Consider the following 57,671-nt stretch of genomic DNA (forward strand, 5'->3'; position numbering starts at 1 on the left):
CTCTCGAAGGGCGAAGCCCGTTCCCGCTTTCCAAAAGCGAAGCGCTCCCGTTCTCCATAGGACACAGTCCGTTCTCACATCTCGCAGGACGAAGTCCGTTCCCGCTTTCCATAGGGCAACGCCCGTTCCCTTACACCAGCCAACCCGAGTATTTACCCACAAAGTAAAGCGCAACACCCGCCATTATGCCCGCAACGATATCGTCCAGCATAATACCCAAGCCACCATGGACACGCTTATCTAGCCAACCAATCGGCCATGGTTTAACCATATCAAAGAAACGAAACAACACGAACCCAGTCAGTACCCATTTCCAGTCCGTCACTGAAAGTTGAAACAATGGCACCACCAACATAGTTATCCAAAAACCGGCAAACTCATCCCATACGATGGAACCATGGTCGTGGACTCCCATGTCATCGGAGGTCACCTGACATATTTTGATTCCAATTAAGCAAGAAGCGACTACAACCACGATGTATACAGGCAAAGGTAACTGAACCAAAAGGAAGTAGAAAGGGACTGCAGCCAATGTGCCCATCGTTCCGGGAACAACAGGAGAAAGGCCACTGCCAAAGCCTGTAGCGAGTAAGTGCCAAGGGTTTTTCAATGAGATAAGTGAAAGTGGATTTGTCATTATACTACTTAGAATTATTTAAAGTGATCATAGCCTTGCAGCATCCAATCTAATGCTTGCCCTTGCTGGTGCAACTCAAACGTTCCTTGTGGTCGTATTTGACCAATACAGGTAATCTTAGCGCCACAATGCGCAAGAGCACTCTCGATGGAGCCTTTATTATACTCAGGTACCGTAAAGCACAGTTCGTACTCTTCCCCGCTGGATAACGCATATTGTTGAGCTTTAGATAAAGTGCCCGTAAATTGGATAAGCGCATTAGAGACAGGTAACAGCGAGACGTCAAGGCTTGCCCCAACAGAAGAACGTTTCAGAATGTGTTGTAGATCTGAAATCAAACCATCTGAAATATCGATAGCTGAGCTGGCGAGATTAAGGAGTGCTTGACCAACTAAAACGCGAGGCGTTGAGAGATAGTGGCGTTGTTCTAACTCCAGAGCAAAAGGCTGGGACTTCAGTTCCGGGTTGAGGATTACATCCAGACCAGCTTTGCTGTCTCCTAAATCACCCGTGACATAAACCCAATCACCCACTTGAGCCCCATCACGACGTAGTGCTTTATCTGGATCAACCAATCCTTGCACAGTGAGCGTTAGACTTAACGGGCCTTTAGTAGTATCACCACCAATCAACTGCACCCCATAATAATCCGCAAGCTCAAAAAATGCTTCACAGAAAGGTGCCAGCCAAGCTTCATCGGGTTCAGGCATCGTCAAGGCAAATGACACCCATGCTGGTGTTGCGCCCATAGCAGCGAGATCACTGATGTTGGATGCTAATGCTTTATGGGCAACCCAAGCCGGGTTGGCACTTTCAAGAAAATGAGTCCCTGATACCAGCGTATCTGTGCTGATCGCGACAGAGAGTCCCTCAGGTACTTTGACCAAGGCGCAATCATCACCAGCCGCCAACAAAACATCTTTACGTGATGCTTGACGACCAACAAAATACGTTTCGATTAGATTAAATTCACCAGACATAGTACTCAATGTAACGTTAGGCATAAAAAAGGTCAGCACTTGCTGACCTTTTTTTATCAATTCGACTTATTTTTTGCGAACGTGAGGCGCGGCTTTGTCTAGCACACCGTTAACAAATTTGTGGCTCTCTTCAGCAGCGAACACTTTAGCTAGTTCGATAGCTTCATTGATGACCACTTTGTAAGGCACATCTTCACGACGCGTCATTTCATACATAGCAAGACGAAGCAAAGCCAGCTCCATCATGTCCAAATCTTGCATTGGACGAGCAGTATAAGGACGAATCTTGCTGTCTAGCTCTGTGTGACTTAGCACAACACCTGTTAGCAGGTCACGGAAGTATGCAACGTCAGTGTCTGGTGCAACAAGCGCTGGTTCAGCAGCATGATGCTCTTCTTCATCATACTTACCACCAGATAAGAACTGCTCTTCGATAGTGGCAACATTCTCTTTAGTAATTTGCCATGAGTAGATCGCTTGTAGAGCGAATCGACGTGCATTACGACGTGCGGCTGGTTTCACACTGGCCCCCATTAGGAATCGATTTCAGATAGAACGTTTATCATTTCAAGTGCGCTTAGTGCAGCCTCTGCACCTTTATTACCAGCCTTGGTTCCCGCGCGCTCAATAGCTTGATCAATTGTATCAACGGTCAGTACACCAAACGCAACTGGAAGGCTGTATTCCAGAGACACTTGTGCAAGGCCTTTGTTACATTCACTGCAAACATAGTCAAAGTGAGGTGTGCCGCCACGAATAACAGTACCCAGAGATACGATTGCATCGAACTTGCCTGTTTTCGCTACTCGCTGAGCGACCAATGGAAGTTCAACCGCACCCGGACAGCGAACAACTGTGATGTTATCTTCGCTGATTTGTCCATGACGCTTTAAAGTATCGATTGCACCAGACAATAGACTTTCGTTAATAAAACTGTTGAAACGAGAAATAACGATAGCAATTTTTGCGTTTGGCGCTGGGAAGCCACCCTCGATCACTTTCATAAGCTTTCCTTTAACTATGTTCATCAAGTGAGAATCGCCGGATTCTAGCACAAATCTGTGAGCAATATCTAATGGAAATTTAGCATTACTCAATTAGCAGATCGGCGTTAAAAACAAAGAAGGCAATTGGTTTATCACCCTTTGCCTTCTCATCCAACCTAGTCGTTTTCTGTCTGCTTATTCACAAACGTATTCAACCACATTAAGACCAAAACCTCCCAAAGCGTGGTATTTCTTATTGGTGGATGAAAGTAGACGCATGTCATGTACACCCAAATCCGCCAAAATCTGCGAACCGACACCAACACGTCGTGATGTCCCTTGTTTCTTCGCTAAGGTTGGCGCTTCACCTTTATCTTGGGCTTCAAACATTTTTACTCGGTGAATAAGCAGGTCCGTTGACTCTTCATTACCAAGAATCACCAAAACGCCACCTTCTTCGCCAATACGTTTCATTGCTTTATCTAGCGTCCAGCTTCTTTCCGCATTGCGGTCGCTGCGCAACAAATCAGTAAACGTATCCTGGAGGTGAACTCGAACCAATGGTGTTTTTTCTTGCACGTCGCCTTTGCACAAGGCGTAGTGGACCTGGTTGTCGATCGTATCGCGGAAAGTCACCAATTCAAATTCGCCGTATTCTGTCGGCAATTTGCACTCTGCAACACGCTCAATCGTCGTTTCTGTGTTGTTGCGGTATTCGATCAAGTCAGCAATCGTACCTAACTTAATATTATGTTTCTCAGCGAAGATTTCTAGATCAGGGCGACGGGCCATTGTGCCGTCATCATTAAGGATCTCAACAATAACACCGGAAGGTTCTAAACCAGCAAGGCGAGCTAAATCACAGCCTGCTTCTGTATGCCCAGCACGAGTGAGAACGCCCCCTTCCTGCGCGGCAAGTGGGAAGATATGTCCAGGTTGAACCAAGTCTGCCGCTTTGGCGTCTTTTGCGACCGCAGCTTGCACAGTGCGCGCACGATCGGCAGCTGAAATTCCCGTTGTAACGCCTTCCGCAGCTTCAATAGAAACAGTGAAGTTGGTAGTATACTGTGCGTTATTGTCCTGAACCATAGGCGGTAAACCTAAACGCTCACAACGTTCTTTGGTCATCGTAAGGCAGATCAAGCCACGACCATGAGTCGCCATGAAGTTGATTGCTTCAGGAGTGACATGTTCGGCCGCCATGATCAGATCGCCTTCATTTTCACGATCTTCATCATCCATCAGGATGACCATTTTACCTAGTCGAATATCTTCGATGATTTCTTGAGGCGTACTAATTGGCATTTCTCTAGTTCCTGTTATCTGGGCACTTGGCGACTTGATTCTGTGTCAAAACCCAGCTCCTAGGCTGGGTATCTGCTAATTTATGCAAAACCGTTTTGCTGGAGAAATTCCATAGTCAAACTCGATTCTGGCTGCTCATTTTGGCTGGTCAATAAACGTTCCATGTAACGCGCTAGTACGTCCACTTCCAAATTGACTGTTCGTCCAACATGGAAATCTGCGATGGTCGTCTCTTCTCCAGTGTGAGGTACTATCGTAAGTTTGAAGGCATTTTTGCGTAGAGCATTCACCGTCAGGCTAATACCATCCACAGTAACGGAGCCTTTCTCAGCAACATATTTGCATAGCTCTTCAGGCATGGAAACCCAAAACTCAATAGCCCGCCCTACCTGGTTACGTTCAGTAATTTCACCGACGCCATCCACGTGACCAGATACTATATGGCCACCAAAGCGCGTGGTTGGCAACATCGCTTTTTCTAGATTAACCTTGCCACCCACTTGATAATCAGTGAATCCAGTTTTGTTCAATGTTTCTAACGATAAATCAGCGCTGTAGCTGGTTGAATTGAAATCAACCACAGTCAAACACACGCCATTTGTTGCAATACTGTCTCCGAGTTTGACGTCTGACATATCCAGCTTACCCACTTCAACGGTGACACTAACATCTTCACCTTTTGGAGTAATCGCTGTTAGCGTACCAACAGCTTCAATAATTCCTGTAAACATAGTTACACTTCTTTGTTCTTAAGTCGGGCTACAAGTCGAATGTCTTGGCCAACTTGCCTGATATCTTGAATATCGAGTTCAATAACCTCTGCCATCGACTCTAGGCCAAGCGCACCTAATAACCCTCGACCATCGCTGCCCATAATTTTAGGTGCTAGGTACAATATTAACTCATCCACTAAGCCCTCTTTAATCAGACTGCTTGCCAGAGTGGCACCCGCTTCAACCCATAGGTGATTAATATTGTGATGGGAGACTAGGTTTGCAAATACTGATGTCAAATCGATTTGCTCTGAGTCATTAAGTAAAGGATCCATATCGCCTTGTGCGGAGACAACAATACGCTTACCGTCAGTGGAATAGAACTTGAGCTCGGAAGATAGCAGTTGCTGACGATCTAACACCACTCTGACAGGTTGGCGCACTTCACTTTCAGGCAGCTTAGCCTGCACAGATTCAGGTAACTCAGACCAGCGTAGATTCAGTGATGCGTTATCCTCGATCACCGTTTTGCTTGTCGATAAGATAGCGCCAGCTTGAGCACGATAGTGTTGCACATCTTGCCTTGCCTGAGGAGAAGTGATCCACTGACTTTGACCATTACTCAGCGCGGTTTGGCCATCAAGGCTGGCAGCCATTTTCAGTTGCACAAATGGCATTCCGGTTTTCATACGTTTGATGAAAGCAGAATTCAGAGCCATTGCATCGCTTTCTAACAATCCAACCTGAACCTCAATACCCGCGTCACGCAGCATTTTAATGCCACGCCCGGCTACTTGTGGGTTTGGGTCTTCCATCGCGCAAATCACTTTCGCAACCTTAGCTTTGATCAAACCTTCAGCGCATGGAGGAGTACGCCCGTAATGAGAGCAAGGCTCAAGGGTGACATAAGCGGTCGCCCCTATAGACTTATCGCCTGCCATTTTTAGTGCATGGACTTCGGCATGAGGTTCACCAGCACGATAGTGAAAGCCTTCACCAATGATGTCGTCATCAAGAGCAATAACACAGCCAACGTTCGGGTTTGGTGCCGTGGTATAAATGCCGCGTTTCGCCAATTTAATCGCACGCGACATCATTTGATAATCTAGAGGAGTGAATTCAGACATTTTACTTTAACCTTTAATCTTCTAGTCGGGCAATTTCTTCGCCAAACTCACGAATATCTTCAAAGCTACGGTAAACGGATGCAAAGCGAATATAAGCAACTTTATCTAGTTCTTTAAGCTGATCCATAACCAAATTACCGATCATTTCACTCGGTACTTCACGCTCTCCAGTCGCTCGCAGCTGAGACTTGATCATACTAATAGCCAGTTCAACAGAGTCTGCGCTCACGGGGCGCTTTTCCAATGCTCGCTGCAAACCACCAACCATTTTATCTTCATTGAATGGTTCGCGATTTCCATTGGATTTAATCACACGAGGCATCACCAGCTCAGCGGTTTCGAATGTGGTAAAGCGTTCGCTACAAGCTAGGCACTGCCTGCGACGACGAACCTGATGACCATCAGCCACCAGACGAGAATCAATCACTTTCGTGTCATTCTCAGAGCAAAAAGGACAATGCATATCACCTCCATAATATACTCAAACAACCTCTGGCGATTAACGCACGTTGATGAAACGAACAAAGGCACTTTGTTGATAAAATTACCAACGAAAAACCCTTTAGAGATAAGTTGTTACCACGTAAACGAAGTCATTTGAGTATATCGCAGCTAGTGTAGCGGATTTGGTAAAGTGAAGAAAAGCAAAAGGGACGAAAATCGCCCCCTTTTTCGTATAGGAATACTGAGTTTTGTTAACTACGCGGTAGGTAGTTGGCCTTTCCTACCCATTTGTAGCTGGTTAGCTCCTCCAATCCCATTGGACCGCGAGCATGCAGTTTCTGTGTAGACACCGCCACCTCAGCCCCTAAACCGAACTGCGCGCCATCGGTAAATCGAGTAGAGGCGTTGACGTACACAGCAGCAGAACCCACTGAATTGATGAACAGCTCCGAGTTTTCTAAACTGTTCGTCATAATTGCATCAGAGTGGCTGGCATTATGCACTCGCATATGATCGATAGCTTGTTTGACATCCTCAACCACTTTGACCCCAAGAGTGTAACTGAGCCATTCCGTATCAAAGTCGCCTTCGCCACTATCACGAATCTGCTTAGCATTGGCCATCAAAGCCTTTGCTTGAGGCTCTGCAACAAAGGTGACTTTCTCTTCCATGCGAGCTTTCAACATTGGCAAAAACTCGGCTGCGATAGCTTGGTGAACCAATAAAGTATCCAGAGCGTTACAAGCCGAAGGGCGCTGTACTTTCGCATTCTCGACGACTTCCAGAGATTTTTGGAGATCAGCGCTCTCATCAACAAATACATGGCTGATACCAAAGCCGCCGATAATGACAGGGATAGTACTGTTTTCTTTACACATTTTGTGAAGGCCAGCACCACCACGTGGAATGATCATGTCGACGTAATCATCCAGCTTAAGCAGCTGAGAAACCAGCTCTCGATCCGGTTTCTCAATATACTGAACTGAGGCTGCAGGCAGCTCTGCTTTAGCCAGCGCAGACTGAATAACCTTAACCAGTTCCATATTGGAGAAAAATGTCTCTTTACCACCACGGAGGATACTTGCGTTACCCGTCTTCAAACACAAGGCGGCAATATCAATGGTCACATTCGGTCGCGCTTCATAGATCACGCCAACGACCCCTAATGGCACTCGACGGCGAGATAAAGACATGCCGTTTTCCAGCACTTTACTGTCAATTTCACTGCCAACAGGATCATTAAGACTAATCACGTTACGTACATCATTGGCAATACCTGCCAAACGCGCTTCGTTAAGCAGTAAACGATCCAGTAACGCTTCTGTTAAACCAGCTCCACGGCCCAGTTCAATATCTTTGGCATTTGCTGCCAAAATGGTTTCTGCGTTGGCTTCGAGTTCATCGGCGATGATCGCTAATGCTTGGTTCTTTTGCGCCGTTGATGCTGTTGCTAGTTGGAAAGCTGCGTCTTTGGCAGCTTGCCCCATAGAAATCAGTTCCACTGTCTTTACCTCAATTATTCCTGAATTACGACCATATCATCGCGGTGCAGCACTTCGCTGCCGTAGTCATAACCCAAAATTCCTAAAATATCTTTACTGTGCTTGCCAATTATCTTGCTCATGTCTTGGCTTGAGTAACTGGAAATCCCACGCGCGACCAAAGCACCGCTCTTATCAGTCACACGCACCACCTCACCACGGGCAAATTCACCACTCACGTGAGTCACTCCCTTTGCCAATAGACTGCTCCCTTTATCGATAACAGCTTTCACCGCTCCATCATCGATAACAATATCACCGGATGCAGCAGGACCGGCCAGAATCCAGCGCTTGCGACTTTCAAGTGCTTCTTCAATGGGCAAAAAACGGGTGCCTTGTGGTGCTTCACCTAATGAATCAAACACCACATCAGGCGCACTGCCAGCTGCGATGATCACTTCAATTCCAGCTCGTCGAGCAATATCCGCCGCCTGAAGTTTAGTTGCCATCCCGCCTGTACCTAGCGTTGTACCACTGCCTCCAGCGATTTTGCGTAGCGTGTCATCAATGGTTTTCACTTCTTTAATCAATTCAGCGTTTGGATCTTTGCGCGGATCAGCGGTAAACAGACCTTTTTGGTCCGTCAAGAGCAACAGCTTGTTGGCTCCACACAAAATACCCACTAGAGCAGATAAGTTATCGTTGTCACCGACTTTAATCTCACTGGTCGCTACGGCATCATTTTCGTTAACGATAGGAATGATATCGTTATCAACCAACGCATTAATAGTATCGCGGGCATTCAAGAATCGTTCACGATCTTCCATATCCGCACGAGTTAGCAACATCTGGCCAATCTTAATACCATAAATACCAAATAACGCTTCCCAAGTTTGAATCAGCTGACTCTGGCCCACAGCTGCTAACAGTTGTTTATTCGCCATTGAGTTAGGGAGTGCGGGGTAACCGAGGTGCTCTCGACCAGCCGCAATTGCGCCAGACGATACCATGACCACAGAGTGGCCCAATTTTTGTAGCTCTGCACACTGGCGGGCTAGCTCAACCATATGAGCTCTGTCCAACGCCAAAGTGCCACCAGTTAATACACTGGTACCCAGTTTCACAACCACAGTTTGACGCTGTGTCGCTTGTCCGCATTTTTGATTCATTGTCTTTCTGCTATGAAAAATAAAGAGTTCACCGATTAGCCTACTGATTGCATAACTTTACATGTCACTGGCAAATTGGGTCATGGACCTGATGTTTTAACAATCAAAGCACAAATTCACAAGTAGAAAAGGCGCCGTTGAGCGCCTTTTTATTTGGGAAAATGGTTATGAGGAAAAAATCAGACGAATTCGACCGATTCTTTGTGTAAATCGACACTCATATTGAATTCCGTCTCCAACGTTTCCAATAGTTTTTTATGGAAACCTTCTTGGGTGCGAAACACTTCTTCTATGGCTTTTTTCGGAAGTTTTTCATCCATCCAATCGCCCTTAACATCATAAAGACCAGTGCGGTAACGAGCTGCGAATGTCTGCCCTTCTTGTTCAAGCTCTAGCCACCATCCCCAGAACTCTCGTTCTTCTGGCGATTTTTTGTCATTCACACACACAGAAAGGCAATCAAAAAGGTAGCGACCTTCTTCACATTGAGACTCTCTGAGGTAAGGGCCAATGGCCTTTAGTGTGGACAACAAACGGTAATGAGTTGGATTCTTTGGCTGTTCAGACATAATGAATCTCCATATTCAAAATCTGTTGTGATTATTCGTTGTAATTATGACGAGCAAGTTAAACAGGACTAATTAGCTTGGGTATTGCTCTTATATGAGTCTTGCCTAATTTATTAGATTTGTCATCTAATTAGCTCCTCCTCCAACCACTTAATCGCCAAATCGAGGGATTGCTCATAACCTTGTGTAATTGTTTTTGCACTGATTTTCTTCGCTTTTCCGTAATCACTAAACAAGGCAACCAGTTGATTGTCACTGTAGGGTGAAACCGGATCGCTTTCGAGACTCATTGCCAGAATAGGCACCTTAGTTTTACGGTTGGACAAAATGCCTTGAACCTTAAGTGACCAAGCCATTAACTGACCCGCCAAACTGTTGACGTCGACGGCGTTTTTCCCTAAGCGTGAGGCTAAAACATCCAAGTACATTTTCGGCATTTTCTTTAGCTTTTCCGGCGATGAAAGCACATCATGAATAGGTGCTCCCAAGCTGACACACGCTTTAATTTTGTCTGGCTCCATAAAAGACAACCTAACCAGCGCATTGCCACCAAACCTGAACCCAATCAACCCAACTCTATGGTGATCAATCCAAGGAATGTGGAATAACTCGTTCAATACGGCTTGATGGAGACAAGAAGTATCTTCCGTCAATGTCCAGTGGCTGTTGTGTCCGACGGAGGGCATATCCACAGTCAACATGGCGATATCTTTCTTAGCTAGATGATCACGGAATAACTTCCACATGTCCGTTTGTAAGCTATCTAAGCCCGCACTGACCATTACCACGGGTTGTGGTTTATCTGTTTTAGTCAGATGGAGGTGAGCCAAGATACGTTTGTTCTGGTAGGGAACTTCTATCTGCTTAACGATGTATTTTGTCTTCTTCGACGCTTCAGTATAAGCACTACTAGCAAGGACCTGAGCCTGGACCGCCAAGTTGTCATTCTTAAGGTGCGGGTAACCTGCAATACTAAAGCACAAAGAAGCGTTGAACAGCTCATCGGCAGCTTCTTCACCCTTTAATCCATTAGAACGTTTATGGTGCTGCATACCCAACTTAGTCCACTCGTACGTCCAATTACCGCTGTGATAGCCCATTACGGTATCCAGCCACTCATCGTGGGTACGTGAATGTTTTGAGGATGCAATCTTGGCGAGAACAGCTTCGAGCTCAATAGGGTCTATACCTTGCCATACCCACTGCATTCGACGCAGATTTCGATACCATTTAAAGCCATCTTGTTCACGCTTTTGATCCAACACCGACTGGCTGCTGGGCATGTATTGTGTCAACGCAGAGGTTTCTTTGGCTTGTTTATGATTGGTGAACAGGGTTTCAGAGAGGTTTTTGCTCACTTCTTCAGACATAAGATGACCTAATGGGAATAATTTCCCACATTGTATACCTGTCGCGAGGTAAAAGTCAGATAAGAATCAAGGTTCGAAGTATTGGCTTACGAAAAGTCATAAAAGGAGGCCAAAGAAATATAGGGTAGCCTTCAGAAAGCGAAAAAAGCCAATGCTCAACCAACAAAAATGACCCATTTAGGGCCATTTCACTTTAATTGAACCACTCAGGAAAGGTTATTTTTGCTTGCGATTGATCGGTTCAGCGTACTGAATCGACATATCCCAAGGCTGTTCAATCCACGTTTCCTGTGCAATATCAACCACATAATCATCAAGGAGAGCAGCACCAGATGGTTTCGCACATACTGCGATCAATTTTGCTTTCGGATACAGTTCACGCAGCTTGCGAGCGGTATCACCACTGTCCACTAAATCTTCGACGATTAAGTAACCTTCGCCGTCACCTTCAGGTGCTTTCAAGACGCTCATATCACGTTGGTGATCATGATCATAACTAGAGATACAAATAGTATCAACATAACGAATACCTAGTTCACGAGCGAGAATTGCACCTGGAACAAGACCACCCCGACTTACGGCCCAGATACCTTTCCACTGCTCTGCCGGCATTTGCTGCTCAGCAAGCTCACGACAATAACTGTGCATTTGATCCCAAGTAATAATGAATTTCTTACTCATTGTTCTAAACCTAATAATAAAAGTTGAGGGGCAGTCCATTCCACTCAGCGCAGAACGTTCGACCCCTTAATGAAGTTCTTTAAGCAACAATGTACTTGAAGATAAAGATTGCTGACATCACCCATACACTGAGGGAAACATCACGACCTTTACCACTGAATAACTTGATTGCCGCATAAGCGATGAAACCGAGAGAAATACCTTCCGCAATAGAGAAAGTCAGAGGCATCAACAAACAGGTAACAACAACAGGTGCCGCCTCTGTCAGGTCTCGCCAATCGATGCTCACCAGACCAGAAAGCATAAGAATCGCCACGTAAAATAGCGCACCAGCTGTTGCATAGGCAGGGATCATACCAGCCAATGGCGAGAAGAAAAGAGCAAGAAGGAACAAAATACCAACAACAACCGCCGTTAGACCTGTTCGACCTCCAGCGGCAACCCCCGATACGCTCTCAATGTAAGAGGTCGTATTGGATGTCCCCAAAAGAGCCCCCACTGAAGTCGCGGTCGAATCAGCAAGAAGGGCTTTGTTTAGACGAGGAATTTTACCATCTTTATCCATCAGACCAGCTTTTTGAGATACCCCGACTAGCGTGCCAGCAGTATCAAATAAGTCGACGAAAAGGAAAGCAAAAACCACTGAAATCATACCGATCTCAAATACCGCAGAGAAGTCCAACTGCATAAAGGTCGGAGCAATGCTTGGTGGGGTTGACATGATCCCCCCCCATTGCACATCACCAAACACCAGACCTAAGCCTGTAACCGCCAAAATAGCGATCATCACCGCACCTTTTACGCCACGGTGAACCAGTGCGATAGTTAAGAAAAAACCAATTGAGGCTAATACCGCAGGTAGTGAAGTAATCGCTCCAAGAGAAACAAGCGTGGCTGGATTATCAACCACAATGCCTGCATTCTTTAGCGCGATAAATGCTAAGAACAAACCAATCCCCGCAGAGATACCCGTGCGCAAAGAAAGTGGGATGGAGTTTATGATCCACTCTCGGATCTTAAACACACTCAGTAGAATGAATAGCACACCGGATACAAATACTGCAGCTAGAGCTACTTGCCATGTATAGCCCATACCCAGAACAACGGCGTAGGTGAAAAAGGCATTCAGCCCCATTCCCGGTGCCTGAGCAATTGGGTAGTTAGCGACAAAGCCCATGATGAAGCAGCCGATAGCGGCTGCGAGACAGGTCGCTACGAAGACAGCACCACGATCCATACCGGCATCAGCCAAAATGGCCGGATTGACAAAGATGATGTAAGCCATGGTAAGGAAAGTTGTCATACCGGCTATGATCTCAGTTTTTACATTCGTTCCGTGTTCACTGAGCTTGAATATTTTTTCGAACATAATCGAATTCCAAAGGGTAAAAGTAAACGGTTGCGTAATCGATTGGCGGAATTATAAAGTCTACAAATGGCAAATTCCAGATAGAATTAGGGCTCTAATCAACATTTATATCTATAAAACTCGAACTCAAATGCACCACCTGAAGGAACATTAGTAAAAAATCCTGTTAGTTCAATGAATAACGGTAATCCATCTATGAGTTTTTGAAGGGTGATTTTTTCAACCATGTCGTAAACTTACATTGAAGAAAAAGCGCTGGAGCGAGGTTGGATATGTGTTTACGCGAATAATGTGAAGCAAAACTGATGAAAATAAGAAAACCATGCTATTAGAGGCGTTATATTCAGCAGATAAAAAAACGCCACTCAAATTGAGTGGCGGTTGAATCATGTCAGCAAACTGTGAGCTGTAATAAAATTCCAATTATAGGGGTGAACAAACTTGTTCGAGAGTCACAAGTTCGGAATTAGTAACCGAAGCTCGTTGGGTATGCAAAATTGCCAGTGTAAACAGAGTTGTTTATCCAGAACGCTGCACTTGGTAAACCTTTCATAACTATCACCTTCTAAATCAATGAAAACAGATAACAAATATTGATTTCTCGGTTCCTTGGAGGCGACAAATCGGACTCATCCTTTGAGCATTTTCTCTTCGCTTTCGAAGTTGGTTACTAATATACCCCAAAGAAAATTAATTACAACAACAAAAGTGACAAAAGTCACATAAATTTCTATAAATGACCGAGATCAAATGAATTTAGTAATTAAATTACAGAAATATTAATTTGGATGTTATTTTTATTACACACAATAAGAATTCAGACTCACATGGCAAAACGATTGAATCTAGGTTCTGTGATGGCAGCGAAACATTTCGTTTCTGCTTTGACTACTACCTAACCTTAGGTAGTGCTATTCTGTGCCTCTCTACCCAATAGGTCAGATTTGGTTTTTTGTTCGTTTAATTGACTAAGTTTCCTAACAAGATCTGGCATTATTATGATTAAGGAGTCATCCGTGTCTGAATTCCATTCTGAAATCAGCAACTTATCACCTGCACCATTATGGCAGTTTTTCGATAAGATCTGCTCAATCCCTCACCCTTCTAAGCATGAAGAAGCGCTCGCTCAATACATTGTGGACTGGGCAACTGAGCAAGGGCTTGATGTCCGTCGCGATCCGACGGGCAATGTCTTCATTAAAAAGCCAGCCACACTTGGCATGGAAAACAAGAAAGGGGTCGTTCTTCAAGCGCACATCGATATGGTGCCGCAAAAGAACGAAGACACAGATCATGACTTCACTAAAGATCCTATCCAGCCTTATATAGACGGTGAATGGGTCACCGCAAAAGGTACTACTCTAGGTGCAGACAACGGTATGGGTATGGCATCTTGTCTAGCAGTACTCGCCTCTACCGATATCAAACACGGTCCGATTGAAGTACTTCTGACTATTGATGAAGAAGCAGGCATGACTGGTGCCTTCGGCCTGGAAGCCGGATGGCTAGAAGGTGAGATTCTGCTGAACACCGATTCAGAGCAAGAAGGCGAAGTCTACATGGGCTGTGCGGGCGGTATTGATGGCGAAATGACATTCGACATCAAGCGCGAAGCTATCCCAGCAGGCTACGTAACTCGCCAACTCGTATTGAAAGGCCTGAAAGGCGGCCACTCTGGTTGTGATATCCATACTGGTCGTGGTAACGCCAACAAACTTGTCGCTCGTTTCCTAGCAGGTCACGCACAAGAGCTGGATCTACGTCTGGTTGAATTCCGTGGCGGTAGCCTGCGTAATGCGATTCCACGTGAAGCATTCGTAACTGTCGCTATCCCAGCAGAAAACGAAGCGAAGCTGACTAAACTCTTCAACTTCTACACTGATTTGCTGAAGCAAGAGTTAGGAAAAATAGAAACAGACATCGTTTCATTCAACGAAGCCATCGAAACTAGTGAGCAAGTGCTGGCCATTGCTGATCAGCAACGTTTTATCGCTGCACTGAATGCATGCCCTAACGGTGTGATCCGCATGAGTGACGAGATCGAAGGCGTAGTTGAAACGTCTCTGAACGTAGGTGTTGTTACCACAGAGAGCAATAAGATCAACGTACTTTGCCTAGTGCGTTCATTGATTGACTCAGGTCGTCATCAAGTTGAAAGTATGCTGACATCCGTAGCGGAACTGGCAGGATCTAAGATTGCTTTCTCTGGTGCATACCCGGGGTGGAAGCCAGATGCAGACTCTGAAATCATGGCTATCTTCCGCGACATGTACGAAGGCATTTACGGCCACAAACCAAACATCATGGTTATCCATGCTGGCCTAGAGTGTGGCCTGTTTAAAGAACCATATCCGAACATGGACATGGTTTCATTTGGTCCAACGATCAAATTCCCACATTCGCCAGACGAGAAAGTGAAAATCGACACGGTTGCTCTATTCTGGGATCAAATGGTCGCACTATTGGAAGCGATTCCAGAGAAAGCCTAACCCGTTCCTCATATAGAAAACCAACTCAAAAGCCAGCGGAAAACGCTGGCTTTTTTGTTATCGACTTTGATAATCAATTTTTGTCGTCATGGTGAAATTAATTCGTTAGTCACCCTCACCTCTCGCTGATACAGTCGCCGCCGTTGAAGCGCCATAGGCAATCCACCTTGCCCACTTCAACCCCTATAACAGATACACGCTATCCGTTATACCGGGGGATGCTCGGTTCTCAGAGCATCTTGATTACTTTCTCAATGTAAATGAAATGCTATGAACGAAAAACTGCTAGTGGGCTGGCGAGAAACCCTGAGCCTTCCTGAGTTAGGTATAGAAAAGATCAAGGCAAAAATTGATACCGGAGCCAGAACTTCGTGTCTACACACATTCAAAATCGAGTGCTTCCATAAGGAGGCTGAGCTATGGGTCAGATTCTGGATTCATCCCTTGCAGCGTGATACCTCACAAGAGATGGTGTGCGAAGCCAAAGTCGTCGACCAGCGTGTGGTACGCGATTCTGGAGGTCATGAGGAAACACGTTATGTGATTGAATCAACAATCCGACTCGGTCAACGAAGTTGGAAAGCAGAACTAACGTTGACCAATCGTGAAAACATGGCATTTCGCATGTTGTTAGGCCGGACGGCAATGCACCATCGCATACTTGTCGACCCTGTTAAATCGTTTTTAATCCCCTTTGAGGAAAGCCAACAATGAAAATCGGTATTCTGTCTCGCAACGCCAACTTGTACTCAACCAAGCGTTTGATCGAAGCGTGTCAGAAACGTGGTCACGACGTCAAAGTGATCGATGCGCTACGCTGCTATATGAACATTAACTCGGACAAACCTGAGATTCACTTTAAAGGCGAAGAGTTATCGGGGTTCGATGCCATCATTCCACGTATTGGTGCGTCCGTGACTTTTTACGGCACCGCTGTACTGCGCCAATTTGAAATGATGGGGGTTTACCCAGTCAACGAGTCAGTGGCTATTACGCGCTCACGCGACAAACTGCGTTCAATGCAGTTGCTGTCTCGCAAAGGCATAGGCATGCCGGTTACCGGATTTGCTAGCAAACCCGATGATGTCAAAGACTTACTAGACATGGTCGGCGGCGCTCCAGTCGTGATCAAGCTACTTGAAGGCACTCAAGGCATTGGTGTGGTATTAGCGGAAACACGTAAAGCAGCAGAAAGTGTCGTCGAAGCTTTCATGGGACTGAAAGCCAATATCATGGTTCAGGAATACATTAAGGAAGCGGGTGGCGCTGATATTCGATGCTTTGTAATTGGCGATAAGGTTATCGCGGCCATGAAGCGTCAGGGAGCAGAAGGTGAGTTTCGCTCTAACCTGCACCGTGGTGGCAGCGCATCACTCATCAAAATCACACCAGAAGAGCGTCGCACTGCGATTGCTGCGGCAAAGGTCATGGGACTCAACGTTGCTGGAGTGGATCTGCTAAGATCGGAGCGAGGTCCTTTGGTGATGGAAGTCAACTCTTCACCGGGTTTAGAGGGAATTGAAGCAGCAACAGGCAAAGACATTGCAGGTATGATTGTTGAGTTTATCGAGAAAAATGCCTCAACCAAAAGGACCAGAACTCGTGGCAAAGGCTAAAAAAAATCGCGTGTTTGACATTCTCGGCGAGCAAATCTCACCGGGACAAAGAAAAATGGTAGAGCTAGAGTCAGCAAAACTCTATACCCATTCCCCTTTGTCGATCCCAATCGAAGTTATCAATGGGAAGTTTGCAGGGCCAACGATGATGGTTAATGCCGCCATCCATGGTGATGAGCTCAATGGCGTTGAGGTTGTTCGCCAATTAATCAACACCATTGATGCACAAAAACTGAAAGGCACTGTGATCGCAGTGCCTATCGTAAACGTGTTTGGCTTTATTCATAAATCACGATATTTACCAGATAGGCGCGACCTGAATCGCTGTTTTCCCGGCAGTGAAAAAGGCTCGCTGGCTTCTCGAATGGCCAGTGCTTTTTTCAATCAGGTAGCAAAGCGTTGTGACTATATTCTCGACTTACATACTGGCGCGATTCATCGCACTAACCTACCGCAGATACGGGCCGATTTGAGCAATCCCGAAACACTGCGAATTGCACAGGCCTTTGCCACACCTGTCATTGTTGATGCTCCTTTAAGAGATGGTTCACTTCGTAGTGAGGCCGAGCGTCTGGGGATCCCTGTGCTGACTTACGAAGCGGGAGAAGCATTGCGATTTGAGCCCATTTGCATCAATGCAGGTTTCATTGGTGTAAAACGTGTAATGCAAGCCATTGGCATGTTACGACCAAGCCGTAAAAAGCTTCCAGAACCCGTGATCGCAAAGTCCACCAGTTGGATACGAGCAGAAAGCGATGGGATTCTGCGTACGGTAGTGACACTGGGGGAAAAAGTAACGAAAGGCCAAACGTTAGCCTTCATAAGCGCACCGCTGGGACACAGTGAAGTTGAGCTAAAAGCCCATAAGGGAGGTATTGTGATTGGCCAGCAAACTCTCCCATTAGTTAATGAAGGAGATGCGGTATTTCATTTGGCTTATTTTGTTGAAGACGCCAAACAAGTGGAACAAGTTGTAGAAGAGTTTATTGTAGAAGTGAACGATGCTGACCTAGAGCCACTGACAACGGGTCAAATTCAATCCTCATCTTAACCAAAAAACCGCTTACACCCTATTTGATGTAAGCGGTTTTTCTTCAAGTATCGCTTATCAAGTTGATTAACCAAACGACGCCCAGATCACCGTGGCAACCAATACAGGGCAGACAAACTTGACGTAAGCTGGCCACAGCTTCCCAAACCAACCTTGCGTAAATTCAGGGTAACCTTGCTTAAGTTCTTTGATTTTCGAGTGACGATTCCACACCCAACCGCCGAACAAACAGAAAAGTAATGCCGCAGCAGGTTGAAGGTACTGCGTTGCAGCTGTTGCAACCAAGCCAAATAGAGCACCAAAATTAAATACTATTATGATGCTCACCAAAGCAATTAAACCACCGAGAATCCAGCTTGTGGTACTGCGTTTAGTGTTAAAACGTTCACCGACTAGCGCAACTGGACATTCCAGCATAGAGATGGAAGAAGTCAGTGCTGCAATTGTAAGGAGTAGGAAGAACACAATCGCAAATAGCTGGCCTAACAAACCAAGACTATCAAACATCAAAGGCAATACTTGGAAAACCAGAGTATCTGAACTGAGCAGAGAACCATCCTCAGCATAGATCTGTACACCTTTCTGCATCGCCACAAACATCGCGGGCATCACTACTAGACCCGCGATAAAAGCAACCGCTGTATCTACCAGAGTCACATTCATTGCCATTTTCGGCAAGTTCTCTTTCTTGCTAAGGTAAGAGCCATAAATCAACATGGAACAACCACCAATGGTCAGAGAAAAGAAGCCCTGCCCCATGGCTGCGAGAATCAATTTTCGGTCCATCACCTTGTCAAAATCTGGGACAAGATAATGCTTAAGTCCTTCCATCGCGCCAGATTGAGTCATGATATAAATGAACAATAAGCCAAATAGAATGAACAAAGCAGGCATCAAGCGCGTCGACCATTTTTCGATACCTTGTTTGACCCCACCCTGTACGATGAGAATTGTCAGCACGTAGAAAACAAGGGTGCCAAACAGGTTACGTTCAACACTGAATCCCTTAAACCAAGCACTTGCGGCTTGAATGCCTACCACATCGGCCACAGCACCAAACAAAAAACAGATCAACCAACCGCCGACAATGCTGTAGAACGCCAACACAGCGCTTGGGACACTTAAACCTATCCATCCAACAAAGCCACCGACCTTTTTAGCGAGTGGATTAGAGCTGAGAGAGCGCATGCTATCAACAGGGTTGGCCTGACCATGACGACCGATCGCCATTTCAACCACCAACATGGGAAACGCCACCAGCAAAATCATCACTAGATATACCAATAGAAAGGCTCCACCACCATTACTGGCAGCTTGAGTTGGGAAGCCCCAAATATTGCCTAAACCAACCGCAGCACCTGCTGCCGCTAGAATAAAGCCTAAACGAGAGCCAAAGTGCTCACGTGTTTGAAAATTGTCTGCTTGTGCCATACCGCTTAACTTGCACCAATAAACTAGTTGACTAGTACAATATTACAAAATTCATATTCACTCCAGCCATAAGGGTATTAAGTAACCAGTTTTAGACAAATAAATAGAAAATTAAGCTGTACATTAATTAATACAAAGCATTTTTAACCAATGAGTAAGGGAAGTTTGAAGCGTGAAGTGTGCCGAACAACCAATGCAATGAAAGAATCCAGACAATTTTCATCGTGATATCCAACGAATAAAATCCAAATAATCATTAAGTTAGCGGGAAAAGATCAGCATCTTCGCTATTGGTTATGAGTTGGTTTACTACATCCATTAAGGAGAGAAAAATGGGTTCGAATCTGCTCAGAGTTACCATCGCCGCAGCATTAGGGCTAAGCTACCAAGCACAAGCCTATGACTGCATTGGCTTGGAGGTTTGGGATAGCAATACGGTATACACATCTGGAGATCTAGTTCAGACATCCAATCATGCTTATCAAGCCAGTCATTGGACACAGGGTAATGACCCCGTCAGAAATTCTGGGGATTGGCAAACATGGCAAGACCTTGGACAATGCGACACTGGCAGTGGTAACACCGCTCCAGCAGTATCTATAGTTTCTCCTGTCAATAACGCTGAGATCCCCGAAGGCACAGCCACCACAATACAGGCTTCCGCCAGTGATAGCGATGGCAGCATCGCTCATGTGATCTTCATGGTTGATGGTCAGAACATCGCAACGGTCTCGCAAGCACCTTATCAAGCAGATTGGACAGCGATCGCAGATGCAACCACCATTTCCATTATTGCCACTGACAATGAAAGCGCAACATCAGAAACGCAGATTGCAATCAGCGTCACCTTAGCTGGCGAACCGATCCCTCCTTCGGTCACTTTAACCAGTCCTTCAGGCAGCGAGCAATTAACGGAAGGCGACCTTCTCACATTGAGCGCGAATGCCTCCGACACCGATGGCAGCGTTGATAAAGTCGAATTTTTTGTTGATGGACAATTGATTGCCAGCGATACATCCGCACCCTATGAAGTCACGTGGACTTCAGTCAGTGGCACTCATAACATCAAAGCCAAAGCCACAGACAACGGTAACCAAACTACTTCAACACAAGAGGTATCAATGGTTGTAGCCAGCAAGGCAGCAGGTGGCTGTGCAGGGCTACCAACCTATACCGCAGGGTCCAACTACAGTACGGGTCAGCTGGTACAGAACCATAATCAAAAATACCGTTGTGACATCGCTGGTTGGTGTTCTTCAGCTGCTGCTTGGGCCTATGAACCAGGACAAGGAGATTATTGGGAGCAAGCCTGGACGGGGTTAGGTGCTTGCGCGGCTCCACCAACGGTAACCATCACTCACCCTAGTGACAATCAAATATTGCTCGCTGGCAGCACGGTCAGTTTCTCTGCTGATGCATCAGACTCGGATGGGACAATAAACCAAGTCGAATTCTTCGCTGGCAATAACAGCCTAGGTGTAGTGACACAGCCACCTTACTCAGTGAGTTGGACAGCGACTCAAATTGGCTTAAATAGCCTCAAAGCAGTCGCGACAGACAATGAAAACAACACGGGCGAAGCGATGGTTTCGGTGACAGTCAGTGATCAAGACTTAGTGGTAGCATTGACATCACCAGCACCGGGCCAAACCGTCGGGTTAGGTAAATCGGTCCAGTTTGCCGCCGATGCAACATCGCTGTCTGCCAGCGTGAAGCAGGTCGATTTCTTAGTCAACGGAGCCACTGTCGGTACCGATACTACTGCTCCATACAGTTTTAACTGGACCGCAGGTGCAGTAGGTCGTTATACCGTAGCAGCCAAAGCCATAGATTCAACCAACAGCGAAGTGACGTCCGATGCTGCGACAATATCTGTCGAAGAACAGACAGAAAAAACACATAAGTTGATCGGATATTGGCATAACTTCGTCAACGGTGCAGGGTGCCCAATGCGATTGGCAGATATGTCACAAGCTTGGGATGTTATCGACATTGCATTTGCCGAAAATGATCGCACCAGCGATGGTACTGTCCACTTTAACCTTTACTCTGGTGATATCCATAGCAGTTGTGCTGCACTTGACCCAGCTCAGTTCAAACAAGACATGGCGGCACTACAAGCTAAAGGTAAGAAGTTTGTCCTTTCTCTTGGTGGTGCAGAAGGCACGATAACGCTCAATACTGATCAGGATGAAGCCAACTTTGTCGCCAGCTTGACTGACATCATCAATGAGTGGGGTTTCGATGGTCTTGATGTCGACTTAGAGAGTGGTTCTAATCTGGTCCATGGCTCGCAAATTCAAGCGCGTTTAGGCCGGGCACTACTACAAATCGAGCAAAACATGGGCGGAGATATGTACCTGACAATGGCGCCAGAGCATCCTTATGTTCAAGGCGGGTTCGTCGCTTACAGCGGTATTTGGGGCGCCTACATTCCGATTATTAACGATACACGCAGTACACTAGATCTTCTCCACGTACAGCTTTATAACAATGGTGGCCTGCCGAATCCTTACACGCAAGGTAGCGCTGCTGAAGGCTCTATCGATATGATGGTTGCACAATCTAAGATGCTGATTGAAGGTTTTGAGCTGGCAGATGGAACTCAGTTTGCGCCGCTTCGAGATGAACAAGTCGCTATCGGCTTGCCATCAGGCCCTAGCTCAGCGAACTCAGGGCAAGCACCGACTCAGAATATTCTTGACGCATTGGATTGTCTAACTAAAGGCACACGCTGTGGCTCAGTCACTCCTGCCTTTAACTATCCTAACTATGCGGGTGTAATGACCTGGTCAATTAACTGGGATGAGCACGATGGGTTCATCTTCTCAGGTCCTGTTGGCGACAAGCTGACCCAGATGAATAACCGCCAATAAAAAAGAGAGCGCCGTTTGGCGCTCTTCTCTTATCGGGAATTAAATAGTGAAAATCTGATAATCTTTTAGCTGTGGAATTTTTTTATGCAATTCCTGCTCTTGCTCTACCATGTTGTCAAGTGAGTCACAAAATTCCTGACTCTGTTTCTCCACGCCAACGGAGTGCTCTTCAAGTCTTTTTGCAATTCGCTCTTTTAGCTCACTCATAGTGTTTGTCATTTCTGTCAGGTTCAGACCGCCTTCCGCTTTCATTTTTTCCGACATCGCATTGAATGCGCTGGTGATGAACTCTTCATTGAACAGCTTCTTCGCACTTTCAAAATCTTCCGCCCACGTTTCACGCAGTGAGCCAAAGCTGTCGGCTGGTAAAACCAAATCGCCATTCTGATAATAACGGGCTTCAATATCAGCGTAGAACTTCTGCATGGAGGCTTTCACACTATCAAAAGCTTCCGGTGCATCGAAGCTTTGGCCAACATCATCGATGATATCATTCGCCAAAGCCAAACCATTTCGAGCAATCTGCTTTGCTCGTGGCAAGTAATCATTTAAATTGCTGCGATAGTCAGCAACTGCTTGCTGCTGTGACGCATCTAAAGGGATGACTTCACCATGAATCGTCAAAGTGTTATCGGCATTCACGATCGCACTGTCACCGCTGACTTGATGGATCTCTAACGTCTCACCATTGAGGCGGATACCATTTTTCAAATCGACCTGACACTGAGCTGCGTACGCTTGACTCACCACAAGCAACGGGATGGTCATTAGAATTCGTTTCATTTTAATCTCACCATATTGACTCTTCGCTACCCTAACAAAAACCCAAAGCACTTGTGTCAAATTATTGTATCGACCTCATAGTTAAAGGTAGTTGTCGCGACCTGATACTCTATTTCATCCCCCATGACCTTACCCTTCATCGCAAAGCCGAGTGGTGAATCGAACGTGACCAACATGACTTCCTGTTGCTTGTGCTGAACTTTCAAACCACCCGCACAAGGGGCAACAAAAAACCATCGACATTTATCTTCCAGATCAATCAAACAAACCAGACTACCAAGAGTGATTCGCTCTGATTGTTGTGGTAGTTTAAGTTGACCCATGACACTCAGATTTCGCTCGCCGTCCTGTACACGCATTGCCTGTCCATGGGCAAGGTAGGATGCCTCAAGCGCCAAGGTATCATACTTATGTTCTGGAACAGTTTCTTCATCAGTAGCAGACTCGATTGCGCGTTGAGTCGCACGGTGAGCAACCTCAAGGGATTGTTGCATGGAAGATAGAATAGTTTGCAATAGCTCCAATTTGTTCATACTAAAATCATGTTCCTCCCCTCTTAATACCTCTAGAATACTATGTCAGGCACTTTCGTCATACTGGTAATAGGCAAATGCAAACATCCGGCAACCAAGATCAAATTCACGCTACATTGCGTACCGCTTTTGGCTTTGAACAACTTAGAGACGGGCAATATCAAGTCATAGATAAGGTTTTGGACGGCAAATCCTGCGCAGCGATTTTCCCAACGGGTTCAGGAAAGTCTCTTTGTTATCAGTTATCTGCTATGTGTTTACCACATCTGACCTTAGTCATTTCTCCTCTACTAGCCTTAATGAAAGATCAGCTCGAGTTCTTGCATAGCAAAGGGATCGCAGCAGCGTCTCTCAACTCCAGCCAAAGCAAGGAAGAAGCCCAACGGATCATGGCGCAAGTACGTAATCGCGATGTCAAGATCCTAATGGTTTCTGTCGAACGATTGAAAAACGAGCGTTTTCGTCACTTTTTATCTCAGCTTAGTATCTCGCAATTGGTTGTCGATGAAGCACACTGTATCTCAGAATGGGGACACAATTTTCGCCCTGACTACCTAAAGCTTCCTCAGTTTCAACAAGAACTCGCTATTCCTCAAGTTCTCCTTTTAACCGCGACGGCAACGCAAGCGGTACTAGATGACATGAGTAAGAAATTCAACATAGCGCCGCATGACATTACGGTCACTGGTTTTTATCGACCTAATCTAGACATTTCAGTCGTGCCCTGTTCGCAAGCACAAAAAAAGGACGCCTTGTTGTCCGTCATCAACCAAGATCCAAAGTTACCGACCATTGTGTACGTGACCCAGCAGAACAGTGCCGAATTTATAGCCAAGCTACTCACTGAACAAGGTGTCAAAGCAAAGGCCTATCACGCGGGGCTAGATAGTGAAACCAGAGAACGAATTCAACAGGATTTTATGTCTGGTCAAACAGATTGCATTGCCGCTACCATTGCTTTTGGGATGGGAGTAGATAAATCAGATATCCGTCGCGTGATTCATTTTGATTTACCTAAATCAATTGAAAACTATGCGCAAGAAATTGGCCGTGCAGGTCGAGACGGACAAACTTCACAATGTATTTTGCTCGCCAACGAGGACGGTGTGTGTACGTTAGAAAATTTTGTCTACGGAGATACGCCTGAATACGATGAAATCCATAATGTCATTCAGCAGGCTGTTACGTCAGAGCGAAACTGGGAAGTAGTTATCTCTCGTCTTTCTTCAAACAGCAATATTCGCCAACTACCCCTAAAAACATTACTCGTATACATGGAAATGGCTAAGGTCATCACAGCCCAATACAGTTACTTCGCTGACTATCGTTTCAAATTCATCAGGCCTAAGCAAGGTATTATTGACCATTTTGATGGCGAGAGACGCCAATTTAGCGAAGCACTGTTTCACTGTTCACCACAAGCTAGGCTGTGGTGTCAGGTTGATTTTGATGCTCTGTGGCAAAGCTATAAAGGCGAACGCTCGCGTGCCGTCGCCGCACTGGATTATTTCCATCAAAATGGATGGATTGAGCTGGAAAGTAAGTTAATGACCGAAGTGTATCGGATAAGCCCACCTCAACAGTCTATCGAGGCTCTCAGTAAGCAGCTTTGGCAACTGTTTAGAAGTAAAGAACTCAGTGACGTCAAACGTATTCACAATCTTTTAGCACTGTTTAAATCCAAACACTGTTTGAGTAAGGCACTGGCAAACTATTTTTCAGACAGCCAAGCTCCAGAGGCGTGTGGTCATTGCAGCGTATGTCGTGGAGAACAGCATGCTTGGCCTAATACGACACACCCACAACTAGAACGCCAACAGATTGCTGATTGGCTGGCTCCTCTGCAAGGAAAATCCGCCTCACCACTATCCAACAACCTCAAAACGAAGTTCCTGTGCGGCATTGCGACCCCTTGGTTTACAAAAGTCAAAGCACGCAGCTTAACAGGGTTTGGCAAACTCAGTGAGCATCCATATCAGCGAGTACTGAGCGAAGTTGAGTCGATTTAGCTGGCGTCAGAAAAAGCTCAGCTGTTTGGTCTGCTCTTCAGGCTTAAGCATCACGTTTAGGCCTAATAGTCGAATCTCGCGCCCTTGTTGGCGTTTAAGAATGTCACGCAATAAATCTTTGAAGTAATCCAGCTCAAGTTCAGAGTGTATGTGTTCAATCGTCGTGAGCTGGAAATCGGCAAACTTGAGTTTGATGCCCTGCTTGATAATGGCTTTCTCAGGAGAAGCTTTGATCAATCTTGTTTCCAGCTCAGGAAAGAGCTTATGTTCAATAACCTGCCAACACTCGTCATAAGTACTGATATTTTCACTGAACGTCCGCTCGACACCTACGGACTTCCGTTCACGCTCAACGACCACCTCTCGCCGGTCAATACCATGACTCTTTTTCCACAGAGAGGCGCCTAATCGGCCAAAGCGTAATAACAGCTCACGATAATCACTGTTTTTCACATCCTCACAGAGATAAAAACCGGCCTGATGCAATTTTTCTAAACTCACCTTTCCCACTCCAGGGATTTTTTCTAACGGTAGCTTATCGACAACTTGCTGCACTTTGTCAGGCGGTATCACATATTGCCCATTAGGCTTGTTCATGTCCGATGCAACTTTTGCCAAAAACTTTACTGGAGCAACACCAGCCGATGCGGTCAGTTGCAGTTCACTAAAAATATCCCGCCGGATTGCTTCTGCAATCAATGTCGCTGAGCCATAACACTGTTGACACTCTGTCACGTCCAAAAATGCTTCATCCAAGGATAGAGGCTCAATGAGTGTCGTGTAACGGGAGAAAATCTCACGAATATGCTGAGAGGCTTGTTTGTACACCTGCATACGGCCAGGGACGACCAGTAGGTGAGGACATAATTTCAACGCTTGGCCTGTGGGCATCGCGCTTCGAATACCAAACCTTCTCGCTTCATAGTTACATGTACTTAGAACACCACGTTGCTTCTCATGCCCGCCAACGGCTAGTGGCCGTCCGCGATAGCTCGGATTATCACGCATCTCAACCGCCGCATAAAAGCAGTCCATATCAACATGAATGATCTTTCTTACTTTTTCGTCGGACATCATTACACATTAAAACTGTACATAAAAACAGTATAACTTTTCTCTCCCTACTCGCCAACTGTGGCAAGAAGAGCAACACTTTTTTCCGACTTTCTAATAGAAGTATCAAAATATGCAGTTATTATTAATTTATAGGATGCGATAAGGAGGACTCAGGTGAACCATAAAGTGTTGGTGGTCGAAGACAGCCGTGCTTATCGCAGATATTTGACACAACAATTGAGCTCTATTGGCTGTGATGTCATAGGTTGTGAATCGTACGCAGAAACTCAGAAAGCACTCTCTGAGCATCGTGACTTCCATTTTGCCGTGCTGGATTACTGCTTGCCTGATGCTCAAGACGGTGAAGTCATTGATCTTGTTTTGGATAATAAACAAAAGGTTATCGTACTCACCGCCACTTTTAGCGATAAGATTCGTGAGCGCTTTATCGCCAAGGGTGTTATGGATTACCTTCTCAAAGACAGCATGGCATCAGTTTCCTATCTTCTGCCACTAGCCAATCGTCTAATGAACAATGTCAGGCATCACGCACTCGTAGTGGACGACTCCCCAACAGTGCGTAAACACGTTGCTCAACTACTCGAACATCAATATATTCGTACAACGCAAGCGCAAAACGGTTCTGAAGCACTGCACAAACTCGCAGACACCCCAGATATTACATTTGTCATTACTGATCATGACATGCCGAGCAAAGACGGAATTGTTATGACACGGGAGATAAGGCAAATGTACGACAAAAACAGCATTGCGATTCTTGGTTTGTCAGGCAGTGGGGATCGAACTTTGACAGCAAGGTTCCTGAAAGCTGGAGCCAATGATTTCCTACATAAACCTTTTAACCAGGAAGAATTTTTTTGCCGAGTCAATCAGTTACTCGACATGAAAGAAGCGACTGATGAGCTTTATAAACTCGCTAACCAAGACACTTTAACTGGACTGTGGAATCGACGCTTTTTGTTCAATCAATCCTGTACTGAAGGCAGTGCTCGGTACATCGCGATGCTTGATATCGACCATTTTAAGTCTGTGAATGATACCTTTGGTCATGACGGTGGGGATACTGCACTAAAGACCATTGCCAACATCCTCAATATTTATTTTCCAGAAGATGTAGTCGTGCGCTTCGGAGGAGAGGAGTTTTGCGTGCAGTCTTACTCAACACTGGATGAATTTATCACTCGCCTAGAGAAAATGCGCCAGAGAATAGAGAATTCGATAATCAAACATAACGGACAAGAGATAACATTGACGATCAGTATTGGTGTATGTAGCGTCGAAGGGAGTTTGGAGCAGCAGATTAAATTAGCTGACGATTGTCTCTATGTCGCCAAAGAACACGGCCGCAATCAAATTATCGCGACAGAATAAACAAAGCCCGGATTGAACTCCGGGCTTTGTGTTCGATTAAGCAATACGGTCTTTTTCCCACGCTGCCAGTTTTTCTTCACGAGCAGCAAGCTTTTCTGCTCTTAAAGCTTCGCGAGCTTCTCGCTTTTTACGAGCATCACACGGTTCAGGGCAATTACACACCTTGTCAACGCCCACAGCACCAAGACCACCACAACTGCCTTTTACCACTTTCTTTTGGAAAATGTAGCCGACAGACATGGCTGCGATAACGGCAATAAAAATGCCGAAAGTAATCAGAAATGTACTCATAATGACATGCTCACTCGGTATTATTTATTCATAAATGGCTTATACGCTTCCGATGCCATTTCTTTAAATCCATCTTTGGTTTTAACGATCATAAACACAGGGATATTATTCTCATTGGCTATCTTCATTCCCTGCTTTTCGCCAAGCACCATCAATCCAGTAGCCAGACCATCAGCAGTCATCGACGATTTATCCAGCACAGTCACTGACACCACTTTATGACGGATTGGTTTTCCGGTCTGAGGATTGATGATGTGCGAGTAACGTACACCATCACGCTCAAAATAGATACGATAATCACCCGAAGTGGCAACTGCCATATCACCCGGCTCGATAATCTCCTGCACAGCACGTTCATCAGCAGATGGTTTTTCAATTGCGATACGCCATTTAACGCCCTCACGATTGATGCCTTTGAGGCGCATCTCACCACCGACTTCTACCATGTAATTTTGGATGCCTTGTGATTGAATATAGTCTGCAACCACGTCTACCCCCCAACCTTTGGCAATGGTTGAAAGATCAACATACAAGTTTGGGATATCCTTAGTCAGCAGATTACCTTCCACAGTCAAATGTTGAATACCAGTGTGGTTTTTACGTGCTGCCAGCTCTTCGTCCGTAGGCACAACTTCAGGACGCGCTTCAGGCCCAAAGCCCCATAAGTTGACCAATGGGCCAACAGTCACATCAAGTGCTCCCAGAGTAAGACCGTTTAAACGAATCGCTTCTTTCACAACAGTGGCAGTCTGCGGTGACACTTCGAATGGCGTTGATGTCTGGCTTTGGTTGAAGCGGCTCAATTCGGAATCTTTGCGGTAAGTCGACATCTGGTCATTCACTTCTTCCAGCAAGCGGTCAACTTCTTTTTGTAGGACTTCAGGTGATGGGATACCCTCAGACTCTATGTACTTTATATTGTAAGTAGTGCCCATTGTCGGACCACTTAAATGAATCTGTTCTACGGGCTTTTCACAGCCAGCAAGAACCAATAGAGAAGCAAATGCAACAAGCCACTTTTTCACTTGTTAGACTCCTTATAAGAGAAACAGAAATAGCACATGACTCTGTTTCAGAGCACATCGACTATGGCCATTTAAAAATTAGTAGCAGGAAAAACAAAGGCTGACCCTTACGAGTCAGCCATATATTTCAATTACTTAGTGGTTAGCCACCAAAGTCATCGAGTAGGATGTTTTCATCCTCAACACCAAGATCTTTTAGCATGCCGATAACAGCTGCGTTCATCATTGGTGGACCACACATGTAGTACTCACAATCTTCAGGCGCTTCGTGGTCCTTCAGGTAGTTTTCGTACAGTACGTTGTGGATGAAGCCAGTGTAGCCATCCCAGTTATCTTCAGGCATTGGATCAGATAGAGCACAGTGCCATACGAAGTTGTCGTTTTCTGCTTGTAGGCCGTCGAAATCTTCTACGTAGAACATTTCGCGCTTAGAACGAGCACCGTACCAGAATGACATCTTACGTGAAGAATTCAGACGTTTAAGCTGGTCAAAGATATGTGAACGCATCGGCGCCATACCTGCACCACCACCAACGAATACCATTTCGTTGTCAGTGTCTTTCGCGAAGAATTCACCAAATGGACCAGAAATCGTACACTTATCGCCTTCTTTCAGAGACCAGATGTACGAAGACATGATGCCTGGTGGTACGTCTGGGTTGTTTGGCGGCGGTGTAGCGATACGGACGTTCAGCATAATGATACCTTCTTCTTCCGGATAGTTCGCCATTGAGTAAGCACGGATAGTCTCTTCGTTTACCTTAGACTCGTAACGGAACAGGTTGAACTTGTCCCAGTCTTCACGGTATTCCTCAGGGATATCGTAATCAGCATATTTCACGTGGTGAACTGGTGCTTCAATCTGGATGTAACCACCAGCACGGAAAGGTACTGATTCGCCATCAGGGATTTGTAGCTTAAGTTCTTTGATGAATGTTGCTTTGTTATCGTTAGAAATAACGGAACATTCCCACTTCTTAACACCGAAGATTTCTTCAGGGAGTTCGATATCCATGTCAGTTTTCATTGCAACCTGACACGCTAAACGCTCACCTTCACGCGCTTCACCTTTAGTAATATGGTCAAGCTCGGTAGGTAGGATATCGCCACCACCTGATTTAACTTTTACGCGACACTGACCACATGAGCCACCGCCACCACAAGCAGAAGATACGAATACACCAGCACCAGCTAGAGCACCCAGAAGCTTACTGCCTGGCTGTGTAACGATCGCCAATGAAGGGTCATCGTTTACAGAAATTGTAATGTCACCTGTTGGTACAAGCTTAGACTTAGCGAAAAGAATCACTAGTACTAAAGCAAGTACGATCAGAGTAAACATCACTACACCAAGAATAATGTCCATTGACTATTCCTTAATTGTTGCGGTTTACCCGACTTACAGTTGAACACCAGAGAAAGACATAAAGCCTAACGCCATAAGACCTACACTGATAAAAGTGATACCAAGACCACGAAGACCAGGGGGCACGTCAGAGTACTTCATCTTCTCACGGATACCTGCAAGAGCAACGATAGCTAGCATCCAACCCACACCTGAACCGAAGCCATAAACAACTGATTCAGCAAAGTTGTAGTCACGTTGTACCATGAAAGATACACCACCGAAGATCGCACAGTTTACTGTGATCAGCGGTAGGAAGATGCCTAGCGCGTTGTACAAAGGTGGGAAGAAACGGTCAAGAACCATCTCTAGAATCTGTACAAGTGCTGCAATTACACCGATAAAGGTGATGAAGTTTAGGAAGCTAAGATCCACACCTTCCACTAAAGCGTTTTCTTTCAGTACAAGGTTGTAAACTAGGTTGTTAACAGGAACTGCGATAGTCAGTACCACAACAACAGCCACACCAAGGCCAAAAGAAGTCTTAACTTTCTTAGATACTGCAAGGAATGTACACATACCTAAGAAGAAAGACAGAGCCATGTTTTCGATGAAAATCGATTTAACTAATAGACTAATGTAATGTTCCATGACGCCCTTACTCCTTCGCTTCTACTTGTTCTGGTTTCAGAATACGGATCACCCAGATCATGAAGCCGATGAGGAAGAATGCTGATGGGGCTAGAAGCATCAGACCGTTTGGCTGATACCAACCACCATTGCTCACTAGAGGTAGCACTTCCATGCCAAATAGTTTGCCTGAGCCAAATAGCTCGCGGAAGAAACCAACAGTGATAAGAACGAAACCGTAGCCAAGACCGTTACCAATACCATCGATGAGAGATGGCACAGGTGCAGACTTCATAGCGAATGCTTCAGCACGACCCATAACGATACAGTTCGTGATGATCAGACCTACGAATACCGATAGCTGTTTAGAGATATCGTATAGGTATGCTTTCAGCACTTGGTCTACCACGATAACAAGTGACGCGATGATCGCCATTTGAACGATAATACGCACACTGTTAGGAATGTGGTTACGGATTAGAGATACAGAGAAGTTTGACAACGCAGTTACAAACGTAACCGCTAGTGTCATTACAAACGCCGTCTCTAGTTTAGTTGTTACTGCAAGAGCAGAACATACACCAAGAACCTGTAGCGCGATTGGGTTGTTATCCAACACCGGCGCCATAATGCTCTTTTTAATGTTTTGTGCGCTAGACATTAGTTCAGACCTCCGTCACGAACTTTTGCTAGGAACGGACCAAAGCCCATATCGCCTAACCAGAAGTCGAATGTACCTTGAACACCGTTACCAGTTAGTGTTGCACCTGAAAGGCCGTCGATACCATGCTCTGAACCTTCTGGAGCGCCACCTTTAACAATCTTGATTGCTGGCTTGTGGTTGTCGTCAAAAAGTTTCTTACCGACCCACTGAGCACGCCATGATGGGTTTTCAACTTCACCACCGAGTCCAGGGGTTTCACCCTGTTCGTAGTAAGTGATACCAGACACCGTATTACCGTCAGTTTCAACAGCAACAAATGCGTACATCATAGACCATAGACCAGTACCATGAACTGGCAGAATAACTTTAGACACGTCATTGCCGTCTTTCACTAGGTATACAACACCCGTGTTAGCACGGCGGATGATTTTCGCCTTGTCTTCTCCACCAGTAAGTTTAACTGACTCTGAAGGATCTTTTGCAGCTTTACGCTGATCATAATTCTCAGCGGTAGAACCATCGGCTGCTTCTGCAACAAAGTTTCCAGTGTTGAAGTCAACCAAACGAGGTTCGATGTACTCAGCGAATAGCTCAGGTACTTTTTTACCCGCTGTATCAATACCAGCAACTTCGATAATCTTAGTTTGCTTATCTAGTACAGCGTTAGATTTTTGCTGATCGCGCAGACCAACAGCGGCTGTTGATACGATGATTGAACAAACAAGGCTCAACCCGATAACAACACCCAGCGTCTTTTTAATGCTGTCGTTATTACTTGCCATAGCGTGCTTGTCTCCGCTTGATGTTCTTCTCGATAACTACATGGTCGAACAGAGGTGCAAACAGGTTCGCGAATAGAATCGCCAGCATCATACCCTCTGGGTAAGCTGGGTTAACAACACGAATGAGAATACACATCACGCCGATTAGGGCGCCATACCACCATTTACCACCATTGGTAAATGAAGCGGATACAGGGTCAGTCGCCATAAAGAACATACCGAATGCAAAACCACCTAGAACTAGGTGCCAATGCCATGGCATGTTGAACATAGGGTTGGTATCAGAACCGATAACATTGAACAGCGTTGCAGTTGCAATCATACCGATCATTACGCCCGCGATGATTCTCCACGAAGCGATTCGCATGTAAACGATCATTGCTGCACCGATCATTAGCGCCAGCGTTGATACTTCACCAATTGAACCTGGGATGTTACCGATAAACGCGTCCATCCAAGAGATAGGAGCACCGGTTACTGTGTTTACAAGAGCACCGTTCCCACCTTGAGCCCATTGACTAAGCGCAGTGGCGCCCGAGAAACCGTCAGCAGCAGTCCAGACTACGTCACCCGAGATTTGCGCTGGGTAAGCGAAGAATAGGAAAGCACGGCCAGCCAGTGCAGGGTTTAGGAAGTTACGACCTGTACCACCAAAGATCTCTTTTGCTACCACAACACCGAATGTGATACCCAGAGCCGCTTGCCATAGAGGCAAAGTTGGCGGAACAATTAGCGCAAACAAGATGGAAGTAACAAAGAAGCCTTCATTAACTTCGTGCTTACGCACCATACAGAACAACACTTCCCAGAAACCACCAACAATAAACACTGTGGCGTAAATCGGTAGGAAGTAAGTCGCACCCAGTAGCATCTTAGACCCAACCCCTGCATCAGCAGCAATAGTGCCGCCAAGCATTTCGGTTAGCCAGTAATGCCAGTTACCTGCGATAACGGCTGCTAGCTGCTCGCCAGCGTACATATGGTTAAGTGCTGCAATTGCTTGGCCACCTGCGTTGTACATACCCCAGAACATTGCTGGGAATACCGCAAACCAAACCATGATCATGATACGTTTTAAGTCAACGCTATCACGAACGTGCGAGCTTTTCTTTGTGATAAGACCTGGCGTGTAGAAAACTGTTGCTACAGCTTCGTACAGGGCAAACCATTTTTCATGTTTACCGCCAGGCTCAAAATGATGCTCGATGTCTTCAAGAAACTTTTTAAGAGCCATGAAAATTACCCTTCCTTCTCGATCTTATCTAGGCATTCACGAAGTAACGCACCGTACTCGTATTTGCCAGGACATACAAAGGTACACAATGCTAGGTCTTCTTCATCCAATTCTAGCGCACCAAGTGCCTGAGCACTGTCAACGTCGCCTGCACATAGATCACGAAGTAGCAAAGTTGGTTCCATATCCAATGGCAATACACGTTCATAGTTACCAATTGGCACCATTGAACGATCACTACCATTCGTGGTTGTTGTCATATTGAACAACTGACCTTTGAAGATATGACCAAGGAAAGCACGGGTTACTGAGAACTTATTCTTACCAGGCATAGCCCAGCCAAACAGTTCTTTGTCACGACCTTCGCGTAATACAGAAACCTGTACATGGTAACGACCTAAGTAAGCGTGAGCACCAGTTGCATGAGTACCTGTCAGTACTGAACCAGAAATCACACGAACTTCACCAGGCATTAACTCGCTATCAGTCAAATCCTCTAGGTTTGCACCTTGAGTTGTACGAACTAAGCGAGGGTTGTTTACTACTGGACCAGCCAGAGATACAACACGATCCGTGTAAAGTTCACCAGTTAGGAACAACTTACCGAACGCAATAACGTCTTGGTAATTGATGCTCCAAGCCACGCTTTCTGCATTTACTGGGTATAGGAAATGCATGTGGGTGCCAGCTAGACCAGCTGGGTGAGGGCCATCAAAAACATGCTCTTCAACATTTGACTGAGAAGAACGAGGTAGACTGGTGCCAGATTTACAAACGTAAACCTTACCGTCTGTCAGAGTTGAAAGCACATCCAAACCAGCAACAAACGCATCTTGCTGTTCATTGATAACCAACTCAGGCTGAGCTGCTAACGGATTAGTATCCATAGCAGTTACAAAAATAGCCTGTGTAGAAGATTCGATTGCTGGAACCTTGCTAAACGGACGAGTACGTAAAGCCGTCCAAAGACCTGAATCAACAAGCTGAGTTTTAACCGCGATGCGGTCAAGACTTGCTAGTTGGCTGGCTTCAAACTTATCGAACGTTACCTGCTCCTCACCTGCCACTTCAATCACTACAGATTGAAGGACACGTTTGGCGCCACGGTTAATCTCGATCACTTTACCGCTTGCTGGTGAAGTAAATTTCACACCAGAGTTCTTTTTGTCTTCAAAAAGAACTTGGGCTTTTTTCACTTCATCGCCTACGCGAACATGCATAGTAGGACGCATGCCAACGTACTCTTCGCCAAGCAAGGCGACTTTCTTGATGGTTTTACCATCATTAATCACCTGGGTAGGAGTTCCTGCGATAGGAAGGTCCAAACCCTTCTTTATTGTAATCATACGCACTTGCACTACTTTTATCGGGAAAAAGATTCTTTGATTGCGTAACTTTTAGACACGACACTAGTGTCCGGTTTTGGCGCAATTTAAAACACCAAAATCGCAACATCCTATTAAAAACCTCGCTACAAATTTAGTCGAGATTTATCAGGTGCGATAGTCTATCATCTTTTTAGAAGTCTATGCCATGACCAATAAGGGTAATCAGATAGATATTTCAAAGGAATTGAGTTTAAAAGGTTAAGTATTGGTCATAAGTTTGAACCATCGCACAAACACCAATAACCACATTATCAACAATGCCTTTAACCATTCACATTGTGAAACATTTCTGATTAAAACTAATTCAGCTGTTTATTTGTTTCTACATTGTTAACGTAGACTGACATAGCAGAAAACAAAAGAGGCAGCATAAGCTACCTCTTCAGATTCTATTATTTGGACCCACCCATACACATTGGACTATCTGGAGCCAGTTGGTTTTGCTCTTTCCACTCCATAGGCGTGTACGTGTGCATCGACAAGGCATGAATATGATTAGCGAGTTCATCGGCTAGCACCTGATTCACTTGGCGATGGCGCCCAATCAGACGTTGACCTTCAAATTTCTCACTGACCACTACCACTTTAAAATGACTTTCCGAACCCGCCGGAACATTGTGCATATAACTTTCGTTGAGCACGTGAAGAAACTCAGGCTCGAAATGCTCTTGCAGTTTAGTTTCAATCACTTCTTGTAGCATTGTGTGTCACCATCTAAATATGAACAGTATCAAAGAGCAAATAATAGTCTTCTTATACGCAAAGCAAAAGGTTTTAGTTTCCACACGCACGACCTTCTGCGACAATTTACGCAATCAATTTGCCTAAGCGTTCCAAATATGAAAACTGAACTTGTGCTCCATGAGCGCACCTTAACTTTGCATCGATTCCCTCAACGCAATAATGAAACTCTTCAGGCTTGGGATGCCGGCGATGAATACCTGATTAATCATGTAGAAGAACTTGGTCTCGCTGGCAAACACATTCTGATTCTAAACGACAATTTTGGTGCGCTGAGCTGCTGGTTGTCGGAGAAAAATCAAGTCACTATGATGAGCGATTCCTTCATCGCTCATCAAGGAACCCGATCCAACCTTAAACGAAATCACTGCCGTGATGTCACCTTGCTTCATACCATGGATGATATTCCGCAAGGCGTGGAATACGTTTTGATGCAAATCCCGCGAAACAACCGCCATTTGGTATGGCAACTTAGCCAGCTTAGACAAAAGTTTGATGCTCCAGTACCTGTGATTGCAGTGAACAAAGCAAAAGAAATTCATACTTCTACATTAAATCTATTTGAAAAGTATCTGGGGACAACAACCACCTCTCTAGCATGGAAAAAGCATCGTCTGGTTTTCTCACAAGCAGATACCACGACGAAGATTTCAGTAGAGCCTACCACCCGCTGGAGTATCGATGAGCACGACTTTGCGCTCGACAACCTACCTAATGTCTATTCAGGTGAAAAGCTGGATCAAGGAGCACGATTTATGCTTGATCACCTCCCTAAACATCTCGCCGACAGAAAAGTGCTCGATCTCGGCTGCGGCAATGGTGTTTTATCCGTAAAACTTGGACTATTGAACACAGACATACAACTCACTTGTGTCGATGAAAGTTTTATGGCGACAGAGTCAGCCAGAAGGAACCTAATTAATAGACTTGGGAAAGAGCGTAAAATAGACTGTGTGACCAACAACTGTCTAGACGGATTCGCAGCGGAAAGTGCAGATTTTGTCGTTTGCAATCCTCCTTTTCATCAGCAACAAGCGATTACCGATCATATCGCATGGCAGATGTTCTGTGATGCAAAGCATGTTCTCAGCAAAGGTGGGCAATTATTAGTTATCGGTAACCGCCACCTCGGCTACGATGTGAAGTTATCTAAGCTATTTGGAAAAACGAACGTAAAACTTGTCGCTTCAAATAAGAAATTTGTTATTTTACAAGCAACTAAATAGTTCACTATCATGTCTCTAATACGTTTAGAGTGACGATCAAAGGAAATTACAATGAGAAAACTGGTTCTAGCCGCGTCAATGGCCCTACTTACTGCTTGTTCTGCACCGCAACACGAACAGCTAAACTTTATGCCTCAGCCAGTTCTGAGCAACAATGACATCGTACAAAACGCAAGTTTCACTCTGACAAGTAAAGACGTTCGTTCAGCGCAGTATGTTGCTCTGATTGATAGTGGCCGTTCAAACATTGAGCCCATTCATTCTAAGCAGAATGTACGTATCGCCATTGAGAATGCCTTGTTGGAGCAATTCAAGTCTCAAGGATTCCGCAGCACGGTTAACAGTGAAAACTCAGTCAAAGTGGAAGTACAAGAGGCGCTAGTATCTGTCAAGCACTCCATAATGGAAAATGAAATGGATGGCAAGGTAGTCGTCGAAGTGACGGCTGAAACGCCTCAAGGCAAACTAGTCAAAACATACTCAGGCACAGCAAAACGCACAGGTGCTCTGAGTGCTTCAAATGAAGAGATCGAAATTGTACTCAATGATGTCACTAATCTAGTACTGAAAGAAATTTCAAGCGATCGTGAATTGAAAAACTATATGCAGGAGCGCTTCTAATGTGGAAAGTTGCTATTGCCTCTTTGGCTCTAGTCAGCAACCTTGTTTTTGCTGGTCCGAAAGTTGAGTTCGAAACTACACTAGGTGCTTTTACGATTGAGTTAAATCAGGAAAAAGCTCCGCTAACGGTAGAGAATTTCCTCAAATATGTAAAAGATGGCAGCTATGTAGGCACTCAGTTCCATCGCGTGATTCCGGGCTTTATGGCTCAGGGAGGTGGTTTTGATCAAGACATGAAACAAAAGCCAACTTACGCACCGATAGAAAATGAAGCCTCAAATGGATTAAAGAACGAAACAGCAACCGTTGCCATGGCAAGGACTAACAACCCTAATTCGGCAACGCGTCAGTTCTTTATCAACTATGTCGATAACAGCTTTCTCGACTACGACCAACGTCCACCTGGTTATGCTGTATTTGGTAAAGTGACTCAGGGGTTCGACGTAGTACAGCAGATGTCTAAAAAACGCACCAAGACGGTCGGCAGATACCGCGACGTACCTGCCACTCCTATTGTGGTGACAAAAGTGACTTTGCTTCCATAATCTAATAAGGCTCCAGCTTACTAAGTTGGAGCCTTTTCAAATCCACCTTCTTTCCATAAATTGGCAAGCACTATTCAATTAACAAGGAAGACGTCATGTCTACCAAACCCTCTCCAATGTCTTGGTTGGAAACCATTTATAGTTATTATGATAAGCGCCTATTGTGGGTGTTTATGTTAGGCTGTTCAAGCGGCTTCCCATGGGTGTTGATTGGCTCAAACATGTCGGGTTGGTTAAAAGATGCTGGCTTGACACGCACAGCGATAGGCTACTTTGGCAGCGTTTTTGCTGTTTACGCGATTAACTTTTTGTGGGCTCCACTCGTCGACCGGGTCAAGCTACCCGTTTTGCATGCTGTGCTTGGCCAACGCCGAAGCTGGATTTTCTTCTGTCAGTCACTAGTCCTTGTCGGTACTTTATTTATTGCTGGCGTGGACCCATCGCAAAACTTAGCCTTAACCTCAATGCTTGCCTTAGGCATCGCGATAGCATCGGCAACTCAGGATATTGCCATCGATGCTTTCCGCATCGATACTTTCCCTAAATCAGATTCATCCAAGCTACCACAAGCCTCAGCGATGGCAGTGATTGGTTGGTGGACTGGCTATTCACTGCCGGGTTACGTTGCTTTCATCAATGCAGATTCAATCGGCTGGAACGGTGTCTACTATGGTATGGCAGGTATTGTCGGTATTTTGATGTTGTTTACTCTGCTAGTCGGCGAACCAAAGACCAATCGTGAAGCACTCCAAAAACAAGCCGAAGCGCGTCATAACCAAATTGTAGGTTCTCAAACGCTCTCTTGGTTAAGCGTTACCGTAGTTGAGCCTTTCCTAGATTTCTTTAAACGTAATGGCGTCAAAGTAGCAATAACTCTACTTCTATTCGTCTTCCTGTTTAAAATTGGTGAAGCTTTCTTAGGCAGGATGTCCATCGCTTTCTATAAAGACGTCGGCTTTAGTAATGAACAAATCGGCCATTACTCTAAGTTGATTGGCTGGGGAGCCACCATAGTCTTCACTTTGGTTGGCAGCATGTTTAACGTTCGTTTTGGCATCGTAAGAGGTTTAATGATCGGCGGCATCGCTATGGCTGGTAGTAACTTAATGTTTTCTTGGATTGCCTCTGTGGGACCGGATGAAGATTTATTCTTAGCGACCATTATTGTTGATAACTTTACAACAGCATTTTCCACCGTCGCCTTCGTGTCTTTCTTAACCGTTCTCACAGGCCAAGCTTTCTCTGCAACGCAATATGCATTACTGGCATCGTTGGGTAACTTTGGACGGACCACATTAGCGTCATTCAGCGGTGAGTTGGTTGACTTTCTTGATGATTGGTCAATGTTTTTTGTCATTACATCGGTGATGGTCATCCCGAGCTTACTTATGCTCTATTCACTTCGTCACTACTTCGCTGACCTATTGAACAAAGCCAAAGAGCGAGATTGACCACAACTTAAAAAGTAGCCCTTCAAATAGAAAAAAGGCTTGGCAATTCGCCAAGCCTTTTGCTTTTGAGTCTATTATGGATACATACCTTTGCCGAACATGTTAAATATGCGGGCAACACCTTGAGTAAATATCATAGGTTCTGTGAGTACGGTAATACACAAGCAGTCCTCTCCTTTTTGGGTATAGGGACTGTGTTTTATCGAAGCATCTTTAACGAGGTAATCACCCGCTTCGTAATGGCCATCTTCGTCGCTAAAGCCACCATGCAATATCAGCGTCGATTCCATACCTCTATGAGTGTGCTGTGGAATCTTCACATCTTCCGCGATGTACATTAAGTTCACTCGTACACTGTTACCCATGTCGACTGGTGCGCTAAATACCTTGCCACCGTAGTTTTTCCATTCCCCCACCTTATCCCTGAAACGTGTAAGAGACAGTGGTAACTGAAAGGTTTTGCCGTTAACTTCAATGCTGGATGGCTTTCTGGTAGGCCGAACCGCTTGTGGAACTGGGTCTGTGCTTAGAATAACGTTCAGCATACTGTCGAATTCGCTGTCGTCGAAAACATCAGTTTCCATTAGCGCTTCGCCACAAAGATTCTCAAGCTCTAACACTTGTTTTTTACAACTAGGGCAGCTCTCAAGATGAGTGGCGACAGTAAACCCATCGACAGCATCCAGACTGCCTTCAACGTAAGCCTTTAACATATGCTGGTTTGGATGATAGCTCATAGTCTCTCTACCTCTATTGAATGTCGAAGCTTCTCTACTGCTAGCCTAAGCCTTGATTTCACTGTGCCGACTGGAATATCGTACATATCTGCAACCTGCTGATGTGGCAATTCCTCTAAGTAGACGGCCTGAACAACCTTCTTTTGTGCCTCAGGGAGGACATCTAAAAACTTTACGACCTGCTCTTTTAGCATCTCATGTTCGGGCGCATAATGCTCAACCATATCTGGTGGACAATAATCATTGGGCCAAATGTCCTCAGAATGAATGTGCAGATCTTTACCACGTTGTTTGCGAAGTGTGTCGTAGCACAGGTTTCGCGCGATCGTATAAATCCAGGTCGACAGCGAGCTTTTCGTTCCATCGAACAAGTGGCTTTTCTGCCAAACCGTGGTCATCGTTTCTTGCACTAGCTCAAGGGCCACTTGTTCGTTGCCCATATGCTTGTATGTGAACTGCTTCAACCGTGGAGCAAAATGCTTGAACACCAATGCATAGGAAGCTTTATCTTTTTCTTTCACTTTTCCCATACAGAGCAGCCAGTCTTGTTTAGCAAAAGAGTCTGTGTCCTTAGCAGCCATATTTTTGGTCCTTTCCAGCGCTTTTGAAGTATTACGTAAGAAAAAATGAATGGATCACTTTGTAAGTTTAGCTTTCAATGGAGCGGGTGAGAAATTCTATCGCTTCGTTGCAATCTTTTTGCTGCACAAGAAAGTCAAATTGTTTCTGGGGAATGGGCAGTATCTCAAGCCAACGCTGACTCACCCAGCTTGCATCGTCGAAGAAACGTTGGTCATACAGTTCTCCAAGTTGAGGGAACTGACTGTAAACTGTTCGTAATTGTTCACTCAAATATTTGTGCTCGTTGGATAGCTGAGAAAACTCCCAGCTTGAGCGCCACTCAACGCGTGCTCTGCGTAACCCGTCAAACTCGGTTCTGATTCTTTTGATTTCGAAGCATCTGATCCCAACAACTGTGACGCCCAACAATCCATCATCAAGTAATTCAAAGTCGACGATTTTCGCGAGCGCACCAAAAGACGATAAACGAGACATCGCTGGCACCTCGTCATGCTCTATCAGACAAATGCCGAAAGTTCCGTCCGACTGGCTTGCCTCTTTTATCAATCTTTTGTATCTGGGCTCGAATATACGAAGCTTCATCCTTCCTTCGGGAAGAAGAATCGAGCCCAGCGGAAACAACATAATTTCAGACACTATTTATCACCCTCAAACACTTTACAATTGCTTACGTGGAAAGTGAGAGTTAGATCAATCACCAAATATGTTGATTGCTTGATCAGCATAAAAATCAGCGCAAGCGCTTGCGTAAACGATATCCATATCACTTTTTGTGCAAAAAAATCATAGTTCCGTTACATCGTTGAAAAATGATCATTAGTGAGATCTTCATCACTAGTTTTATGTATTTTTGCACTTCGTATCACTATTAATTGAGATTTTTATCGTTATTATGCGCTCCAGAAAAAGCACAACAGAGATTGTGCAACAACGGCTATATGAACAATTTTTGATATTGAAAAACATAGAGAGTCCCACTATGCGTAAATCACTTTTAGCTCTTGGTGTCGTAGCAGCACTGTCTGCACCAGCAATGGCGGCCGATTACTCTGACGGCGATATTCACAAGAATGACTACAAATGGATGCAGTTCAACCTAATGGGCGCATTCAACGAAAAACCAGGTAACTCAACACACGATTACCTAGAAATGGAATTTGGTGGTCGCTCTGGTCTGTTTGATCTGTATGGCTACGTTGACGTTTTCAACTTAACGTCAGATCCAGGCAGTGATAAAGCAAACGCTGAAAAGATCTTTATGAAGTTTGCACCGCGTATGTCTCTAGATGCACTGACTGGTAAAGACCTTTCTTTTGGCCCTGTTCAAGAGCTGTACGTTTCTACATTGATGGAATGGGGCGGTAACTCAGGTGTAAATACTCAGAAGGCCGGTATTGGTTCTGATGTCAACGTTCCGTGGTTGGGCAAAATTGGCCTAAACCTATACGGTACTTACGATTCGAATAAGAAAGACTGGAACGGTTTTCAAATTTCAACCAACTGGTTCAAACCTTTCTATTTCTTTGAGAATGGCTCATTCATTTCTTACCAAGGCTACATTGATTACCAATTTGGCATGAAGAGCGAGTACTCTACGTCAAAAACTGGCGGTGCAATGTTTAACGGTATCTACTGGCACTCAGATCGCTTTGCTGTTGGTTATGGCCTAAAAGCCTACCAAGATGTGTATGGTATCGAAGACACTCCTGCATTCCGCTCTTCAGGGGTCACTAACTACTTGGCAGTGACTTACAAGTTCTAAGCGACTAAAAAAGCTTCATTGCCTACAAATGGTACCTTCGGGTACCATTTTTTGTTTGCTTTCGCTTAAACGGTGATTATCCTTGTGAGAAATTATCTGTTCGGCAAATCAACGTGAATATCGTTATTCTTGGCCCAGGCGCTATTGGGACACTATGGGCAACTAAACTCTCCATCGCGGGGCATAATGTCGCCGTGTGGTCTAACTCAACAGACAGTCACCTGAGTCTGCAGCTTGATGAATTACCGCCGATTCAATGTGATAACCGAGATATCACTTCCGTTAGGCAGGCTGATTTACTGCTAGTCACCGTAAAAGCGTGGCAAGTTAAGCGCGCCCTTGAGCCGCTCAAAGCGCATATAACTCCAGAAACCATGATTTCCCTGATGCACAATGGCATGGGAACCGCAGAATGGCTCAGCAACACTTTTCCTCGCAACCCTTTGCTCCTAGCGACAACTGCACATGGCGCCTATCAATCGGCCAAACACCAAGTAATACACACTGGGTTAGGCGTCACCCATATAGGTGGTATTAACCATTCAGGCAAACAATGTGACTTCCTCAGGGAAGTCTTACAGCACGCACTGCCAGAGGTTATTTGGTGTGACAATATAGAGCATGCATTATGGCTTAAGCTTGCCGTTAACTGTGCGATCAACCCCTTAACAGCCATATTCCAAATCAAGAATGGTGAGCTGGGTTCTGAACGATTTAAAGAACAACTAACCAATGTTATCGAAGAAGTCTTTCGTGTCATGAACGCTTGTTCCATCCCTATCGACAAGTCCATACTAGCATCCACAGTTCACCAAGTGATCAATGCCACTGCAGAGAATATGTCTTCTATGAGGCAAGATATTCACTATCAACGCAGAACAGAAATTGATTTTATTACTGGTTACTTACTAAAGCAGGCTAAAATTCACAATATTCAAGCCCCTGAAAACCAAGCGCTATACAACCAGATCCACCACATCGAACAAAGCTGGAAACAACAATGAATAAAAAAGTACTGGTCCCGATTGCACCGGGAACGGAAGAAATGGAAGCGGTCACCATCATCGACATGATGGTACGAGCTGGCTACGACGTTACTGTGGCCAGTGCTGATTTTTCTGGTCGGCTGACAATGAAAGCTTCTAGAGGCGTCACGCTCACTGCTGACTGTAAACTCGTCGATATCGCCGATGAAGAATTCGATGCAGTGATCTTGTCTGGTGGCGTTGGTGGAGCTGAAACCTTTCGCGACAGTACCTTATTAGTCGAGATTGTTCGCCAACAGATGTATGAAGGCAAGCTCGTTGCAGCTATATGCGCAGCCCCAGCCTTGGTGCTAGCTCACCATAAGCTTTACCCAGACGCTCTAATGACGTGTCATCCAAGCTTTGAGTCTCATATCACTAAAGAAAATTGGCGAGTTAAACGCGTTACCTACGATATCAATCACAACTTACTGACCAGCCAAGGTCCTGGCACCGCATTAGAATTTGCTATGGAAATCATCATTAACCTTTCAGGTAAAGAACACGCTTGGACGGTTGCAGAGCCTATGGTAACAATTCCGACACTGCAATATCACAAGCTGGGTGGCCTTGAGTCATGCTAGATGTTCATGCTATCCGTTTACAATTCCCTGCATTGGCTCAAGATGTTAATGGAGAACAATTAGTGTATCTCGATAGTGCAGCGACTACACAGAAGCCTGATTGCGTTATTAGTGCCATTTCACACTACTATCGTTCTCAAAATGCCAACGTTCATCGTGGCAGTCACAGCCTGACCGCACAAGCAACCAGCCACTTTGAAGCCGCTCGTCAAACCGTCGCAGACTTTATTGGCGCGCAGAACAGCAAAGAAATCATCTGGACACGCGGAGCGACAGAAGCGCTCAACCTAATCGCACAAACCTATGCGCGAAACACACTACAGCGCGGTGATGAAATTCTGGTTAGTGAAATGGAACACCATGCCAATATCGTCCCTTGGCAAATCGTTGCAGAGCAGACAGGAGCAAAAGTCGTCAAAGTACCAATGACCGACAATTGCCAATGGAATATGGCGGCATTTTCCGCTTTGCTATCCGATAAAACGAAACTAGTGGCGCTGGCTCACATCACCAATGTGACGGGAACACGCCTACCCATTGAGTCAGTGATAGCTCAAGCTCATCAAGTGGGAGCGAAAGTCGTTGTCGATGGTGCTCAAGGCATTGTTCATGAAACGATTGATGTGAAGGCGTTAGATGCGGATTTTTATGTTTTCTCTGGACACAAACTCTACGCTCCTGCTGGCATTGGCGTCTTATATGGCAAACTGTCGCTGCTTGATGCTATGCCACCCTGGCACGGAGGGGGGAAAATGGTTGATAAGGTGTCATTTGCAGGGACCACTTTTAGTGAATTACCCGGAAAATTCGAGGCTGGCACACCCAATGTAGCAGGTGTGATAGCCCTAGCTACAGCGATCGACTGGTATCAGTGTTTTGAACAAGCCGACGTAAAAAATCACATTCGCAATCTGGTTCAAAACGCTTATCAAAGACTATCTCAAATCGATGATGTTAAGGTATTGGGGTATCAACAAGATGCTTCTTTGCTATCGTTTATCATTGATGGAGTGCATCATCAAGACCTCGCGACGTTACTTGATCAACAAGGTATCGCCGTCCGCGCGGGTCACCATTGTGCTCACCCTCTAATGGATGCACTTGGTGTTAAAGGCACTGTGCGCGCCTCTTTCGCCATTTACAACACACAAGAAGACGTTGACAGGCTGGTCACAGCTGTCGAGAAAGCCGTTGATATGCTTTAGGCAAGAGCGGGAACGCTTTGCTATGGATGCGGGATTTTGGAACGGACTGCGTCCTACGGAGAGCTGGAGAGCTGGATAACTAGATAACTAGATAACTAGATAACTAGCTTTACATTAATCGAGCCTCCACTCTTTATTTTTATGACGGTCATCCTCAAGAGGGAGGAACGACCGAGTTGGGGATCTCTTAAAGTAATTCGAACACTTGAAGAGATTCCCTACTCACTCCTTCGTCGCTCTATGGAATGACCGAAAAGAGGCTTCTTCTTTCTAGCAGGGCGAAGCCCGATCCCGTTCTCCCGCAACGAAGCGATCCATAGGACAAAGTCCGTTCCCGCTTCCCTAAAGCTCATCAAACGCTTCAATCGCTTCAGAAAGCTTTTTCACACCATGGATCTGCATTCCCGGGATCCCACCTTTAGGCATATTCGCTGCAGGAACAATCGCTTTCTTAAAACCATGCTTAAAGGCTTCATTCAACCTCTCCTGCCCACTTGGAACTGGACGAATCTCTCCTGCTAAGCCGACTTCGCCGAATATCACCACATCTTTAGGTAAAGCTCGATCTCGAAAACTGGATAGAAGCGCTATCACTAATGCCAAGTCAGCGCTGGTTTCTGTTACCTTGACACCACCAACGACATTAACAAACACATCTTGATCCGCCATCTGTAAACCACCGTGCTTGTGTAAAACCGCCAGTAAGAGCGACAAGCGGTTTTGCTCAAGGCCCACAGCAACACGTCGTGGGTTAGCCAACTGAGAGTAATCAACCAAAGCTTGAATCTCGACCAGTAGAGGACGAGTGCCCTCCCATACCACCATGACTGAACTGCCAGATGTTTCTTCTTCCCCTCGAGAAAGGAAGATGGCTGACGGGTTGCTGACTTCTTTGAGCCCCTGCCCTGTCATCGCAAATACCCCCAGCTCATTGACTGCTCCAAAGCGATTCTTATGGCTGCGCATAGTTCTAAAACGATTGTCCGTTCCGCCATCAAGTAATACTGAACAGTCAATGATGTGCTCAAGCACTTTAGGCCCCGCTAACGTCCCATCTTTCGTCACATGGCCGACAATAAATACAGAAACATTGTTCTGCTTAGCGTAACGAGTCAAGGCCGTAGCCGACTCACGCACTTGTGCCACACTGCCAGGTGATGATTGCACATCCGCAACATGCATCACCTGAATCGAATCGATGACCATGATCTTAGGCTGCTCTTTCTCAGCAATTTGACAGATACGATCGACGTTAGTTTCTGAAAGCATTTTCAGGTTGTCTTTAGGCAAACCGAGTCGTGACGCTCGCATCGCAACCTGTTGTAACGACTCTTCACCTGTGACGTATAAGGTTGGCATTTGTGAGGCGAGATAACACATAGTTTGCAAAAGTAGCGTTGATTTACCCGCTCCTGGGTTACCACCAATCAGAATGGCAGCACCCGGCACTACACCGCCACCAAGAACACGATCAAACTCTTTAAAACCACTGGTAAAACGAGGAACTTCCTGCAAATCAATGTCAGATAGGGTCTGAACCTGAGTTTCACCAGAGTTACCTGCATAACCCGCTAACCGCTCATTGCGTGCCGCTGCTGGTGATGCCGCCAACCTGACTTCACTGATCGTATTCCACGACCCACAAGCATTGCATTGTCCTTGCCAACGCGGAAAATCTGCCCCACAGTCATTACACACATATGCTCTTTTTGCTTTCGCCATATCACCTCAGACCTGTATTTGTGACTATGCTATTATCATACGTCACCTATTCACCTTGATTCGGTGTAACATATCATTAAAGATCTTTATATCAAGGTCGATATTGAGAGTAAGGGACACGCTAACAAAAATATATGCAGCAGTCAGAGATTTTATCTTTAGCAGAACGATTGATTCCTGCTTACAACTCCGGTGATTTTGAATACCTTCTCGCCCAAATGACTGAAGGGGAGCCCCCATCGGTTAAAATTCTGGTCAAAATGGAGCTCAATCGAGTGATGGCTCCGTGTACTAAACCCGTAGACCTTCGCGGCCGAGTAAAAGGTGAGTGCCGCGAATACGAACTCGATGGTGTAAAACATTGGCTCGATGACGTTGCCTTCAACGCCTACCATAAAAATACTCGTAAATTTGGCGGCTATACTGAAGGGGTCTGGGAAGCATTATGTAATACTCATAATAATTTTCGAGTAATGCAAAAACGGGGTAAACCTCACGGCATTGAGTTTTCAGAAAAAAGTTCAGCATATGATGTTGAAGCGATTAATTTGGGTTACGATCTCAAGCGTCGTGAGAACCGTTTAAAACTCTCTTCTCAAATAGAATTTCAGATCAACAGAGATCAGCTCGTCCACGCCACAACTGTCGATATCTCGCCATCAGGAGCAAAGTTTAAGGTCCCATCCGCATTTAGCTACAAACTCGGAGAGATCATAGCGGTACGTTTCGTTGAATTGATTAAAGAAAGTGAAGTCGAAGGGCTAGACATCCCTATCAACTATCGGATTGTTGGAATTGATGAATCTTACGAAAACGATGCAGTAAAATATCTACGGTTACTCAAACTTGACGAGTCAAACGTCGTTGAACAAGTTATCGAAGACAAACTGACAAATGATAGCCAACGAAGCCGGCATGACAATCAAGATAAAGTCATTCGAGCTCGCTCTCGAGGCTATGAGCATACATTCCTTAAGCACACCTGTAATTTACCTGTTTTCTTCAGTGGTAGTGAACTTAAACTCGCCTTAATGACAGAGAACAATCAACCCATTTGGCAATACTGGCAAGATGAGCGCAATCAACAAACCTTGACCAGCTTGTTTAATAAAGAACGTTTAGAACAGCTCACCAAGCCTGGTATGCGAGGTAGCAATAATGTGTTTTACTCCTTCACTCACAATCATCAAGGTAAGACCCTATTTTTCTCCATGATGATGCCAGAGGCGAGTAGAGAACTCCGTCAGCTTTTCTGGCACGTTGGGGCCAAAAAAGAGAGCTGGAGAGTGTTTCGATTACATGTTTTTGAACTGTCCAAAGAAGAACGGGTAGAGCTGTCCAAGCATTCAACTGAACTCAACTTTAAAACTAACTCGCTTAGCCATTGCGGTATTCTTCAGGAGCTATCTACTGAGTCTACTAACCAAGATTACCTTCTGACTGCAAAGCCTAGGATGCCGACTAGTGAACTCAATCGCTTTCGCCATGCCCGTAATCCAGAAAATAACCCTGTTTGTATCTACTTTGATGCAATATCCCGTAGGAAAGAACCACGTTTTCAATTTCGTTCTCCGATCGAATTGTCTTATCCTCATGATACCGCTCATACAGGGGTGACATTAGACATTTCTAAACGTGGAATTAGCGTCGCTTTAACTTCTCAAAGCGAGCTAAAAGCAGGAGATACATGTTCGGTTAACTTTAAAGAGCTTAGTCTGTATGATAAACAACTGCCTCTTAATAACGTTCCATACGAGGTTGTTCGAATTTCTCCAGGAGGAAAGCGCCTTCAGCTAGTTATAAAAGAAGACAGCAATACCATGCGCACCATTGCTTTTTTTGGACGGCTGATCGAGCATAACCAAGATAAACTGGTTGCCCAAAAAGAACTGCTGCCCAGTAATCAGTTACTGGAGGGTTTGCACGACATCTTACTGGATAAGATTGTGAGCTCGCCTATCTTCGTAGAAAAACGAGGGAAAAACCTTAAGCCTCGCGTGATAGGTATTAACTATCCTCTTGCTTCCCACCTAGTGGTATTCGCTAAACTTGGCCATGATGAGAATTTTTCCGTCGAGCCTATCTATAAAGGTCATACTAATACACTGCTCGCTCAACCAATGCGTCGTATTGATGGTGCACAGCCTCAGTTTCAGGAAATTTATTTATCAACCACAAGGTTTGGTACACGTATTCAATCTTATGAATCCAAATTGGTGAGCGAATTTGATTCGCTGAAAGATCGTATTGCTTTCATCAAAGACGCGCAAGGAATGGGAGAGTTTTGTGCTCTTCGTATTTGTAGTGCTCCTGTTTTTGATGCCATGAGCGCACTACTTCAAGAAGATCTCAAAGAGCTGGCAGCTATCAGTATGAATCAAGCTAGAAGCTTAGAAAAAGAGCTCACAGGTATCATGGGGTATGGCGAAATCACGGATATCACAGAAGAAGTGCTTACTCGTCTTGAAATGACCAAATAATAGTAATAAGAAAGCGAGGTTTTAACCCTCGCATCTTCATTATGGAGCAGGTTTAAAACTCAGTTTCTTCTGCTTAGACAGAGCAGCAGATAGAATACACAGTACCCCCCCCAGTCCCACATAACGCACGGCTGTTTGCGCTTGTTGCTCCACTTTAGGTTTTGCATGGTAAGCGATACCAAGGCCTGCAACGGACATCATCATCAGATCGTTTGCACCGTCTCCAACAGCGATAGTATTGTGTGGTTCAATATCGTATTGTTTGGCTAACTCTTCGAGGATATCCGCTTTAGTTTGAGCTGATACAACGTTACCAACCACTTGACCAGTCAACTTGCCATCAACGATTTCCAGCTGATTAGATTCTGCATGGTCTAAATTCAATGTCTCTTTGAGGTAATCTGAGAAATAGGTAAACCCACCAGAGGCAATTGCCGTTTTCCAGCCAAACTGACGTAAGGTACTTACCAGCTCAGGCAAGTCAGGCATCAATGGCAAAGCGTTTCTTACACTAGACAGGATACTTTCATCAGTACCAGCCAGTGCACTCACACGTTGACGTAAGCTCTGTTCAAAATCCAGTTCACCTTGCATGGCGCGCTCTGTCACTTCCGCGACTTCCTCACCCACACCAGCAAATTTGGCTATTTCATCAATACATTCAATTTGAATCGCAGTCGAGTCCATATCCATAACGATAAGGCCTGGCTTTGATAAATCGGGAAGATCATTAAGCGACGCATAATCCAGTCTAATGTCTTGGAGAACTTTTTCATGTTGAGCAGTCAGCTCACCCTGCATTAATGCTACTTCATAGCGGCCAACCTTCCACACATCAACGACAGCATTATGTTGGCCAGTACAACGGTCAATAGTTTCAAAATATTGCGATGACAAACACTCTGCGAACACAATCCAATTAGCCTTAGCTTTATCAAATTGACTAAATAAGCGTGTCTCGGGAATTCGATTGTATAGTGATGTATGTTTTTGAATAGAAAAGGTCTTAAACGTTTCCATGTGAATTATTCCTAAAAAATCTACTAACACGTTAACCTATTGCAATTTAGCTGTGCAAGCATCAATATGCTCTATAGGAGAATTAACCTTAAGTTAGGCGAGTATGGAACCCTCTCTGTTCTCATTTCGTATTGCCTTAAGAGCGCTGGCAATCCTCTCGTTGATAGCAATGATGGGAGTAATTGGTATTAACAGCGTAAAAATTACTAAAGGCAATGAACAAATTCAGAAAAACCAGTTGGAAACACTGATAAAAATGTTGGTTTCTCAAGCTTCTTTATCAGCAGGTGATATGATAGCCAATCAAGATCAAGAGCGCTTACTGAAGCTAACCAACCAACTGGCTAAAGACAATCTCGTGTTTGATGCCACTATCTATGACGCGGAAGGGATTCGCTTGGCCTCAAGCGACAAGGGGAAAAGTGTGCGTGAAGTTCTCGGTTTAGATACGCCACTTGAAACCGCTCGAATTGGCAAACAGCAATTAGTTGAGCCCATTATGCACGACAATGCAGCCATTGGTTTTGTTCGTATCACCTTTGAGACGGGTAAAGTAACTGCCTTTTCTGATCACTACTACCGTAAAAGCGACCGTTACATGTATACCATGGTCGGAATGAGTTTTATCGCAGGCTTACTGTTGGCAATTGTGGTGAGAAGAAAACCCAAACGCAACAGTGAAAATCTGCTTCTTAAAGAAATGAGTTAGCCAATTGCAAGTAAAAAAGAGGGGGTAGTATTTAAGTCACTCCCCCCTCTTTTACTATTTTTCAGCGATTGAGACTGTATCTAGGCCTCATCACCTAACAGGATAGAGTCGAGCGCGATAATCATCATATCGTTAAACGTAGTTTGACGCTCATCTGATGTTGTCTGCTCGCCCGTTTTGATGTGATCAGACACAGTACAGATAGTCAGAGCTTTCGCACCGTACTCAGCACAAACGCCGTAGATACCTGCCGCTTCCATTTCAACACCAACAATACCGTACTTGTCCATCACATCGAACATTTCTGGATCTGGTGTGTAGAACAGTTCAGCGGAAAACAGGTTACCCACCTTCACTTCGATACCACGTGCTTTCGCTGCCTCTTCCGCTGCACGAACCATCTTATAATCAGCGATAGCAGCAAAGTCATGGCCTTTAAAGCGAATGCGATTTACTTTAGAGTCAGTACAAGCGCCCATACCAATCACAACATCACGTACTTTGATGTCTTCGCTAACAGCACCACAGCTACCTACACGGATGATTTTCTTCACACCGTAGTCTTTAATCAGCTCAGTAGCATAGATTGAACAAGATGGGATACCCATACCGTGGCCCATCACAGACACTTTACGACCTTTGTAAGTGCCTGTGAAACCGAACATATTACGTACATCACAAACCTGAACGACATCTTCTAGGAAGGTTTCTGCAATGTACTTCGCGCGTAGCGGATCACCCGGCATAAGAACGACATCTGCGAATGCACCCGTTTCAGCATTAATATGTGGAGTTGCCATGTCTGTTAATTCCTTAACTAAGTTAAATGTTGTCAGAGAGGTGGTTTACCTCTCTAACTCTCTCATTACAAAAAGTTTTTACCATAATCCATTGGTGAAGTACCAAAGTAAGTCGCCAATGATTGACCAATATCCGCAAAAGAGTCACGCAGGCCTAGAGAACCAGCTGGCACTTTCTGACCATAAACAATTACAGGGATGTGTTCACGTGTGTGGTCAGTACCTGGCCAAGTTGGGTCACAGCCGTGGTCGGCAGTCAGGATTAGAATATCGTCTTCTTCCATCAGTTCCATAACTTCATGGATACGGCCATCGAAGTACTCAAGCGCAGCAGCATAGCCTGCAACATCACGACGGTGACCATAGGCGGAATCAAAATCAACAAAGTTAGTAAAGACGATAGTATTGTCGCCCGCTTCTTTGATTGCCTGTTTTGTTGCTTCAAATAAAGCAGGAATACCTGTTGCTTTGGTCTTCTTAGTAATACCGCAGCCAGCGTAAATGTCAGAGATCTTACCGATCGAGTGAACTTCACCGCCCTTCTCATCAACAAGCTTCTGTAGAATCGTCGCTGAAGGTGGCTCAACAGACAGATCGCGGCGATTACCAGTACGCTCGAACTGGCCTTTACCCGGACCAATGAATGGGCGAGCGATAACGCGGCCGATGTTGTAGTCTTCCAGCTCTTCACGTGCGATCTGACAAAGCTCAAGCAAACGTTCTAGGCCGAAGGTTTCTTCATGGCAAGCGATCTGGAATACCGAATCCGCCGACGTATAGAAGATAGGTTGCCCTGTCTTCATATGCTCTTCACCAAGATCATCCAGTACCTGAGTGCCTGATGCATGACAGTTACCGAGGAAACCGTCTAGACCAGCACGCTCAAGAATGCGATCTGTCAGCTCTTTCGGGAAGCTGTTGGCTTTGTCGGTAAAGTAGCCCCAGTCAAACAGAACCGGAACACCAGCAATTTCCCAGTGGCCTGACGGCGTGTCTTTACCTGAGGATAGCTCAGCAGCATGGCCGTAAGCACCGATGATCTCCGCCTCAGTATCTAAACCTGGCGCAAAGCGACCCGTTGACTCTTTGTGGGCCATTGCTAAACCAAGCTTTGACAGATTAGGCAACGTCAGTGGCCCTTTACGATCAGCGTTATCCGCTAGACCTTTATCACATTGGTCTGCGATATGGCCCAGAGTGTCTGAACCAACATCACCAAATGTCTCAGCGTCTGCTGTCTCACCGATTCCAAATGAATCCAGTACTAATATAAATGCTCTTTTCATTGCTCTTCCTCAGGCCCACCGGTAATCATTTTTATATGGCGGGCCTTAGTGTAATTTTTGATTAAACGTCTTCTGCGCGGATCTGACGATAAACCTCAGGCGTTGGAGTATACTCACCACCGATAGTAATAGCCTGCTTCAGCGCTTCAGCCGCTTCAAGCCATTGCTCTTCACTACGTGCATGAATCACGGCCAGTGGTTTATCACTCGATGCTTTTTCACCAAGACGGATGAACCCGTCAAAGCCCACAGCATAGTCAATTTCATCTGTTGCCACACGGCGGCCGCCACCCATGGAAACAACCGCCATACCGATTGCACGAGTGTCCATTGCCGATACCACACCGTCCTCATCAGCGAAGACAGGTTTGATGATTTCTGCTTTTTCCAAATAGTTTTCGTAGTTTTCAACAAAATCGGTTGGGCCGCCTAGGCCTGCGACCATCTTACCAAAGCACTGAGCAGCTTTACCGTTATCTAAAACTTCCATCAGTTTGGCGCGTGCATCTTCTGTGTCGTCAGCCAATTGAGCCAACACCAACATTTCTGCACATGACGCCATCGTAACTTCAAGTAAGCGAGGGTTGCGGTATTCACCAGTCAGGAACTGAACCGCTTCACGTACTTCGACTGCATTACCCGCAGAAGAAGCCAGAACTTGGTTCATGTCAGTTAGGATAGCTGTTGTCTTGGTACCTGCACCGTTTGCTACTGCTACGATAGATTTAGCGAGCTCTTCCGAGGCTTCATAGGTTGGCATGAATGCCCCTGAACCCACTTTTACATCCATCACCAATGACTCAAGCCCAGCAGCCAGTTTCTTAGACAGGATTGAAGCCGTGATCAGAGAAATGTTGTCGACCGTCGCGGTAATATCGCGGGTTGCGTAGACACGTTTATCGGCTGGCGCTAAATCACCTGTTTGGCCAATAATGGCAACACCTGCGTCTTTCGTAACATCACCGAACACTTGATTGGTTGGCGTGATGTTATAGCCAGGAATTGACTCCAACTTATCCAGAGTACCTCCAGTGTGACCAAGACCTCGACCCGAGATCATTGGAACAAAGCCACCACATGCCGCAACCATTGGCCCAAGCATCAGCGAAGTCACGTCACCAACACCACCAGTTGAATGCTTATCTACAATTGGGCCGCCAAATTCTTTATGGCTCCAATCGATAACCATACCGGAATCACGCATCGCACACGTCAGCGCAATGCGCTCTGGCATTGTCATTTCATTGAAAAATATCGCCATCGCAAAGGCTGCGATTTGCCCCTCTGAAACGGTGTTTTTAGCCACACCTTGGATGAAGAAATTGATTTCGTCGGCAGTTAGGACTTCGCCATCGCGTTTTTTACGAATGATTTCTTGAGGTAAATACATTAGTTCCTCCCACACAAAACGGTGGTTAGTAAAGTAAAAAGTAATGTGGTGAGCTTTCGCTCACCACATTCAGACTTTTAATTAGTACGCTGCAGGATCTGCAGTTTCGTCTGTTACTTCTAATGTATTTAGTAGGTTAGTAAGCAGGCTAGAGGCGCCAAAACGGTAATGGCGAGCATCTACCCAGTTGTCGCCCAAAATCTCATCTGCCATTGCTAGATACGCGGCTGCATCTTCAGCAGTGCGTACACCACCTGCTGGCTTGAAGCCAACCGATTTTGCAACTTCCATATCACGAATCACTTCCAGCATCATGCGTGCATATTCAGGTGTTGCATTGACTGGCACTTTACCCGTTGAAGTTTTAATGAAGTCAGCGCCTGCTTTAATTGAAATTTCAGAGGCTTTCTTAATTAGAGCTTCTTCTTTAAGCTCACCGGTTTCGATGATGACTTTCAGAAGAATGTCACCACACGCTGCTTTACATTGCTTAACTAGCTCGAAACCCACTTCCTCGTTACCTGCCATTAGAGCACGGTATGGGAATACAACATCCACTTCATCTGCACCGTAAGCAACGGCCGCTTTCGTTTCTGCAACAGCGATATCAATATCATCGTTACCGTGTGGGAAGTTCGTTACTGTAGCAATACGAACGTCTGGTGTACCTTGCTCGCGAAGTGTCTTCTTAGCAATAGGAATAAAGCGAGGATAAATACAGATCGCTGCTGTGTTACCGACAGCAGATTTTGCGTCATGACACAGTGAGATCACTTTTTCATCAGTATCATCATCATTCAGCGTTGTAAGATCCATAAGTTTAAGTGCACGTAGTGCTGCTGCTTTTAAATCGCTCATTTCTATCTCCGATCAATATTCATAAATATATCTGCTCAACCTAAATAGTTGACGCATTCATTAATGAACGGACTTGGTTCCCTGAAGACTTAGGGATAAACAGCGAATCTACCCCCAATTGCTATCCTTGTCACCGCACAGTACCAGTTTGGTCTATGGCACAACAATCTGCGATTGCGGTGTCTAACGGTATCTGTAGCCAATTGTCCAATTGTACTGACATCGCTACAACCAGCACCAATCATACTCCTTGTACTAACAGGTGCTAGCTAAAATCACTTTTCAATAATCCATTGATAAGTCACACCATTAAGATATACCCAACGATACCCGATAAGCCAGCTAACGCGGCAATGCAGGTTTGGGCGACTTAATGGCAGAAAACAGGACTCAAACGACAAAACCCGGCAGGGTTGCGAGGTAAACTTCGTTAATGAGTTTTACCCTACTCTCTATATTTACATACATTATAGATATTCGTCGCAGAACTGTAGTGGTCCATAAAGCGCAAACGGTTTGTATCTCAAAAAAGATTCTAGTTAACGTTCACTCAATAATCTTACTGAATAATCGTTGCGAATCAGGTTGTCTGAACTCAGTCCAAACTTGTCATACAAGCTAACGAAAGCTCTTGCCAACTTGTACGAGTTTTCTCTCCAAGCAGTGTGTGTAAAACAAGGTAACTATGGTTAAATCCCAGTTAACATCGTAATCGGGCTCACTCTATTGGAAGAAACAAAAAAGCCCCGTAGCACACAAGAATGTGTGTCTACGGGGCTTTTTAAAACGGCGTCTATATAATCTTTCGCTTACTTAATTAGAAAGATAGGAAGAAGCCAGCGATTGTCGCCGCCATTAGGTTAGATAGCGTACCAGCACAAACCGCTTTGATACCCATACGGGCAATGTCATGACGACGGTTTGGCGCTAGACCACCTAGACCACCAAGCAGAATCGCAATAGAAGAAAGGTTTGCGAAACCACATAGAGCGAACGAGATAATTGCTGCAGTCTTAGTTGACATTACTTCGCCAGTCTCTTGGACTACTTGCGCAGCATCACCAACGTATGGTACGAAGTTTAGGTACGCGACAAACTCGTTAACCACTATCTTCTGACCAATGAATGAGCCAGCAAGTGTAGCTTCTTCCCACGGAACACCGATTAGGAATGCTAGAGGCGAGAAGATGTAACCAAGCAGAATTTCCAGTGTTAGTTCAGGCATATCGAACCAACCGCCAATACCACCTAGGATACCGTTGATAAGAGCAATTAGACCGATAAACGCTAACAACATTGCGCCAACGTTCAGTGCCAGCTGCAAACCAACAGAAGCACCGCCAGCCGCTGCGTCAATGACGTTAGCAGGTTTATCTTCACCACCGTCAATGTCAGTGCCTAGCTTTTCATCAGGTGTTTCTGTTTCCGGCTTGATGATTTTCGCGAATAGTAGTCCGCCTGGTGCTGCCATAAATGATGCCGCAACTAGGTACTCTAGAGG

General features: G+C 45.3%; 54 protein-coding genes (1 of these 54 running past the window's edge). 17 read left to right on the forward strand and 37 right to left on the reverse strand.

Features of this window, described 5'->3' with window-relative positions; genetic code table 11:
- Positions 1–130 precede the first annotated feature (130 nt).
- From pgpA to TW84_RS13180, 14 genes are all read right to left on the reverse strand, one after another.
- On the reverse strand, positions 131–637 hold the full coding sequence (gene pgpA / locus TW84_RS13115) for a phosphatidylglycerophosphatase A (RefSeq protein WP_045976094.1): 507 nt from the start codon (positions 635–637) through the stop codon (positions 131–133).
- A gap of 14 nt (positions 638–651) precedes the next feature.
- Complete coding sequence (thiL, locus tag TW84_RS13120; protein WP_045976095.1) at positions 652–1,617, reverse strand: thiamine-phosphate kinase; 966 nt, start codon at positions 1,615–1,617, stop codon at positions 652–654.
- A gap of 66 nt (positions 1,618–1,683) precedes the next feature.
- Positions 1,684–2,151: a transcription antitermination factor NusB gene (gene nusB, locus TW84_RS13125; RefSeq protein WP_006957918.1), complete on the reverse strand. Its 468-nt coding sequence runs from the start codon at positions 2,149–2,151 to the stop codon at positions 1,684–1,686.
- Positions 2,151–2,621, reverse strand: coding sequence for a 6,7-dimethyl-8-ribityllumazine synthase (ribH, locus tag TW84_RS13130; RefSeq protein WP_006957919.1), 471 nt, complete (start codon positions 2,619–2,621; stop codon positions 2,151–2,153). Before ribH ends, nusB begins: the two co-directional genes overlap by 1 nt.
- 177 nt (positions 2,622–2,798) lie before the next feature.
- Positions 2,799–3,908: a bifunctional 3,4-dihydroxy-2-butanone-4-phosphate synthase/GTP cyclohydrolase II gene (ribBA, locus tag TW84_RS13135; protein WP_045976096.1), complete on the reverse strand. Its 1,110-nt coding sequence runs from the start codon at positions 3,906–3,908 to the stop codon at positions 2,799–2,801.
- Between the two features lie 80 nt (positions 3,909–3,988).
- Positions 3,989–4,639 carry a riboflavin synthase gene (locus TW84_RS13140; RefSeq protein ID WP_045976097.1) on the reverse strand — a complete coding sequence of 217 codons (651 nt, stop codon included), beginning with the start codon at positions 4,637–4,639 and terminating at the stop codon, positions 3,989–3,991.
- A 2-nt stretch (positions 4,640–4,641) separates the two neighbouring features.
- Positions 4,642–5,748, reverse strand: a complete 1,107-nt coding sequence (gene ribD, locus TW84_RS13145) for a bifunctional diaminohydroxyphosphoribosylaminopyrimidine deaminase/5-amino-6-(5-phosphoribosylamino)uracil reductase RibD (RefSeq protein ID WP_045976098.1) — start codon at positions 5,746–5,748, stop codon at positions 4,642–4,644.
- 13 nt (positions 5,749–5,761) lie between these two features.
- Positions 5,762–6,211, reverse strand: a complete 450-nt coding sequence (nrdR, locus tag TW84_RS13150) for a transcriptional regulator NrdR (protein WP_006957923.1) — start codon at positions 6,209–6,211, stop codon at positions 5,762–5,764.
- Positions 6,212–6,443: 232 nt separating this feature from the next.
- Positions 6,444–7,694, reverse strand: a complete 1,251-nt coding sequence (locus TW84_RS13155; protein ID WP_045976099.1) for a glutamate-5-semialdehyde dehydrogenase — start codon at positions 7,692–7,694, stop codon at positions 6,444–6,446.
- A gap of 14 nt (positions 7,695–7,708) precedes the next feature.
- Positions 7,709–8,842, reverse strand: a complete 1,134-nt coding sequence (gene proB / locus TW84_RS13160; RefSeq protein ID WP_045976100.1) for a glutamate 5-kinase — start codon at positions 8,840–8,842, stop codon at positions 7,709–7,711.
- A gap of 179 nt (positions 8,843–9,021) precedes the next feature.
- Entirely contained in the window at positions 9,022–9,411 is a 390-nt protein-coding gene (gene crl / locus TW84_RS13165) for a sigma factor-binding protein Crl (protein WP_045976101.1), read from the reverse strand.
- A 122-nt stretch (positions 9,412–9,533) separates the two neighbouring features.
- A complete protein-coding gene (gene frsA, locus TW84_RS13170; protein ID WP_045976102.1) occupies positions 9,534–10,781 on the reverse strand; it encodes an esterase FrsA in 1,248 nt (415 codons plus the stop codon).
- A gap of 216 nt (positions 10,782–10,997) precedes the next feature.
- The gene (gpt, locus tag TW84_RS13175) at positions 10,998–11,462 is read right to left on the reverse strand and encodes a xanthine phosphoribosyltransferase (protein WP_006957928.1); all 465 of its coding nucleotides are present in this window, start codon (positions 11,460–11,462) and stop codon (positions 10,998–11,000) included.
- 79 nt (positions 11,463–11,541) lie between these two features.
- Positions 11,542–12,831 (reverse strand): NCS2 family permease, encoded by a 1,290-nt coding sequence (locus TW84_RS13180; protein WP_045976103.1) that lies wholly within the window; start codon positions 12,829–12,831, stop codon positions 11,542–11,544.
- Between the two features lie 1,016 nt (positions 12,832–13,847).
- Between TW84_RS13180 and TW84_RS13185 the strand changes: the two genes are divergently transcribed.
- From TW84_RS13185 to TW84_RS13200, 4 genes are all read left to right on the forward strand, one after another.
- Complete coding sequence (locus TW84_RS13185; protein ID WP_045976104.1) at positions 13,848–15,320, forward strand: aminoacyl-histidine dipeptidase; 1,473 nt, start codon at positions 13,848–13,850, stop codon at positions 15,318–15,320.
- Between the two features lie 270 nt (positions 15,321–15,590).
- Entirely contained in the window at positions 15,591–16,034 is a 444-nt protein-coding gene (locus TW84_RS13190) for an ATP-dependent zinc protease family protein (RefSeq protein WP_045976105.1), read from the forward strand.
- A complete protein-coding gene (gene rimK, locus TW84_RS13195) occupies positions 16,031–16,936 on the forward strand; it encodes a 30S ribosomal protein S6--L-glutamate ligase (RefSeq protein WP_006957932.1) in 906 nt (301 codons plus the stop codon). The genes TW84_RS13190 and rimK overlap by 4 nt, the downstream gene beginning before the upstream one ends.
- Entirely contained in the window at positions 16,923–17,987 is a 1,065-nt protein-coding gene (locus tag TW84_RS13200; RefSeq protein ID WP_409458611.1) for a succinylglutamate desuccinylase/aspartoacylase family protein, read from the forward strand. The genes rimK and TW84_RS13200 overlap by 14 nt, the downstream gene beginning before the upstream one ends.
- Before the next feature lie 66 nt (positions 17,988–18,053).
- On the opposite strand, the gene TW84_RS13205 is transcribed toward TW84_RS13200, so the two are convergent.
- The gene (locus TW84_RS13205) at positions 18,054–19,418 is read right to left on the reverse strand and encodes a sodium-dependent transporter (protein WP_045976107.1); all 1,365 of its coding nucleotides are present in this window, start codon (positions 19,416–19,418) and stop codon (positions 18,054–18,056) included.
- Positions 19,419–19,750: 332 nt separating this feature from the next.
- Between TW84_RS13205 and TW84_RS13210 the strand changes: the two genes are divergently transcribed.
- Positions 19,751–22,294, forward strand: a complete 2,544-nt coding sequence (locus TW84_RS13210) for an Ig-like domain-containing protein (RefSeq protein WP_045976108.1) — start codon at positions 19,751–19,753, stop codon at positions 22,292–22,294.
- A gap of 39 nt (positions 22,295–22,333) precedes the next feature.
- Here the strand turns inward: TW84_RS13210 and TW84_RS13215 are convergent, their stop codons facing one another.
- On the reverse strand, positions 22,334–23,077 hold the full coding sequence (locus TW84_RS13215) for a YggN family protein (protein WP_045976109.1): 744 nt from the start codon (positions 23,075–23,077) through the stop codon (positions 22,334–22,336).
- A gap of 56 nt (positions 23,078–23,133) precedes the next feature.
- Positions 23,134–23,610 (reverse strand): GreA/GreB family elongation factor, encoded by a 477-nt coding sequence (locus tag TW84_RS13220; protein ID WP_045976110.1) that lies wholly within the window; start codon positions 23,608–23,610, stop codon positions 23,134–23,136.
- Positions 23,611–23,687: 77 nt separating this feature from the next.
- On the opposite strand from TW84_RS13220, the gene TW84_RS13225 reads away from it, so the two are divergent.
- Positions 23,688–25,619, forward strand: a complete 1,932-nt coding sequence (locus TW84_RS13225; RefSeq protein WP_045976111.1) for a RecQ family ATP-dependent DNA helicase — start codon at positions 23,688–23,690, stop codon at positions 25,617–25,619.
- A 6-nt stretch (positions 25,620–25,625) separates the two neighbouring features.
- On the opposite strand, the gene dinB is transcribed toward TW84_RS13225, so the two are convergent.
- Positions 25,626–26,693 (reverse strand): DNA polymerase IV, encoded by a 1,068-nt coding sequence (dinB, locus tag TW84_RS13230; protein ID WP_045976112.1) that lies wholly within the window; start codon positions 26,691–26,693, stop codon positions 25,626–25,628.
- Between the two features lie 156 nt (positions 26,694–26,849).
- Between dinB and TW84_RS13235 the strand changes: the two genes are divergently transcribed.
- Positions 26,850–28,067 (forward strand): GGDEF domain-containing response regulator, encoded by a 1,218-nt coding sequence (locus tag TW84_RS13235; protein ID WP_045976113.1) that lies wholly within the window; start codon positions 26,850–26,852, stop codon positions 28,065–28,067.
- 36 nt (positions 28,068–28,103) lie between these two features.
- Here the strand turns inward: TW84_RS13235 and nqrM are convergent, their stop codons facing one another.
- From nqrM to bolA, 9 genes are all read right to left on the reverse strand, one after another.
- A complete protein-coding gene (nqrM, locus tag TW84_RS13240; protein ID WP_006957941.1) occupies positions 28,104–28,358 on the reverse strand; it encodes a (Na+)-NQR maturation NqrM in 255 nt (84 codons plus the stop codon).
- Positions 28,359–28,378: 20 nt separating this feature from the next.
- Complete coding sequence (locus TW84_RS13245) at positions 28,379–29,383, reverse strand: FAD:protein FMN transferase (RefSeq protein WP_045976114.1); 1,005 nt, start codon at positions 29,381–29,383, stop codon at positions 28,379–28,381.
- Between the two features lie 142 nt (positions 29,384–29,525).
- Positions 29,526–30,749, reverse strand: coding sequence for an NADH:ubiquinone reductase (Na(+)-transporting) subunit F (gene nqrF, locus TW84_RS13250; protein WP_045976115.1), 1,224 nt, complete (start codon positions 30,747–30,749; stop codon positions 29,526–29,528).
- 33 nt (positions 30,750–30,782) lie between these two features.
- Entirely contained in the window at positions 30,783–31,379 is a 597-nt protein-coding gene (nqrE, locus tag TW84_RS13255) for an NADH:ubiquinone reductase (Na(+)-transporting) subunit E (RefSeq protein WP_006957944.1), read from the reverse strand.
- A 7-nt stretch (positions 31,380–31,386) separates the two neighbouring features.
- Positions 31,387–32,019, reverse strand: coding sequence for an NADH:ubiquinone reductase (Na(+)-transporting) subunit D (gene nqrD / locus TW84_RS13260; RefSeq protein WP_045976116.1), 633 nt, complete (start codon positions 32,017–32,019; stop codon positions 31,387–31,389).
- Positions 32,019–32,804, reverse strand: coding sequence for a Na(+)-translocating NADH-quinone reductase subunit C (locus tag TW84_RS13265; protein WP_045976117.1), 786 nt, complete (start codon positions 32,802–32,804; stop codon positions 32,019–32,021). Before TW84_RS13265 ends, nqrD begins: the two co-directional genes overlap by 1 nt.
- A complete protein-coding gene (locus tag TW84_RS13270; protein ID WP_045976118.1) occupies positions 32,794–34,038 on the reverse strand; it encodes an NADH:ubiquinone reductase (Na(+)-transporting) subunit B in 1,245 nt (414 codons plus the stop codon). Before TW84_RS13270 ends, TW84_RS13265 begins: the two co-directional genes overlap by 11 nt.
- Before the next feature lie 5 nt (positions 34,039–34,043).
- Positions 34,044–35,384 (reverse strand): Na(+)-translocating NADH-quinone reductase subunit A, encoded by a 1,341-nt coding sequence (locus TW84_RS13275; protein ID WP_045976119.1) that lies wholly within the window; start codon positions 35,382–35,384, stop codon positions 34,044–34,046.
- A 434-nt stretch (positions 35,385–35,818) separates the two neighbouring features.
- Complete coding sequence (gene bolA, locus TW84_RS13280; protein ID WP_045976120.1) at positions 35,819–36,127, reverse strand: transcriptional regulator BolA; 309 nt, start codon at positions 36,125–36,127, stop codon at positions 35,819–35,821.
- A 138-nt stretch (positions 36,128–36,265) separates the two neighbouring features.
- On the opposite strand from bolA, the gene TW84_RS13285 reads away from it, so the two are divergent.
- From TW84_RS13285 to TW84_RS13300, 4 genes are all read left to right on the forward strand, one after another.
- Entirely contained in the window at positions 36,266–37,393 is a 1,128-nt protein-coding gene (locus TW84_RS13285; protein ID WP_045976121.1) for a methyltransferase, read from the forward strand.
- Positions 37,394–37,444: 51 nt separating this feature from the next.
- Positions 37,445–38,014 (forward strand): YajG family lipoprotein, encoded by a 570-nt coding sequence (locus TW84_RS13290; protein WP_045976122.1) that lies wholly within the window; start codon positions 37,445–37,447, stop codon positions 38,012–38,014.
- Positions 38,014–38,559: a peptidylprolyl isomerase gene (locus TW84_RS13295; RefSeq protein ID WP_045976123.1), complete on the forward strand. Its 546-nt coding sequence runs from the start codon at positions 38,014–38,016 to the stop codon at positions 38,557–38,559. The genes TW84_RS13290 and TW84_RS13295 overlap by 1 nt, the downstream gene beginning before the upstream one ends.
- Positions 38,560–38,654: 95 nt before the next feature.
- Complete coding sequence (locus TW84_RS13300; protein ID WP_045976124.1) at positions 38,655–40,010, forward strand: AmpG family muropeptide MFS transporter; 1,356 nt, start codon at positions 38,655–38,657, stop codon at positions 40,008–40,010.
- Between the two features lie 74 nt (positions 40,011–40,084).
- Here TW84_RS13300 and TW84_RS13305 read toward each other — a convergent pair whose 3' ends face one another.
- The 3 genes from TW84_RS13305 to TW84_RS13315 all read right to left on the reverse strand — a co-directional run bounded on the left by TW84_RS13305 (position 40,085) and on the right by TW84_RS13315 (position 41,965).
- Entirely contained in the window at positions 40,085–40,747 is a 663-nt protein-coding gene (locus TW84_RS13305; protein ID WP_045976125.1) for a ChrR family anti-sigma-E factor, read from the reverse strand.
- Entirely contained in the window at positions 40,744–41,328 is a 585-nt protein-coding gene (locus TW84_RS13310; RefSeq protein WP_045976126.1) for an RNA polymerase sigma factor, read from the reverse strand. Before TW84_RS13310 ends, TW84_RS13305 begins: the two co-directional genes overlap by 4 nt.
- 67 nt (positions 41,329–41,395) lie before the next feature.
- Entirely contained in the window at positions 41,396–41,965 is a 570-nt protein-coding gene (locus tag TW84_RS13315; protein ID WP_084720233.1) for an LON peptidase substrate-binding domain-containing protein, read from the reverse strand.
- A 343-nt stretch (positions 41,966–42,308) separates the two neighbouring features.
- On the opposite strand from TW84_RS13315, the gene TW84_RS13320 reads away from it, so the two are divergent.
- From TW84_RS13320 to csdA, 4 genes are all read left to right on the forward strand, one after another.
- A complete protein-coding gene (locus TW84_RS13320) occupies positions 42,309–43,091 on the forward strand; it encodes a nucleoside-specific channel-forming Tsx family protein (protein ID WP_045976127.1) in 783 nt (260 codons plus the stop codon).
- Positions 43,092–43,204: 113 nt separating this feature from the next.
- A complete protein-coding gene (gene panE, locus TW84_RS13325; RefSeq protein WP_045976128.1) occupies positions 43,205–44,095 on the forward strand; it encodes a 2-dehydropantoate 2-reductase in 891 nt (296 codons plus the stop codon).
- Positions 44,092–44,700 carry a DJ-1 family glyoxalase III gene (locus tag TW84_RS13330; RefSeq protein ID WP_045976129.1) on the forward strand — a complete coding sequence of 203 codons (609 nt, stop codon included), beginning with the start codon at positions 44,092–44,094 and terminating at the stop codon, positions 44,698–44,700. The genes panE and TW84_RS13330 overlap by 4 nt, the downstream gene beginning before the upstream one ends.
- On the forward strand, positions 44,694–45,905 hold the full coding sequence (gene csdA / locus TW84_RS13335) for a cysteine desulfurase CsdA (RefSeq protein ID WP_045976130.1): 1,212 nt from the start codon (positions 44,694–44,696) through the stop codon (positions 45,903–45,905). The genes TW84_RS13330 and csdA overlap by 7 nt, the downstream gene beginning before the upstream one ends.
- A 342-nt stretch (positions 45,906–46,247) precedes the next feature.
- Here the strand turns inward: csdA and radA are convergent, their stop codons facing one another.
- A complete protein-coding gene (radA, locus tag TW84_RS13340; protein WP_045976131.1) occupies positions 46,248–47,627 on the reverse strand; it encodes a DNA repair protein RadA in 1,380 nt (459 codons plus the stop codon).
- 134 nt (positions 47,628–47,761) lie between these two features.
- On the opposite strand from radA, the gene TW84_RS13345 reads away from it, so the two are divergent.
- On the forward strand, positions 47,762–50,107 hold the full coding sequence (locus tag TW84_RS13345; RefSeq protein ID WP_045976132.1) for a PilZ domain-containing protein: 2,346 nt from the start codon (positions 47,762–47,764) through the stop codon (positions 50,105–50,107).
- Positions 50,108–50,146: 39 nt separating this feature from the next.
- Here the strand turns inward: TW84_RS13345 and serB are convergent, their stop codons facing one another.
- Complete coding sequence (gene serB / locus TW84_RS13350; RefSeq protein ID WP_045976133.1) at positions 50,147–51,127, reverse strand: phosphoserine phosphatase; 981 nt, start codon at positions 51,125–51,127, stop codon at positions 50,147–50,149.
- Between the two features lie 103 nt (positions 51,128–51,230).
- Between serB and TW84_RS13355 the strand changes: the two genes are divergently transcribed.
- On the forward strand, positions 51,231–51,836 hold the full coding sequence (locus TW84_RS13355) for a YtjB family periplasmic protein (RefSeq protein WP_045976134.1): 606 nt from the start codon (positions 51,231–51,233) through the stop codon (positions 51,834–51,836).
- Between the two features lie 80 nt (positions 51,837–51,916).
- On the opposite strand, the gene deoD is transcribed toward TW84_RS13355, so the two are convergent.
- The 5 genes from deoD to TW84_RS13380 all read right to left on the reverse strand — a co-directional run.
- Positions 51,917–52,636, reverse strand: coding sequence for a purine-nucleoside phosphorylase (gene deoD / locus TW84_RS13360; RefSeq protein ID WP_045976135.1), 720 nt, complete (start codon positions 52,634–52,636; stop codon positions 51,917–51,919).
- 65 nt (positions 52,637–52,701) lie between these two features.
- Complete coding sequence (locus tag TW84_RS13365) at positions 52,702–53,922, reverse strand: phosphopentomutase (protein ID WP_045976136.1); 1,221 nt, start codon at positions 53,920–53,922, stop codon at positions 52,702–52,704.
- 61 nt (positions 53,923–53,983) lie between these two features.
- Positions 53,984–55,312 (reverse strand): thymidine phosphorylase, encoded by a 1,329-nt coding sequence (gene deoA / locus TW84_RS13370; RefSeq protein ID WP_045976137.1) that lies wholly within the window; start codon positions 55,310–55,312, stop codon positions 53,984–53,986.
- Positions 55,313–55,393: 81 nt separating this feature from the next.
- Complete coding sequence (gene deoC, locus TW84_RS13375; protein WP_045976138.1) at positions 55,394–56,170, reverse strand: deoxyribose-phosphate aldolase; 777 nt, start codon at positions 56,168–56,170, stop codon at positions 55,394–55,396.
- An 817-nt stretch (positions 56,171–56,987) separates the two neighbouring features.
- Positions 56,988–57,671: the 3' portion of a NupC/NupG family nucleoside CNT transporter gene (locus TW84_RS13380; RefSeq protein WP_045976139.1), read on the reverse strand. The gene runs 579 nt beyond the window's last position; the window shows 684 of its 1,263 coding nt (coding positions 580–1,263); its start codon lies beyond the right edge, outside the window — the gene reads right to left on this strand; the stop codon is at positions 56,988–56,990.

It is taken from the genome of Vibrio neptunius, from assembly GCF_000967495.1.
Taxonomy (GTDB): domain Bacteria; phylum Pseudomonadota; class Gammaproteobacteria; order Enterobacterales; family Vibrionaceae; genus Vibrio; species Vibrio neptunius.

Coding starts and splice junctions, on each gene's coding strand:
- TW84_RS13215 (WP_045976109.1), bottom strand. CDS start 23,077: ATGAAACGAATTCTAATGACCATCCCGTTGCTTGTGGTGAGTCAAGCG.
- crl (WP_045976101.1), bottom strand. CDS start 9,411: ATGTCTGAACAGCCAAAGAATCCAACTCATTACCGTTTGTTGTCCACA.
- ribBA (WP_045976096.1), bottom strand. CDS start 3,908: ATGCCAATTAGTACGCCTCAAGAAATCATCGAAGATATTCGACTAGGT.
- deoD (WP_045976135.1), bottom strand. CDS start 52,636: ATGGCAACTCCACATATTAATGCTGAAACGGGTGCATTCGCAGATGTC.
- TW84_RS13330 (WP_045976129.1), top strand. CDS start 44,092: ATGAATAAAAAAGTACTGGTCCCGATTGCACCGGGAACGGAAGAAATG.
- TW84_RS13220 (WP_045976110.1), bottom strand. CDS start 23,610: ATGAACAAATTGGAGCTATTGCAAACTATTCTATCTTCCATGCAACAA.
- proB (WP_045976100.1), bottom strand. CDS start 8,842: ATGAATCAAAAATGCGGACAAGCGACACAGCGTCAAACTGTGGTTGTG.
- TW84_RS13295 (WP_045976123.1), top strand. CDS start 38,014: ATGTGGAAAGTTGCTATTGCCTCTTTGGCTCTAGTCAGCAACCTTGTT.
- TW84_RS13355 (WP_045976134.1), top strand. CDS start 51,231: ATGGAACCCTCTCTGTTCTCATTTCGTATTGCCTTAAGAGCGCTGGCA.
- TW84_RS13265 (WP_045976117.1), bottom strand. CDS start 32,804: ATGGCAAGTAATAACGACAGCATTAAAAAGACGCTGGGTGTTGTTATC.
- TW84_RS13290 (WP_045976122.1), top strand. CDS start 37,445: ATGAGAAAACTGGTTCTAGCCGCGTCAATGGCCCTACTTACTGCTTGT.
- TW84_RS13205 (WP_045976107.1), bottom strand. CDS start 19,418: ATGGCACAAGCAGACAATTTTCAAACACGTGAGCACTTTGGCTCTCGT.
- pgpA (WP_045976094.1), bottom strand. CDS start 637: ATGACAAATCCACTTTCACTTATCTCATTGAAAAACCCTTGGCACTTA.
- nrdR (WP_006957923.1), bottom strand. CDS start 6,211: ATGCATTGTCCTTTTTGCTCTGAGAATGACACGAAAGTGATTGATTCT.
- TW84_RS13365 (WP_045976136.1), bottom strand. CDS start 53,922: ATGAAAAGAGCATTTATATTAGTACTGGATTCATTTGGAATCGGTGAG.
- TW84_RS13225 (WP_045976111.1), top strand. CDS start 23,688: ATGCAAACATCCGGCAACCAAGATCAAATTCACGCTACATTGCGTACC.
- serB (WP_045976133.1), bottom strand. CDS start 51,127: ATGGAAACGTTTAAGACCTTTTCTATTCAAAAACATACATCACTATAC.
- csdA (WP_045976130.1), top strand. CDS start 44,694: ATGCTAGATGTTCATGCTATCCGTTTACAATTCCCTGCATTGGCTCAA.
- TW84_RS13270 (WP_045976118.1), bottom strand. CDS start 34,038: ATGGCTCTTAAAAAGTTTCTTGAAGACATCGAGCATCATTTTGAGCCT.
- deoC (WP_045976138.1), bottom strand. CDS start 56,170: ATGAGCGATTTAAAAGCAGCAGCACTACGTGCACTTAAACTTATGGAT.
- TW84_RS13275 (WP_045976119.1), bottom strand. CDS start 35,384: ATGATTACAATAAAGAAGGGTTTGGACCTTCCTATCGCAGGAACTCCT.
- TW84_RS13320 (WP_045976127.1), top strand. CDS start 42,309: ATGCGTAAATCACTTTTAGCTCTTGGTGTCGTAGCAGCACTGTCTGCA.
- nqrF (WP_045976115.1), bottom strand. CDS start 30,749: ATGGACATTATTCTTGGTGTAGTGATGTTTACTCTGATCGTACTTGCT.
- TW84_RS13305 (WP_045976125.1), bottom strand. CDS start 40,747: ATGAGCTATCATCCAAACCAGCATATGTTAAAGGCTTACGTTGAAGGC.
- TW84_RS13285 (WP_045976121.1), top strand. CDS start 36,266: ATGAAAACTGAACTTGTGCTCCATGAGCGCACCTTAACTTTGCATCGA.
- nqrE (WP_006957944.1), bottom strand. CDS start 31,379: ATGGAACATTACATTAGTCTATTAGTTAAATCGATTTTCATCGAAAAC.
- TW84_RS13210 (WP_045976108.1), top strand. CDS start 19,751: ATGGGTTCGAATCTGCTCAGAGTTACCATCGCCGCAGCATTAGGGCTA.
- nusB (WP_006957918.1), bottom strand. CDS start 2,151: ATGGGGGCCAGTGTGAAACCAGCCGCACGTCGTAATGCACGTCGATTC.
- dinB (WP_045976112.1), bottom strand. CDS start 26,693: ATGTCCGACGAAAAAGTAAGAAAGATCATTCATGTTGATATGGACTGC.
- ribD (WP_045976098.1), bottom strand. CDS start 5,748: ATGTCTGAATTCACTCCTCTAGATTATCAAATGATGTCGCGTGCGATT.
- deoA (WP_045976137.1), bottom strand. CDS start 55,312: ATGTATTTACCTCAAGAAATCATTCGTAAAAAACGCGATGGCGAAGTC.
- radA (WP_045976131.1), bottom strand. CDS start 47,627: ATGGCGAAAGCAAAAAGAGCATATGTGTGTAATGACTGTGGGGCAGAT.
- rimK (WP_006957932.1), top strand. CDS start 16,031: ATGAAAATCGGTATTCTGTCTCGCAACGCCAACTTGTACTCAACCAAG.
- TW84_RS13310 (WP_045976126.1), bottom strand. CDS start 41,328: ATGGCTGCTAAGGACACAGACTCTTTTGCTAAACAAGACTGGCTGCTC.
- TW84_RS13345 (WP_045976132.1), top strand. CDS start 47,762: ATGCAGCAGTCAGAGATTTTATCTTTAGCAGAACGATTGATTCCTGCT.
- gpt (WP_006957928.1), bottom strand. CDS start 11,462: ATGAGTAAGAAATTCATTATTACTTGGGATCAAATGCACAGTTATTGT.
- TW84_RS13190 (WP_045976105.1), top strand. CDS start 15,591: ATGAACGAAAAACTGCTAGTGGGCTGGCGAGAAACCCTGAGCCTTCCT.
- nqrD (WP_045976116.1), bottom strand. CDS start 32,019: ATGTCTAGCGCACAAAACATTAAAAAGAGCATTATGGCGCCGGTGTTG.
- frsA (WP_045976102.1), bottom strand. CDS start 10,781: ATGTCTGAAGAAGTGAGCAAAAACCTCTCTGAAACCCTGTTCACCAAT.
- TW84_RS13300 (WP_045976124.1), top strand. CDS start 38,655: ATGTCTACCAAACCCTCTCCAATGTCTTGGTTGGAAACCATTTATAGT.
- TW84_RS13180 (WP_045976103.1), bottom strand. CDS start 12,831: ATGTTCGAAAAAATATTCAAGCTCAGTGAACACGGAACGAATGTAAAA.
- thiL (WP_045976095.1), bottom strand. CDS start 1,617: ATGTCTGGTGAATTTAATCTAATCGAAACGTATTTTGTTGGTCGTCAA.
- TW84_RS13140 (WP_045976097.1), bottom strand. CDS start 4,639: ATGTTTACAGGAATTATTGAAGCTGTTGGTACGCTAACAGCGATTACT.
- nqrM (WP_006957941.1), bottom strand. CDS start 28,358: ATGAGTACATTTCTGATTACTTTCGGCATTTTTATTGCCGTTATCGCA.
- ribH (WP_006957919.1), bottom strand. CDS start 2,621: ATGAAAGTGATCGAGGGTGGCTTCCCAGCGCCAAACGCAAAAATTGCT.
- bolA (WP_045976120.1), bottom strand. CDS start 36,127: ATGCTACAAGAAGTGATTGAAACTAAACTGCAAGAGCATTTCGAGCCT.